The following is a 54,596-nucleotide window of genomic DNA, read 5'->3' on the forward strand; positions in this document are numbered from 1 at the left end:
CAGTTCCATCTGCAGCAAAACGCCGGCCAGTTCGTCACCCGGCAGGAGGCGAAAAAGCACGTCGCCGCGACCCTGCGCGCGATCTTCAATGCTCCGGACAAGGCAGAAGCCGAGCGGCTTTTGAAAGCCGCCCTGGACACCTGGCGCAAGGAGCATCCGAAACTGGCCCAATGGGCCGAAATGGCGGTGCTCGAGAGTCTGACGGTGTCCGACTTCCCCGCTGCGCACCGTATCCGTTTGCGTACCACCAACGGGCTGGAGCGCATCAACCGGGAACTGCGACGACGCACCCGGGTGGCCAGCATCTTCCCCAACCCCGATTCCTGTCTGCGTCTGGTCTCGGCGCTTCTGGCCGAACTCGACGACGAGTGGATGACCGGCAAGGTCTATCTCAACCTCAACCCGTAACCCCAGCGTCATGACCAACACCACGGAAATTTACAGAAAAAAGGTTGCACAACCGTGTCCTCGTCGTTGACCCAGGCGTAGACGATCACCCTGGCCCGGGCGTGGTAGCGGAAGAACAGCCGGTACTGCTGGAAGAACTTGGCGCGGAACCAGTGCTTGTGCTCGGGCCCAAGCGTGTCGCCCTGGCGGTACTCCGGCCGGGCGGGGTCCTGAGGGATGACCTCGAACGCCAGCTTGGCGATGGCCGCCAGGCGCTTGGTGGCGTTCTTCTTGGCGTAGCCGGTCGGGTCCTTGCGCCTGAGCGCCTCGACCTGCGCGGTCAGGGCGTCAAGCTGGTCGAGGAAGATCGGGTGGGCGAAGAGGGCCCAGCCGTTGACGACCAGCGGGGCGCCGCTCATTCATCATCCGCCGACAGCGGAGCCTCGAGATCCACCTCGACACCGCCGACCAGCGCCTGGATGCGTTGCGCGAGGCCGGCATCCACCGCTTGGAGCCGTTCGGGATGCTCGGCCATGTCGCGGGCCAGGAAGCCGAGGAACGGCATCAGCGCCGGGTCGTCGCTGTCGCCGGGGGCCGCGCGCGTGAGCACCACCTCACCGTTCGGGCGGATGGTGTAGTGGATCTTGTCGCGCTTGCCCAGGCGCAGCGCGCGGCGCACGGTTTCCGGCACGGTCGTCTGATAGCGATCGGTCAGCGTCGATTCGGCTTCGAGGGTGGCGGGCATGGCGGTTCTCCGGCTGCTATCAGAATAAGTGTAATGCATCCGCATTGCCATGTCAATGCAAACGCATTGTCGCCCGAAGACCCTCACAGGTTACTCGGCAGGTCGTTGCTGCCACGCGGCACCAGGTGGTCGAGCTCCCATCGAAAGATCTGCTCGATGCAAAAGCGGATGACCTTGCCGCCGAGCACGTAGTGCGGGACGCTGAGCCGGCTGCGCTCGCTCCGCTCGGCGAGCCAGTACGTGGGCAGCCCGGTGATGCTGCTGACCTCATGGCAGTCGAGCAGGATGCGCTCACCTGCGGGCGGCCAGAACGCGGCCGACCATTCGATGGCCTCTTTCAGCGCCGTCGGCGATGATCGGGACAACGCGCTGCCGGCGACCGCTTTGCGCGCCACTTGGGCCTTGCGCTCGAAAGCATCGACCTCCGACTCCAGATAGCGGGGCTGCTTGCCGATCCGCCAAGAGGGCGGTCCGATCCCTTCCGCGCACCAGCGCTGCAGCGTGTTGGGTGTGACGTTCCACCTCGCCGCAAGCTGAAGCTCACTCAGCACCGGGTAGCGAATCTTGGGCAGTTGGGAGCGGGGGCCGCGACGCAGTTCCTGTTCTCGCGCATCGGCCTCCCGGGCTCTGTTGAGGTCAGCGCTGGAGATCATTGCTCACCTCCCGCATGCTGGCCTCCGCCGCCTCCAAACTGCCGTGCCGGCACACGAGATCGAAAGCCTCACGAAGCGTATATCGCTTGGGTTCCACGACGGCCGGCGTGGGTGCAGGTGGCTCGATGGGTGGAGGGCTCGGAGCGACGGGTGGGTCGGCACCGATCGGCATGCCTTGTCGCTGCGCGTCTTCGTAGGCGAGGACGTCTTCGAGCGCGTAGCGAACGGCCTTGGACAGCTTGTAATACCGCGGCCCGCGACTCTCGCTGCGCCAGCGTTGGAGTGTCTTGACGCTGATGTTCCAGCGCTGCGCCAGCTCGGTTTCGGTGAAGGCGTGGTCGTTCGACATGGTCTGTGCTCCATTCGCGCTGCGGCAGACCATTACGGCGCTGTTCGCGCAACCAGCCAAGGCGACATGGCGGGTGCGGCCGTGTGCGGGCAGGTCCAGGGACGCCGATCGGGGAGGTCGAGGGAACCCGGGTGAATCAGCGGGGCGCCTACTCGCCTCGAATTGATTGCAATACCGCCGCGCGTCGTCGAGGGTCCCTCAATACCCGGACATGGTGGGCTTCCTTTTCGTTAGCCTTCCACCACCAAAACCCAAAATCCCAACCCTTATCGGTTGGGATTTTTTTGCCCTGAGCGCCAGTGTTGGCGCGGTTCCGGCCCGTTGCCTCGTGAGCGCTGCACCGCCAAACGACGCCGTTTCGGAGTACTTCTCGCCTCTCTGCTGCCGTTTTTCTCTGCTGGGCTCGTGAGCGTTCACCGAGCCAGAGCCAGCACTGGCGCGGGTTTCCGGCTTCCGGGTTGCGATTGTGAATTGGTCGGCCGTTGGTTACCGAATCTGCACTGCTCACCTCGTCTTGCATCAAGGTACGGCGAGCTCGGCGGCAGATACTGGTTGAGACAGTTCGCACAGGATGCCGCACTGTTCGGCGCTTCTGCCTTCGGAACACATTTCCCTCAAGGATCTGAGCTGCTGCTCAAGTGCGCTCAGTTCCTGGATACGCACCGCGACCTGCTCGATGTGTGCCTCAAGAACACGGTTGACCTCACTGCAATCTTGGGTTGGCACGTTCTTGAGGCGCAACAGCACACGAATCTCGTCGAGCGTCATGTCCAGCGAACGACAGCGGCGAATGAAAAGCAAGCGTTCGACGTGTGCGTCGCCATATAAGCGGAAATTGCCCGCGCTCCGGGACGGGGGCGGCAGGAGTCCTTCCTGCTCATAAAAGCGAATCGTTTGAATCGGACACCCGGTTTGCCGGGCAAGCGCTCCGATCTGCATAGCTGCAACCCCTTTTTATCATCGACTTGACTCTATAGTAGCTATAGAGTGTTAAATCTCAAAATACCCTCCGGATGCTTGCTGGTTTCTGCAAGAGCCTCGCCGGATCAGGAACGAGAAGAATCAAGGACCAATGACTATGACTGATGAATGCCAGAAATCCTGCGGATGTGCGTCCGAGCGGAAGGCGGAGTCCATGACGGGTGCCACGCCGACCGGGACGGGAAGGATGAGTCTGTTCTCGGTGCCGAAGATGGACTGCCCTTCGGAGGAGCGCATGATCCGGCTCGCGCTCGAGAATACGAGCGGGCTGGCCGCACTCGAGTTCGATCTTGGCAAGCGCGAGTTGCGTGTTTTTCACGACGGCCCCGTCGAACCCATTGCAAGCAAGCTTGAAAGTCTCGGCTTGGGCGCCCGTCTCATTGCGTCAACTGAATCGAATGGCCCGCACACTGTCGATGGGCAAAGCGACAGCCAGCCGTCCTCCGAGCAAGAGTCTCGCGCTCTCAAATGGTTGCTTGCCATCAACGCCGCCATGTTTGTCGTCGAAGTGACGACCGGGTGGATTGCGCAGTCCACGGGGCTCATGGCTGACTCACTGGACATGTTCGCGGATGCCGCCGTCTACGGGCTCGCGCTCTACGCCGTCGGCCGTCATACCGGGCACCAGCTGAAGGCGGCGCGGTTGTCAGGCTGGCTGCAACTGTTGCTCGCGCTCGGCGCAATGTCCGAGGTGCTGCGCCGCTTCGTCTTTGGTAGCGAGCCCGAGCCACCGCTCATGATTGGGATCGCGCTCGTTGCGCTCATTGCAAACGTTACCTGCCTTGTCTTGATCTCCAGTCATCGAAAAGGCGGCGCTCACATGAAGGCAAGCTGGATCTTCTCCACGAACGACGTGCTGGCAAACCTGGGGGTGATCGCGGCCGGGGCGTTGGTCGCCTGGACAGGATCGCGTTACCCCGATTTGGTGATTGGCTCGCTCATCGCGCTGCTGGTATTGAACGGTGCGCGGCGCATCCTGCGCCTCGGTGCCTGAAGCAGCGAGCGCGGGACATGCCGCCCCGGCAATATCAACGACTGAATTCCCGCCCTGGAATTTCACGCTGCGCTGCCCAATCCAATGGCAAGGCTCGCCGGATCAGGCGCTCCAGCACAAGCCCGACTGCCTTTTCCACCACGCACGCCTCGACGATGTCAGGTGCAAGCCGGGTCAGTTGCGCGATCCGACTTGCATGCCCCCGGTCAATGCTCTCGGCTGCCGCGATCTCGGTGATGGAGGGTCACGCGCGCCCTGACCTCGGCCGGGTTTGCGCTGTCCATCGATGATTTCGGCACCGGGTATTCCTCACTGGCTTACCTCAAGCGATTTCCCGTTCATAAACTGAAGATCGACATCTCGTTCGTGCGGGACATGCTGACCGATCGCAACGATCTCGCCATTGTGTCCGCCATCGTTGCCATGGCGAAGAGCCTCGGCCTCAAGACCCTGGCCGAAGGTGTGGAAGAGGCAGCGCAGGCGGAACACTTGCTGGCATTGGGTTGCGACGAAGCACAGGGGTATTACTTCGCCCGTCCGGAGCCGGCCGAGGTTTTCGCGCGCAGGTGGTTGCAAAGCGCATGTCCGAGTCATGATCTCGGTCAGGACGTGGATCGCCAAGAGCAAGGCCACCTCGGTACATGACGGCAAAGCCGCTCCATGGCACCGGGCCCCGGCGCATGATCACGCCCTCGAGTTCTCTCAAACTCTTCGTAGCGTTCACGCTGATCCGTGATCGGGAGCCGTCAGCCCGGTCGGTTCAACAGCGATCGGGGCCATTGCCTCTGCGAAAGCGCACAGACCAAAGGCACTTGGGCTGGCTCGCCCCAACTGCTTCACCTCATCAGGTTCCGCCTGGGAACTCCAGGCAGAACCGGGTCCTGCCCTGCGCGGACGTCACGCTGATCGATCCTCCATGGGTTTGCATAATGGCGCGGGTAATCGCCAATCCCAGCCCTGCGCCGTCGGTTTCCGGATGTGACCGCGATGGGTCAGCACGGTAAAACCGATCGAACAGGCGCGGCAGTACCCTCGGGTCGATGTCCTCGCCGGTGTTCTCGACGCTCACCCGGGTGGCTTGGGAAGACTGGCTGATCTCGATCGTGACCTCGCCATGTGGCGGGGTGTGGCGCAGCGCGTTCGAAAGCAGATTGCTCAGGGCACGGCGGAACATCAAGCGATCACCGACGATCTCGCCCTCACCACGCTGAGCCAGTCTGACGCCCTTCTCCTCGGCGACCGCCTCATAGAACTCGATCAGGGCGTGCGTTTCCTCGGCTGCCGAGAAACGTTCCCGGTTCGGCAGCATCATCCCGCGTTCGGCCTTGGCCAGGAACAGCATATCGGACACCATGCGGCCCAGACGCTGCAGTTCCTCGGCATTGGAAGCCAGAATCTCCCGGTAGGTATCGGCATCCCGCCGGGTAGCCAACGCGACCTGGGTCTGGGTCAGCAGGTTGCTCAGGGGGGTGCGCAGCTCATGCGCCAGATTCGACGAGAACTCCGACAGTCGCGTGAACGCGTCTTCCAGCCGGTCCAGCATCTTGTTGAGTTCGTGAGCCAGATCGGCCATTTCGATGGGTACCGCATCGACCGGCATGCGCTGGTGCAGCCGCTGGCTCGTGAGCGTGGTGGCTCTGGATTTCATGGCACGCAATGGCGCCAGCCCCTTGTACGCGGCAAGCCAGCCGAGCACGCCACAGATGACGATCGTCACGACGGCATAGGTCATCAGGGTGCGCCGCAACTCCAGCATGAACCGTGTGTGATGTGCCGTGTCCATGGCAACAAGGATGTCCAGCCGCGTCGTTGCGTCATAGGCTGGAATAACCCGGACAAGCATCCCGCGAAACGCCTGCCCTTCGTCGGCCCAATGGATCAGCGCGTCGTTGCCGTTGCCTTCATCCGCCGGTGACAGTTCGCGCGGGAGGCGAAATCCTTCGGACTGGAAGAGCGTTTCACCTTTCGAATCATGGACGCTGACGTACAGCCCGTGATGGTGGCTCAATGCCTCACGCAGCAGCCACTTGGCGTCCTCGGCCGAATTGGATCGCGCCAAAATATTCTCGATCAGGTGCTGCTTGTCCTGCAGCGCCATGTGATCCAGTTCGATGAAATGCCGCTCGGATGCAGCGATGACCAACAAGGCCAATCCAAACACGACGGCCGACGCCGCCAACGTAAAGAAGAGGGTGAGCCGGGTCGTCAGTGACAGGGAGCGCAACATTCAGCGCTCCTGCGGTGCTTCCAATACGTAACCCATGCCACGTACGGTGTGGATCAGCTTGACCTCATGCCCATCATCGATCTTCGCGCGCAAGCGCCGGATGGCCACCTCGATCACATTGGTGTCGCTGTCGAAATTCATGTCCCAGACCTGCGAGGCGATCAGCGAGCGGGGCAGGACCTCGCCATGACGGCGCATCAGCAGTTCCAGCAAGCCGAACTCTTTGGCCGTCAGACTGATCCGCCGGCCGCCGCGTGACACGCGTCGGCGCAGCAGGTCCAGTTCGAGGTCGGCCACGCGCAGCACGGTGCTCTCGTTGCCACTGCGCCCCCGGCGCAGGATCGTGCGCACGCGGGCCAGCAATTCGGCAAAGGAGAAAGGCTTGACCAGATAGTCGTCCGCTCCGAGCTCAAGGCCTTTGACGCGGTCTTCCACCTGATCGCGTGCAGTCAGGAACAGCACTGGCATCTGCAGGCCGCGACGGCGCAAGGACTGGAGTACCTGCCAGCCGTCGAGGCCGGGCAACATCACATCCAAAATCACCAGGTCGTATTCGCCCTGCAAGGCCAGGTGCAGGCCATCCGTGCCGTCCTGCGCCAGATCGACCACGAAACCCGCTTCGCTCAAGCCTTGACGCAGGTACTCGCCCGTTTTGGGTTCATCTTCGACGATCAGTATTTTCATGAGGGTGCTCCGCCATATCGAATAGCCGCTAGTGTGACGATTTTGGGCGCACCTGACACGATGATAACAAAAATGTAATCTGACAGACAGCTTCCTAACAGGGGTGGCCCTCTAGCATGTCATCCACGAAATCAGCAATTCATTGCGAGGAGCCCATGCCACCCTTGAGACCGTTTCATTCACCGTTGCCGTTGGTGCCCGCTCGGCGGCGTTTCGTGCGCGGCTTGGTCGCTGGCGGCGTCATGATCGGCCTGTCACCCTGGCTGCGTGCTGCGGCGCAGGGGCTGTCCGACACGCGCACGGGTGCAGCGCCCGTGCTCAGCGGCACGAACATCGACCTGGTGGTCGGCGAATCGCCGGTCAATTTCACCGGTAAGCCACGGATGGCGACCACCATCAATGGCTCCATCCCGGCGCCAACGCTCAAACTGCGGGAGGGCGACACGGTCACCATCCGCGTCACCAACCGCCTGCGCGAGGCCACCTCGATCCACTGGCACGGGATCATCCTGCCCTACCAGATGGACGGGGTACCCGGTATCAGTTTTCCGGGCATCCCCCCGGGCGAAACCTTCACTTATCAGTTCCGCCTCGAACAAACCGGCACCTACTGGTATCACTCGCACTCCGGCATGCAGGAGCAGACCGGCATGTACGGGGCCTTGATCGTCGAGCCGCGTGAGGCAGACCCCATCCGCGCCGACCGCGACCATGTCGTGCTGCTGTCCGACTGGACCGACGAAGACCCCATGCGGGTGCTCGCCAAGCTCAAGGCGCAAAGCGACTACTACAACTTCAATCAGCCGACGGCGATCGATTTTTTCCGTGACGTGGCCGACATGGGGCTCTCCCGCGCACTGGACAAACGTGCGATGTGGAACCACATGCGGATGAACCCGACCGACCTGGCCGATCTCTCGGGGGCGACATTGACCTACCTGATGAACGGCGTCACCCCTGCCGGCAATTGGACTGGCCTGTTCCGGCCGGGCGAGCGCGTGCGTCTGCGGTTCATCAACGGCGCGGCCAACACCTTCTATGACGTGCGCATCCCCGGGCTCAAGATGACAGTGGTGCAAAGCGACGGGCAGAACGTCGAGCCCGTCACCGTCGATGAGTTCCGCTTCGGGCCGGGCGAGACCTACGACGTGATCGTCACGCCCCAGGAGGACGCCTACACGATCTTCGCGCAATCGATGGATCGAACGGGCTTTGCCCGCGGCACGCTCGCGGTGCGCGAGGGCTTGAGCGCCGCCGTGCCTGCGCTCGATCCCGTCGAATGGCTCACCATGGCCGACATGATGGGCGCGATGGATCACGGCGCGATGGGGCATGGCGGCTCGGCCATGGGCGCGATGGACCACGCGGCGATGGGCCACGACATGTCTGGCATGAAGCACGACATGTCCGGCATGAACCATGGCGCGATGGCGATGGGCCATGGTCAGCACGCGATGCATGGCATGGCTGGCGGCGCGTTGGCCAAGCCCAGCGCCACGGTCCGTCATGCCCGCACGGAATACGGCCCGAGCACGGATATGCGTGTGGACATGCCGCGGACCAATCTCGACGATCCGGGCATTGGCCTGCGCAACAACGGCCGGCGCGTGCTGACGCTGGCGGATCTCAGGACGATCGGTGGTCCTCTCGACCCACGCGGGGCCGAGCGCGAGATCGAGCTGCACCTCACCGGCAACATGGAGCGCTATACCTGGTCGCTCGACGGCCTCGAGTTCGGCAAGAGCACGCCGGTGCACCTGAAGTACGGCGAGCGGGTGCGCGTCATCCTGCACAACGACACGATGATGACGCACCCGATGCATTTGCACGGGATGTGGAGCGAGGTGGAAACGCCCGACGGGCAGTTCCTGGTGCGTCGCCACACCATCCCGGTTCAACCCGCGCAGCGCGTCAGCTTCCTCGTGACCGCCGACGCCCTGGGTCGCTGGGCCTGGCACTGCCACCTGATGTTGCACATGGACATGGGCATGTTCCGCGAGGTGGTCGTGTCATGAAACTGATCAAAAGAAGATTCGCCATGAAACCCTGTTCTCTCTTCACTGCGGCGCTGGTGTTGCTCGGTGCGGCACCCGTCTGGGCGCAAACAACGATGGAAGGCGGCGGCCATGCCGGGCACCCGGGCACGGCTCCAGCCCCAACGCGAGCCGAATCGCCCGCGAGCGCCACCATGGACTACGGCAGCATGAACATGCAGGGCGGCCCCGCCCCCGCCGATGCCCGTGATCCGCACGCGTATTCCAATGGCTTGACTTTGGAGTCGGGCCCTTACGCACTCCCCGGGCCACGGCAACTTCGGCTGTCCGATGAACATGCGTTCGGCAGCGTGCTCCTCGATCGCCTGGAGCGCGTTTACACGAAGGACGGGAACGCGACCGCCTATGACGCGCAAGCCTGGTTCGGCGGCACCTACGACCGCCTGGTCCTCAAGGCCGAGGGTGACGTCGCCAAAGGCAAACTGGAGGAGGCACGCACGGAGGTCCTGTGGGGCCATGCGATCGCCTCGTACTGGGACACCCAACTCGGGGTGCGGCAGGACAGCGGCACGGGGCCTGACCGGACCTGGCTCGCTTTCGGCATCCGGGGACTCGCGCCGTACTGGTTCCATGTCGATGCCACCGCCTACGTCGGCAGCTCGGGACGCACGGCACTGCGCCTGTCGGGCGAGTACGAACTCCTGCTCACCCAGCGCCTGATTCTGCAGCCCCGCATGGAAGTCAATCTGTATCGCCAGCGCGATGAAGCGCGTGGCCTGGGAAGTGGGCTGGCCGATGCGGCGGCAGGCCTGCGCCTGCGTTACGAATTCTCGCGCCAGTTCGCGCCCTATGTCGGCGTCGAATGGGCGGGCAAGTTTGGACAGACGGCGGATTTTGCGCGCGCCGAAGGGCAGCGCACCCGGCAAACGCGGTATGTGGCGGGCGTGCGCCTGTGGTTCTAGCAGCGCCCACGCACAACCACGATCTCATTCACGAATCCCATCAGGAGCATCCAATGATGAAGAAAACCTTGAGCGTTTTGGCGCTGAGCGCGTTGCCTGTGTTGGCGCTGGCCGCCGGCAATCATCAGGGCGGCCATGGCATGGCCGGGCACGACATGCAAGGCATGCACGGTTCGATGCACGGTGGCGCATCACACTCCAACGTCGGCAAACCAGGCGATCCCGCCAAGGTCGACCGCACCATCGAGGTGGTCATGGACGACTCGATGCGGTTCACGCCCGCCACCATCACGGTCAAAAAGGGCGAGACGATCCGCTTCTTTGTCAAAAACGCGGGCAAGGTGCCGCATGAAATGGTGGTCGGCTCCTTGCAGGAGCTCAAAGAACACGCTGAGATGATGCGCAAGATGCCCCAGATGCAGCATGCCGAGCCGAACATGGTGACGCTCCAGCCTGGCCAGCGCGGCGGGCTGGTTTGGCAGTTCGATCAGCCCGGTACGGTGGACTTCGCCTGCCTCATCCCCGGCCATATGGAAGCGGGCATGGTGGGCAAGATCGTCGTCGAGTAAGCAGCGTCACCGGGGGTCCTTGTCATGCACCAAACCGGTGATCAACCGTTCCCCCGGCGGCGCAGGCTGCTGCTGGCGGTGCTTGCGCTGAGTCTTCCCTCCCTGGCACCAGCCGCCGCACCGCAGACGCTTGCCGTGCAGGTGTGGAAGGACCCGAACTGTGGGTGTTGCAAGGACTGGATTGCCCACCTGGAGAAAAGCGGATTCCGCGTGAGTGCCGTCGACCAGGGCAACAGCGCAGCCCGCACTCGCCTCGGGATGCCGCAGAAATTCGGTTCCTGCCATACGGCCCTGATCCAGGGCTATGTGATCGAAGGCCACGTACCCGCCACGGACATCCAGCGGCTGCTCAAGGAAAAGCCCCAAGCCCTGGGCTTGGCGGTGCCGGGCATGCCCATTGGTTCACCCGGCATGGACGGGCCGGTGTATGGCGGCCGACGTGATGCCTACCAGGTCTTGCTGGTTGGGAAAGACGGGTCGGCACAAGTGTTCAGTTCCCATCCATGAAGAAACCCCTCACCCGGCGATGAGCGCGACGCATCATGATCACCACCCCGACACGCGTGGCTCGTCCGGCCTGAGCCGGCGTGTCAGGATCGCGTTGCTGATGGTGGCCCTCATCGGCGGCTTCTACCTGCTGCGCGAGCACTGGAGCCATGTCGCAGGCAATTGGGTGTACCTGTTGCTGCTAGCGTGCCCGCTGATGCACCTGCTGCATGGCCACGGCAGGCATGGCGCACTGCCCGACAACCGCCCCGACAAAGAGGCCTGAAGCCATGGACCTGCGATCTGCGCACGACCACCGCCGACACACCCACGACCACCCGAGCGCACTGCAGTGGGCCGAAGGTCTGAAGGACCCTGTCTGCGGCATGGACGTGACCGCGCAGTCCGAGCACCACGTCGAGCACGCAGGCCGACTCTTTTACTTCTGCAGCGCCAAGTGCCGGGCGAAGTTCGTCGCCGAGCCGGCGCGCTATGCCTACAGCGGCCATGAGCCTTCGTCTGTCGAAGCGCCGGCGCTGGCCGCAGGCACGATCTACACCTGCCCCATGCACCCCGAGATCCGGCAGGATCACCCCGGCTATTGTCCGAAGTGCGGCATGGCGCTGGAGCCGGTGCTGCCGGATCTCGAAGGAGAAGAGAGTCCCGAGCTGCGCGATTTCCAGCGCCGCTTCTGGTACACCCTGCCGCTGACCGTCATGGTCACTGTGCTTGCCATGTTCGGCCACCAGTTGCATTGGTTCGAGGCGCGCACACAGACCTGGATCGAACTCGTTCTGTCCCTGCCCATCGTCCTGTGGGCGGGTCGGCCGTTCTTCGTGCGCGGCTGGCAGTCCGTGGTCCATCGCAGCCCGAACATGTGGACCCTGATCGCGCTGGGCACCGGGGCGGCGTTCGTCTACAGCGTGGCGGCGACCGTGGCCCCACAACTGTTCCCGGACTCGTTCGTGTCCATGGGACGGGTCGCGGTGTACTTCGAGGCGGCGGCGGTGATCATTTCCCTGACCCTGCTGGGGCAGGTACTGGAACTCAAGGCGCGTTCGCAGACCTCGGCCGCCATCAAGTCCTTGCTCGGACTGGCCCCCAAGACCGCCCGGCGCCTTCGCGACGATGGCACGGAAGAGGACGTGCCCCTGACGCACATCCATGTCGGCGATCGGCTGCGCATTCGACCCGGCGAAAAGGTTCCGGTAGATGGTACGGTAATCGAGGGCAGCAGCGCTGTGGACGAATCGATGCTGACGGGGGAGTCCCTGCCCGTGACCAAGCGGGTGGGCGACAAGGTCATCGGTGCGACGCTCAATACCAGTGGCGCGCTCGTCATGGTCGCCGAACGTGTCGGCTCGGCGACCATGCTGTCCCAGATTGTGCAGATGGTGGCGCAGGCGCAGCGGTCCAAGGCGCCGATGCAGCGCATGGCCGATGTCGTGGCGGGCTATTTCGTGGTCGCGACGGTGTCCATCGCCGTGCTGACCTTTTTTGCCTGGGGCCTGTTCGGGCCGGAACCGCGTTGGGTTTTTGGCCTCATCAACGCCGTGGCTGTGCTGATCATCGCCTGCCCCTGCGCGCTGGGCTTGGCCACGCCCATGTCGATCATGGTGGCGACCGGGCGAGGGGCTACGCAGGGGGTGCTGTTTCGCGATGCCGCCGCGATCGAGAAAATGTGCCAGGTCGATACCCTGATCGTCGACAAGACCGGCACATTGACCGAGGGCCGGCCGCGCTATCAGACGACGATCGCAGCCGAAGGCTTCACCGCCGACGAGGCCTTGCGACTGGCTGCCAGCCTCGACCAGGGCAGCGAGCACCCGCTGGCGGAAGCCATCGTCACGGCCGCGCGCGAGCAGGGCCTGGTGCTCTCACGCGCCGAGGAGTTCGACTCGCACTCAGGCATCGGCGTGCGCGGGCGCGTCGATGGACATGCCGTGGCACTGGGCAACACCGCGCTGATGGAACAGCTCGGTGTGGACGTGCGGCCATTGGCCGAGCGGGCGGAGGCGCTGCGCGGTGAGGGGGCCAGCGTCATGTATCTGGCCGTCGATGGCGTGCTCGCCGCAGTCCTGGCCGTCGCCGACCCGGTGAAGAAGACCACACCGCAAGCGCTGGCGTCGCTGCGCGCGGAGGGCTTGCGCGTCGTCATGGCCACGGGCGACGGTCTGACCACGGCCAAGGCCGTGGCGGCGCGCTTGGGCATCGATGAGGTGTATGGCGAGCTCAAGCCCGCCGACAAACTGCAACTGGTGGAGCGGCTGCAGCGCGAGGGGCGTATCGTTGCGATGGCTGGTGACGGCATCAATGATGCCCCGGCCTTGGCAAAGGCCGACGTCGGTATCGCCATGGGCACCGGCACCGACGTGGCGATGAACAGCGCACAGATCACGCTCGTCAAGGGTGACCTGCGCGGTATTGCGGTGGCGCGCGCCTTGTCAGTGGCCACGGTCCGCAACATGAAGCAGAACCTGATGTTCGCCTTTCTCTACAACGCACTGGGCATTCCCATTGCGGCCGGCGTGCTGTATCCGCTCACCGGTTGGCTGCTTTCACCGTTGATCGCCGCCCTGGCGATGAGTTTCAGCTCCGCATCGGTGATCGGCAATGCGCTGCGTTTGCGCGGCGTCCGTCTTGTCTGAACACGAGGATCGTCGCGCGTGCCGTGGTGGGTGCTGGTTGCACTCCCAGATCGCTGGGTCTGTCGTATCGGTTGCCACCCGACGTTGGACACCTGATCCCTATCGAGGCCTGGAATGCTCTCGACCACGGCACCTGAGCCGCCTCACACCGATACCGCACTTGGCGCCCTGTCGGCATCGCCATAAGCACTTGCACCGATGTGGCGATGAGTCCGCGCCCCGCCTCGGTGAGCAGGAATGCATTGAGATTGGCACACGACAATTAATCCCGATCCCATCCCGAATGGAATCTGACATATACGTAACGGCCGTCTCATCTTCCCGTCAGCGGTGGCTTCGCAGAATACATACTGTGCAGTCGCACAAGGCATTGACAGAAATGCCTTCACGTTTGATTGAAAGGAGTGTAGAGATGAAAGCCAGGATTACCGCTGTTGTCGCCGCCACCGTGCTGAGCGCCATCGTAACCCCATCGTTCGCTGGTGACGCGGCAGCGGCCAGCGCCAAGAAAATGTTCCTCCTCAAGGACGGTGGAACCCTGTATGTATTCGAGGACGGCAAGATGGCGCTGGAAGACAAGTTCGGACGGGCTGTCTACCTGAAAGAGGGGCAATTGCTCGAAACGGCCGATGGCCAGAAGATTACAGCCAACGGCAACGAGGTCGCTCGACTCGATGGTCTTCTCCGTCAGGGTCATTCCGGCGGTTGACTACTCGATTCAATTCGTGAACTGCACGCCAGCGGATGTCGGGCCAACTCGTTGACCAACACGCGCTGGCGGGCCATCGGTCATAGCTGGGGCTAACCACTCGATGGTAGGCTGCGACGCTACCGGTCAATCGGCGCCGCACAAGGTGAGAGTCCGCCCTGCACTGACTGACCGGCGTTCATTGCCGAGGCCATTGCGTCCACAACAACCCGCAGGATTGCCCGGGATTGCTCAATCGTTGAGAGAGTGGGTTGGATTCCGGTCGCGTCTGCACCACCAATCTTCAAACCCCAACTACGCTCGGTTGGGGTTTTTTCTTATCCGCTTCCCCCAGACCCCGCGAACACGCGCGGAACGCTGAGTAGGTGTCGCATACCCGGTCAAAGAGCACGACTGCCATGCGTGCGCAGGCGGCCTTGACGTTCTGCCAGTACGCATCGTTTTCCGGCGCATCGTAGGGTATAGCGTGGGCGAGTTGGACGAGCAATTGCTGGAGTGCGGACTCGCCGTTCTTCAGCGGATAGAGCCGATCGAACGGCTGCAGCGCGCGCACGGCAAGCGTGGCAAAGTCGAAGTAGTCGCGCAGGGCGTTGCGTTCGAGGATACGCACGGCGACGAGACGAAGCGATTCTTCTTCGCTCGGCTCGGGCGTCCCCTGGCGGACGAGACGGTGCACCACGCAGGTCTCGATTCCGTCGGGGCAGCCCTGCTCCCGTTCAGGACGCGCGGTGCGCTCGGACATAGTTCATCCAGAAACGATGGCGCTGCGAGTAGGGATCGGAAATATACGCACGGCAGACGCGATCGACTTTCTCTCCAAGAGCAGGATCGGCGAGCACGGCGCGGCGAAGCTCCGCCCAATCGTCTCTCTGCAAACAGGCTCTCCGCGAGATAGCAGACCATGAGATGTGCGCCACTTGAACGGCTTGCCGGGCTGTTCGGCTTCTTCTTCCTCAGCGATGCGCTGTAGGATTTGCATCTTGGCGAGATTGCGAGCAATGCGGTGTACATCACAGTTTGCCGATCGTGCCATACCAAGCGGAATCGGACTGAACCGAAGGGAGGCACGGTGAAAACGCTTGCCTGGAGCAGATCTGCGCAGATAGAAGGCGCTAGCCAATTGTCTGTCATCCGTCCAGCCGCTTGAGGTCGCGATAGAAGTTTTCGTGCGGCCCCACCATCAGCAGCTTGAGCGTATTTTCGTCGAGGACCCGGTAGGCCAGGAGGCAGAGCAAGCCGCCCATGCGGAACTTGTAGACCCTCACGCCTGCAAGGTCGCCGACTTTGGCTTCACCCGCTTCGGGTTGCCGGGCAATGGTACGTACCGCCTCGTCGAGCGCGGCTTTCTGCTGCTTGTGCAGTCTTTTGACGGTGCGCTCGAAGGTCGGGGTGACAAGGATACGCATCAGCCGAATCGATACTCACCCACCGGCTCTTCCTGGTCCGCGATCAGGATGTCACGGATGACGCTGAAGGGCAGATCGGGGTTTTCAGCGGCGATCTTGCCGATCTGTGACCAGTATTCGATTTGTTTGGGGACCGAGCGGTGCTCGATGGTGCCGTAGCGCTTGGCACTTTCGACCAAGCTTTCGGACAGTTTGACGTTGACGGCCATAGCGAACCTCCGACTAATGCGCTATTCTAGCCCATGATGGACCAAAATGGAACCTGTTTCATGTGATTGATCAGACCGCCAGGGATTCTTCGATGCTCAGTTCCGTGATTTCGCAGGGGATCACGAAAATGGAAATCGAACTGGCGACCTGCCCGATGTGCCTGAATGATGACCTCGACCAGACTCAACGGGTAGGATTGTGGGCAGATAGGACTGGACTCTGACACGTAGGAGTTCGCAGATGTTCTAAGAATTTGAGTTACATAGATTTGTTGCAGGATTCCACCAAACCACCAATGAAATCAAGCAATTACTGCGCAAATCTTTTCCTGCCCGATCCCTTCGTCTTCGGGTACGGTAAGCAATCTCGCTCGCTAGCCATCGAGCCGTCAATCTCTTCCGCGGTCAGGCGAGCCTTTTCGCAAATCGTTAGGACCGAGTCCTGCCGCGATCACCCCACCGCTCCGACCTGGACATGGCTGCCGCTTCTCCCCCGGATCACCTCGATGCCGACGTCGATCTGGCGTTTGAGCTCGTCGACGTGGGAGATGATGCCGATCATTCGTCCCTTCTGCCGCAGCTCGCCCAAGGCTTTCATGGCCATGTCGAGCGACTCGGGGTCGAGACTGCCGAAGCCTTCGTCGATGAAGAGAGTGTCGAGCTGGATGCCGCCCGCGTAGGCTTGCACCACGTCCGACAGCCCCAGCGCGAGCGAGAGGGCGGCCATGAAACTCTCGCCGCCCGAGAGCGTGCTGGCGGGTCGGGTTCGACCGGTGTATTCGTCGAAGACTTCGAGATCGAGGCCGGAAGCCCTGCGCGCATCGGCCACGTCCTCGCGCCGCTGCAGGCTGTAGCGGCCACGGCTCATGGTGCGCAAGCGCAGGGAGGCTTGACGCAGCACGTCGTCGAGCAGTGCCGCAAGCACGAATCGCTGGAAAGTGAGCTTCTTGCCATTGTCGCCGTTGGCGATGCCAGCGAGGTGCCCCATCACTTCATAGCGCGACTCGATCTCGCTCAGCTCCTGTCCGATGGCCGCGAGCACTTCACGCGTCTTGCGATCCTGCCCGATACGTTCTTCGAGTCCCTTCTGCTGGGCGACGAGGTCCTCGACGGCGCGCCGGGCCTCTTCCTGGGCGGCCTTGAGCGCGGCGAGATTCGGTGGCGTCTTGCCGTCGACCTGATGTTCGGCGCGCTGCAGGCGTTCCTTGGCCGCCGCCACGGATTCGTCGTAGGACTGGATCTCGGCGCGCAAAGCGGCAATGTCTTCGGGCGAACGCATGGCCTCGCGGAATGCGGCTTCATCCGCGAATCCTTGTTCCTGCAGGGCGCGCAGGAAGGCTGCGTAAGACTGATCGAAGCGCGACGAGGCGACGGCGAGCGCTTCGGCGAGCGTCTCCCGCTTCGAGCACGCGGCCGCATGCGCGGCGCTTGCCTGCTGGTACGCCTCCTCGGCCGCTTTGAGCCGGTCGGCGAGCGTGTCCACTTGCTTGCGGGCAGCGTCGATCGCCTGCTCGAGCGTGCGGAGGTCGCGCAGAGGTTCCGGGACCCGGTCGGAGCGTTCGCGGACTTGGGCCGCAGCCGTCGCGGCTTGGATCCTGAGGGTCTCGGTGCGGCTGCGCGCCTGTTCCAGCGCGGGACCAAGCGCGGCGAGACGCTCCTCGCAGCTTTGGAACTCGGCCTTGGCTGCATCGAGCCGTTTGGCCGCTTCGAGCGCTTTCACCAGGTCACGTTCGAGGTCAGCCAGGCGTGCATTGACCTGCTCGAGACTGGGGGGATCGGGCGGCAGGCTCGATTCCAGGGTCGAGACGGCGGATTCGGCCCCCACGATCCGATTCAGAACGGCCTGATGCTCGGCACGAGCGGATTCCAAGGCGGCTTCGGCCTGCTGCAGGGCCTTGGCGGCCGCATTCAGTTCTTCCTCGCTCGGCACGGCCTCGCCCGCCATCGCCGGGGCAGGATGCTGCAGGCTGCCGCAGACGGGACACGGGGCACCTTCGCTCAAGTGCCGGGCAAGTACGGCGGCTTGGCCACTGCGCCAGCGCGATTCCAAGTCCTCCTTGCGCGCCAGGACGGCGAGCCGCTCCGTCTGCGCGGCCTCCAAGGCTTGGCGGTACTTGGCTTCTTCGGCACGGTGAGCGGACAGGGCGGCTTTGGCCTGCGCGAGCTTGCGCAGCAACTGGAGCAACTGCTCCTGCTGGGCGAGATCGCGCCGCATCGCTTCGACCCGGTTAGCCAGCGGGGCGTAGTCTTCGATCTCCCGCTGCAGCCGGGCACGTTTTTCGGTGAGGGCGTTGGCTTCTCCTTGCAGGCGTGCGAGTTCGGTCGCAGCCGCTTCGGCCGAACGGGCGTGCTTCTCCGCTTCCCGCCGCGCCTCGTCGAGCGTGCGCACGGCCTCGCGCAAGCCTTCGAGCCGCTCGAGCTCGCGAATGGCCTGTTCCCGGTCGGGCGCTCGAGCGCGCTCTTCCTGCAGCCGAGATTCGGCCGCTGCGAGCTGGCGGACAGCAGCTTCGACCTCGCGCTCGGCCTGCGCCAACTGCTGGGCGAGCCGTTGCCGTTGCGCAGCAGCTTCCTCGAAGTTCGCATGGGCCGCACGGACGAACTGGGCCCGCGAGGCGGCATCCAGCTCACGGCGTCGGGTTGCGATCGCGGCGGCAGCTGCGCTCAGCTTGTCCAGGGCGGCGCGAGCGCCATCTCGTTCCTCGAATTGCCGCGCCAGAGCCTCAGCGGCCGCGAGCGCGGCGGTGGCGTTCGCCTCTTCGGTGCGGCGACGTCGTTCCTCCTCCGCCAGGAGCGAGCGCCGTGCCGTCGCTTCCTCGATCCGGGCACCGAGCGCTTCTTCCGACTCCACCCCGGCCTGTTCGAGCAGCGTCTTCTGCCGGGCCTTGGCTTCTTCGGCCTGCCGCTCCAGGGCGTTCGCCGCCGCTTTGAGCCGTTCCTGCAAACGTTTGCAGGTTTCGGTGGCAAAGAGCGCCTCCAGGATCTGCTCCCGCTCCCGGGAGTCGGCCGTCAGGAGTTTGCGGAACTGCCCTTGCGGCAACAGGATGACCTGGCGAAATTGGTCGGCTTCGAAACCGAGGAGCGCGACGATGCGTTCCGTGACCTCCGTGGTCTTACTGACGACGGGCATCCAGCCCTCGTCGTTCCACACCTGGAGTTCGGCCCGGGCCGGAATCTTCACCCGCTGCTCCTTCTTGCCCCGCAGGGCGGCGCGTTCCTGCTCGGGCGAGCGCCTGACGCGATAGCGCTTGCGCCCCAGGGCGAACTCGAATTCGACTTCGGTGAGCGTGTCGTCCGCCGCATGGTGGCTGCGCATCTCCTTGGCGCTGCGCTCACTGCCAGAGGTTTCGCCATAGAGGGCGTAGCAGATGCCGTCGAGGATCGAGGTCTTGCCTGCCCCCGTGGGGCCGTGGATCAGGAAGAGCGCATCCGGCGGCAGGCACGTGAAGTCGATCTCCTCGCGCCGGGCGAAGGGGCCAAAGGCAGTCAAGACCAGACGTAGCGGTCTCATGGAGCCACCTCGCGTTCCTGTTGGGATAGGGCAGTCATCTCGGCGTGCAGCAGACGCTTGGCTTCCTCATCGAGTGCGCGGCCCGTCATCTCACGGTAGAAAGCCTCGAAGAGTTCGTCCAGCCCGACTTTGCGGTGATCGGTGCCTGCTTCGAGCCCCGCCCCCGTTCCCGCAAATCGCGGACGTTCGATGGCGAGCGCATTGGGATAGGCCGTGCGCAGTTTCCCCATCGCATCGAGGATCGCCCCCGTATCCGTGAGCCGGGCAAGGACGTAATCGTCCCGGCCGGGATCGTCTCCGGCGGCAGCCAGAATCTCGTCCAGGCTGCCGCTGAGGATGCGCAGGTCCCGACGCGGAGTGAGCCGCAGGCGTTCGAGACGCACGCAGCCCTGTCCGTCGAGCTCGACCAGGGAAACGCTCTTGTCGTGGCCGACCTCGGCAAAGGAATATTTCAAGAGCGAACCGGCATAGTCGATGCGACCACCGGCCAGGCTCTGAGGGCGATGCAGGTGGCCGAGCGCCACGAAATGGAATCCCTCGAAGACCTCCGCCCCGACGAGGCCGGTCCCTCCGACCGACAGCGGGCGTTCGGATTCGCTCGCCGTCCCGCCCTGCACGAACGCATGGGCGATGAGCACCGAACGGCGGCTCTGGTCGTGGAGCCGTCGAATGCGCTCGACCTGAACCTGCATCGCCGCGTGGTGGTCCGCGATCGACTCGTCCTCCAGACACTGACGCACCCAAGGGGGCTCGGCGTAGGGCAAGGGATAGAAAGCGACCTCGCCGTAAGGGTCTCGCAGCAGCACGGGGGAGACGTCGGCGGTCGCAAGCCCCCGGACCGTGAGCCCTGCTTCGGCCAGCAGACGCGCGCCAAATCCGAGTCGATCGGGGCTGTCGTGGTTGCCGGCGATGAGCAGGACGGGCGTGCCCTCGCCCACCACGATCCGGGTCAGCGTCTCGTCGAGCAGGCGAATGGCCTCGGCCGGCGGGATCGAGCGGTCGTAGACATCGCCGGCGATCAGCACCACGTCCGGACGCTCCGAACGCACGAGCCCGACCAGCTGATCGAGCACGTGCGCCTGGTCCTCCAGGAGCGAGACGCCGTGATAGACGCGGCCGAGATGCCAGTCGGCAGTGTGCAGGATCCTCATATGCTGTCCCTTTGGATACGTTCGAAGCCATTATATAGAGGGTATTTTCAACCTGAACCGATCCCGACAAGCTTGCCATCGTCACCATCCCCGTGTGTCCGGACCATACTAGTCGCATGAACGGACGGCACCTCTTCCTCATCGGTTACGACATCAGCGACCCGGCGAAGCTGGCCAGAGCGCTCAAACTCGTGCGCTGCCATGCGCTGGGCGGCCAGAAATCCTTCTACGAATGCTGGCTCACCACCCAGGAACTGCAACAGACCCGCGAAGCCCTGCGTCGCCTCATCGACCCCGAAACCGACCGCGTCGTTTTCATCTTGCTTCATGCCGGCACCGAATCCCTGCGCCTGGGCAGCGCCACGCCGATCGACCACGGTGACTACTTCCTCATCGCATGAGCCTAAGTCCATGACCACCCTCTACCTCGACCGCAGCGGCACCATTCTCGAAGCCTTGGGCGAAGTCATCGCCCTGCGCCACGCCACGGGCCGTCTCGAACGGCGCATCCCGATCAAGTTTCTCGAACGGGTCGTCATCCGCGCACGCTGCTACCTCGACAGCAGCACCCTGGCGAACCTCGCCGCGAACGACGTCCCCGTCCTCATCCTCGACGGCCGCGCCGGACGACGTCTTGCCCACTGGGTCGGTGCGCCACACAACGACGCGCGTCGGCGTTGGGGACAGCTCCTCACCCTCGCCGAACCCACCTCCGCTGCCACCCTCGCGCGCGCTTTCGTGCACGCCAAGATTCGTCGTCAGCGCCGCACGCTCGTCGCCATCGGCTCTGCCCGGCCCGACCTGCGCAAACCCCTCTGGGACGCCTGCCAAACGCTGCAATCCCTCGAACGACGCCTGCGCGACGACCCCGCCCTGCCCCTCGACACCCTGCGCGGCTGCGAAGGCGCCGCCGCCGCGGCCTACTTCCCCGCCTTCTTCCACGCTTTCCCTGCGCGCATCCGCCCCAGCGCGCGAAACCGGCGCCCGCCGCGCGATCCCGTGAACGCCGCCCTCTCGCTCGGCTACACCCTGCTCTATGGCCTGGCCGTCAACGCCTGCTGGAGCGCCGGCCTCGATCCCGCCATCGGCGCCCTGCACGCGCCCGCCCACGGCCGTGCAGCGCTTGCCTGCGATCTCGTCGAACCCCTGCGCGGTCAGATCGACGAATGGACCTGGCAACTCTTCCGCCGCGAACTCCTGCGCCCCGAACACTTCGGCGTCGAAGGCAGCGGCGCCTGCCTGCTCGGCAAAGCCGGCCGCGCCGTTTTCTGGCGCGAATGGGAATGGCGTAGCCGACGCTGGCAACGGCTGCTCGAACGCTACGCCCAACACCTCGCCCGCGAGTTCGCCCGACACACCCCCGTTTTCGATCTCCTCGACGACTGGGAGTCCTCATGAACGACACTCCACCCACTGCCCCCGACGCGCTCGACGCCTTCGGCCGTCCGCTCCTCATCCTGCCCAGCGACGAAGTCGTCGTCGAACTCGACGGTACCGAACGCCTCGTCCTGCGCACCCACGACGGGAACGTTCGCCACGCCGTGCCCCTGCGTCACGTGCGCAGCATCACCGCCAACCCGCACGTCACGTTCACCGGCGCCGCCCTCGACGCCTGCGCCCGCCGCGGTATCGCCATCACCTTCGTCGACGGCCGCCAAAAACGCCGCGCTTTCTTCTTCCCGCTTGCCACCAACCCACTTCAAATCGCCACGCTCCTCTCCTTCGCCCTCGACGACCCAGACTGGCCCGAACGCTACGGCGCCTGGTATGAGAACCACCGCCTCGGCGCCCTCTCGCGCGTCGCGCTCGCCTGCGGCCTGCTGCCCGATGCCGCCCTGCGCCGCGCGCCCGACATCGCCCTGGAAGCATCCCATCGCCGCAAACACGGCCAACCCGGGCACGAATGGATCGCCGCCCTGCGCGAAATCGTCCTCACCGAATTCATGGCCGACGGCTCGCGCTGGCTCGGTACCCAAGGCTCCGCCTGGCGGGCCGAAACCTGGATGCACCTGCTCGAAGAACTGGGAGAAATCGTCGCCCTACACGCCCATGCCGTCTTCCATCTCGCCCACAAACCGCTGCAACACCCTCCACAACGCTGGGCACTCGCCGCCTATCACGCCGAACGCACTCGCTGGCAAAACGAAACCGTGCGCCTCCTCTACGCCTTCGAACACTTCATACGGGAGAACTGGACATGAGCCGCAAGCCCAAACGCCACCTGCGTTTCCCCACACGGCCCAAGGATCCTCTGCCAGACAAACCCACGCGCTGGATCCTGTGCTATGACATCCGCGACCCCCGGCGCCTGCAGCGCGTACACCGCTATGTCAGCAAACACGGCCTACCTCTGCAATACAGCGCCTTCCTCCTCAAAGGGACCCGCGAAACGATTGAACGCACTCTCGCCGGACTTCGTCCCTATCTCGACGAACGCGTCGACGACGTACGCTGCTACCCTCTGGGCAAAGACACCCGCATCTGGGGCCTAGGGCGCCAATTCACCGACGGTCCCGCCGTCCTCACCGACGAGATCCTCGACCGGCTGATCGTCGAAGACGAAGTCCATGCACCCTGACCATCATCAACCCTGCTTTCGTACGCCCTGCGCACCTTGACACACCTCACACCCCATGCCCATAATGCGTCTCAGGTTCATATCCAGAGCAAGCACCAGACCCTCAGCATGCGCACACCCGAAAAAATTGCGAACCCTCTCGATAACCCATTGATTTTTAAAAATTAGCTTGAAGCAGCACCCCGAAAGATAGCCCCGAGATATAGGGGATTAAGACCTTCGTCCCATCCGCAAATTTCCCAGACTACCTTATCCCCGAAAGATAGCCCCGAGATATAGGGGATTAAGACGCGGCGGATCAGAAGTAGCCCGAGAGGTCCATCCCCGAAAGATAGCCCCGAGATATAGGGGATTAAGACCGCTTTCCGGGCCTGCTCTTTCAGGTTCTCCAGCCCCCGAAAGATAGCCCCGAGATATAGGGGATTAAGACAACTTTCACCGAGACTTTACCATTATTTTCAGCCCCCCGAAAGATAGCCCCGAGATATAGGGGATTAAGACGGTGTCTGGGTCGCAAGCGGCGATCAGATGGGCGCCCCGAAAGATAGCCCCGAGATATAGGGGATTAAGACGTCGCCTTCTTCTCGGCGTTGAGCACCACCTCGGCCCCCGAAAGATAGCCCCGAGATATAGGGGATTAAGACACTTTCCTCCCTGTATCTTGGCGATGATCGCGCCCCCCGAAAGATAGCCCCGAGATATAGGGGATTAAGACTTCCAGCAGCGCATCGCTTGCTTTGTAGAGCGCAACCCCCGAAAGATAGCCCCGAGATATAGGGGATTAAGACCTCCTTTCGTCAAGTTGCTCTCTTGGGCCACGGACCCCGAAAGATAGCCCCGAGATATAGGTGTCAGGTCCCGGACGATTGCATTGATCCGCGACGTCGTGCATTATTCATAGGTCGCGAGACGATGCGTGAGCTGATCGAGGAACTACGGAGGCAAAAGTCATGATGGTTCGACTGCACAAGAACGCCACCACGACCCCTGCGACCCGGCGCTACATCCAAAGCTCGAACCTGCCGGTGAGGCGTCTTGCCCGGGAACTCGGGGTGTCGGAGGACACCATCCGACGCTGGAAGAAACGCACCGACGTGGAAGATCGTCCGCACACGGCGCACCGTCTGCAGACGAACCTGACCCCGTTTCAGGAGGCGGTCGTGGTGGAGCTGCGCAAGACCTTGATGCTGCCTCTGGACGACCTGCTGGCGGTGGTGCGCGAGTTCATCACACCCAACGTCTCGCGCTCGGGGCTGGACCGTTGTCTGCGCCGCCACGGCGTCGGTTCGCTCAAGGCAATGCAGCCCAAAGCCGAAAAGCCGGGGCACAAGCCCTTCAAGTCCTACGAGCCGGGGTTCGTGCATCTGGACGTGAAGTACCTGCCGCAGATGCCCGACGAGAACAAGCGCCGCTATCTCTTCGTGGCGATCGACCGGGCCACGCGTTGGGTGTTCGTGGCTATCTACCCGGAGAAGACAGCCGCCAACGCCCGGCGCTTTCTGAGCTCGCTCATCGAGGCGGCTCCCTTTCGTCTGCACACGATCCTCACCGACAACGGCAAGGAGTTCACCGACCGCTTCATCACCCGGGGAGAGCGCACCCCCACGGGAGCACATGCCTTCGATGAACTGTGCCAGGCGCTCGACATCGAGCATCGGCTGACCAAACCGCGCCGCCCGCAGACGAACGGCATGGTCGAGCGCTTCAACGGGCGCATCAGCGAGGTACTCGCCACCCATCGCTTCGACAGCCGCGAAGCGCTGGAGGCAACGATTCATCGCTACGTCTGGCTGTACAATCACCACATTCCCCAGAAAGCCCTGGGACATGTCCCGCCCATCGAGGCCATGAAAAGATGGTACGCAGAAAAACCGGAACTTTTCATAAAAATTCCACGCAATCGTCCGGGACCTGACATCCAGCAACATGGCAAAGATTACGTCAACGTCGCCAAGGGTCTGCCCGCCCTCATCATGAATTCCGGGCTGATGCAGACGCTCGCCTTCCTGCACCAGAAAGGAGGCGCGCACGAGCAGCTAGCCATGCATTTGCGCGACTGGCTCCATGACCATCTCCGTACTCCCCGCGATTTCGAAAACTGCATGCAGGCGCTCTTCGAAGCCTCGCCCCGCGACTTCCAACGAATCACCACCGAGTCCTTGGCCTGGCTGAAGTGGCTGCGCCAGATGGCAAGTGCCCAGCAAGGAGACTGACCATGCCTCTTGCCGCCATCCCCCGTTATCTGGGGCAAGATTTCAGTCAAGCTTCTTCCGGCCTGCGCTTCGGCCTCTATCTCCCGATCTGGACCGACCGTTGGAACAAGAACGACGCCGCCGCGCGCGATGCCTGGCGGCAAGTCACGCGGCTGAGCGCCGGCGAGCGCGAGGCGATGCAGGCCATCAACCTGCGATTCGATGCGCTAGCCTCCACCCTGCCCGAATCGTCCCGTCTGCGGCTCGAAGCCGTGTCCACCTCTCCTTTCACCACGGGGCTAGGCAACGAGCATCCGCTGGAGAACGGGTTCGCCTTCCTCTTCCCCTATGGCATTCCCTACCTGGCCGGCAGTGGCGTCAAAGGCGTGTTGCGCCGGGCGGCGCAAGAGCTTGCCCGTGGCGACTGGGGCGAGGACACTCCCTGGTTCGGACTGGATCGGCCTTCCTTCACGCTGAAATCACGGAACCTCTCCCTGTCGGTGATCGACGTGCTCTTCGGCCGCGAACCCGCCGCAGGGGACGGTGAACACGTTCGCGGAGCGCTCGACTTCTGGGACGTGGTTCCGCTCATCGAAGGGAATTCCCTCCTCGTCGAGATCATGACGCCACACCAATCCCATTACTACCAAGACGGCGAACCCCCGCACGAATGCGCCGACCCCGTCCCCATCCCCTTTCTCACGCTCGCTCCGGGCGCTCGCTTCGTCTTTCGCCTACGCTGCCACACCGAACACCTCGCTCGGCTCACCCGCGAGCCCCTTCCTGACGCCCCCTCGCTGCTCGCCGTCGATGGCGAAGGCAAGGCGCGGTGGCAGGAACTCCTGGAAGCCGCCTTCGCGCACGCCTTCGACTGGCTCGGTTTCGGCGCCAAAACCTCCGTGGGCTACGGCGCGATGCAGCGGGACCCTGCCGCCGAAGCCAAACACTACGCCCAAGAGCAAGCCGCCAGAGAAGCGGCGCGCAAGCAAGCCGAAATAGAATCCTTGTCACCCCAGCGCCAACGCATCCAAGCCTTCATCGACTACGCCGAAAAGGAACTGGAACGCCCCCATCGCCCCAAGAGCAAGATCGGGCAGAGAGACTATCAGGAAGCCCAGAAACTGGCCAAGGATGCTCAAGCCGCCGATTGGAGCGCGGAAGATCGCGCCGCTGCCCGGCAAGCAATCGAAACCTACTTGCCCCGCCTTGCGGATATCTCTCTCAAGGACATCCGCAAGAAGCTCGAACTCGACAAACTCTCTCCACAAACCCCATGAGCCCGATGCTCCAGCTGCGCGTGCCCGTGCGGCTCGTCCAGCCCCCCCGCGGCCGATTTCTCGGCAACGAGCTGCGCGGTGCTTTTGGCCAAGCCTTGCGGCGGCTCTCCTGCCTCACGGCAGCGCCTTCCTGTGAAGGTTGCCCGGTGCGCCGGCGCTGTGCTTATGGCGTGGTCTTCGATCCCGAAGCTCCCCCCGCCCCGCTACACCCCTCCCTGCGTGACGGTATTCCGGCCTACGTGGTGGAGCCGCCCCCCTATGCACCCCAATCGGTGCAAGAGCCGATCGTTTTTGCCCTCACCTTGCTGCCACCGGCGATTTCCCACGCCGACATCATCGAGCGGGCGCTGCGCCGGGCCTGGGGTAACCACCCCCGCCTGTGCAGCGGCTGCCAGGCGAACGGGCCGATCGAGCGAACACTCTTGCCACCGGTAAGGGAACTGCCGGAAGAAACGATCGGCGAGCGCCTCGTACTCGAATTCGACACCCCCCTACGTGTCGAGCAGCACGGCTCGGTGGTTGCCGATGCCAAACGGCTACGTCCGGCCGACCTCGCCCGCCTGCTCGTGCGCCGGCTGCAGCAATGGGATCAGCTCAGCGGCGAGCGCCTATCTACCCTCACCGCCGACCCTACCCTCTGGCAGGCGATCACGATCGACGCACGCGGCCTCTTCCCCGTCGACCTGCACCGCTACAGTCGCAGCCAAGGGCGCAGTCATCCGCTCGGCGGACTGCTCGGCCCCCTCGAAGTGCATGGCCCCCGCGAAAGCCTGCGCGCCCTGCTGCCCCTGCTCAGGCACGCCGAACGCCTGCACCTGGGCAAGCGCACTGCGTTTGGGCTGGGGCGGTTCCGCCTGCGCGGCTCTGGCTGAGCGCTTTTTGGTGTGCATGCTCCATTTTTCCGCGTGATGATCGAATGATCTTTCCCGCCTCATCGCGTCGAATCGGGCGAACAACGACGCCAAGGCGCGACACGGACGAGCAAGAGCATCCCCGGCACGGCCAGTGCCACGCAGCAGAAAAAGAAATTCACCCAGCCCAGGTGCTCGGCGAGCACGCCGGCAAAGGCATTGACCACGGTGCGCGGCACGGCGGCAAGGCTCGTGAAGAGCGCGAACTGCGTGGCGGTGTAGGCCGGATGGGTGGTACGCGCGATGAAGGCGGTAAAGGCCGCCGTTCCCAGTCCGACGCCCAGGTATTCGGCGGAGATCACGCCGGCGAGCGCGGCGCGCTCGAAGGTGCCGATGTGCTCAAAAGGGCCGAGCCAGGCGAGCCAGGCAAAACCGAGGATGGTGAGCATCTGCACCAGGCCGAAGAACCACAGGGCGCGATCGATACCGATGCGTGCCATCCACAGGCCGCCGGCCATGCCGCCGAGAATGGCCGGCCACAGACCGGCATGTTTGGCGATCAGGCCGATGTCGGTCTTACCGTAGCCCATGTCCAGGTAAAACGGCGTCGACAAGGCGGTGGCGAGCGAGTCGCCCAGCTTGTAGAGAAACAGGAAAGCCAGAATCCACAAAGCATCGCGCCAGCCACGTCGGCCGATGAATTCCTGCCAGGGTTCGATGCAGGCCGCCCGCAGGGTGCGCGGCCGGTCGACGATGGCCGGCTCGCGGATGAAGAGCGCCATCGCCATGCCCGGCAGCACGAACAGCGCCGTGATCCAGAAGACCACGTTCCACGGCAGGTGATCGGCGAGGATCAGCGACAGCGAACCGGGAACGAGGCCGGCGAGCCGGTAGGCATTGACATGCACGGCATTGCCCAAGCCCAATTCCGCCTCGGCGAGCAGTTCGCGGCGAAAGGCATCGAGCGCCACGTCCTGCGTGGCAGAACAGAGCGCCAGCAGCGTGGCGAGGCAGGAAATGGCGAAAATGTGCGTCCGCGGATCGAACCCGCCCAGGCCGCCGATGCAAAACAACAGGCCGATCTGGGTGATCAGCATCCAGCCGCGCCGCCGGCCGAGCGGCGGCGCAAACCGGTCGAGCAGCGGCGACCAGAGGAATTTCCAGGTGTAGGGAAACTGGATCAGGGCGAAGAAGCCGATGGTCGTGAGATCGACGCCTTCGCTGCGCAGCCAAGCGGGCAGCAGATTGACGAGCAGGTAGAGCGGCAGCCCCGAGGCAAAGCCGGTGAAGACGCAGACCAGCATCTTGCGGGTGAGGAGCGGGGCAAGCCAGGCGGGCGCGGTCATGGGGTAGTCAGCCGAACGGAACACACATTATGCCGCTGCAAAAGCGGTGTTGCGCAAACACGATTCTTGTTCAGCCTCGCCCCCGGCTGGGCATTGGTGCTGGGTGTCGATCCGAGGCTCTCCGGCGACACTGTAGCGGCGCTGTTCGGATTTGGTCGACGCCCTGCGCACCCTCGTGTTGCCTAGCGGATTCCAAGGTTTTCGGACTATGATGGAGCTTGGGCGTGCTCTGTGCTTTGCATTCGTTTTCATCCTTGTCGCAGCCAGGTTTCATCCTCATATGGGCATATCCGGCGCTCAATGAGCTCTCCCTGTCATCCTTTGTCGAACATCAGGAAAGGAAACGATGAGTCAATTTTCTTTCGACGTCGACGAACGTACTTTTCCCGCTCTCGTACTCGAACGCTCACACGAGGTTCCCGTCTTGGTCGACTTCTGGGCGCCATGGTGTGGCCCCTGTCGGGTACTCAAGCCCATCCTGGAAAAGCTGTCCGAGGAATACGGTGGCCGTTTCCTGCTCGCCAAGGTGAATTCAGACGAGAACCCGGCGCTCGCCGCTCGCTACGGCGTGCGCGGCATACCCAACGTCAAGGCGTTTCGCCATGGCGAACTGGTCGACGAATTCACCGGAGCGATGCCGGAGCGGGCGGTACGAGAATTCATCGAGCGACTGCTCCCCTCGCCAGCCGACGATCTACTGCGCGAGGCAGCGCAGCTACGCGGACGCGGCGACTTGGCTGCCGCCCTGCAGCGCCTGGAAGCCGCAGCGGCACTCGCACCAGAGGACGATGAAGTCAAACGCGCGTTGGCAGAGGTGCTGATCGAGCTCGGCCGACTCGAAGAGGCCCAAGCGCAGCTCGATGCCATCTCTACGCCTGGGCGACTCGACGAGGCGACCAAACGGCTCGTTACGCGACTCGAATTCGCCCGCGCGGCGGCGGAAGACGAAATGGCGCTACGCGAGCGCCTCACCCGCAACCCCGACGACATGGAAGCGCGACTGCGGCTTGCCAAACATCTGGTGGCAGCGGGGCACTATGCGCAAGGAATGGATGAATTGCTGGAGATGATTCGTCGCGACCGACGCTGGAACGACGAGGCGGCGCGCAAGACGCTGCTTTCCGTGTTCGAGCTGCTTGGAGATGACCCGCTCGTGGCCGAGTATCGGCGCAAGCTGGCAAGCGTGCTCTATTGATTAAAAAAACCCGAAGCCGCACCGGCGGCTCCGGGTTCCGATTCTTGGCGCGCCCGGCAGGATTCGAACCCACGACCCCCTGGTTCGTAGCCAGGTACTCTATCCAACTGAGCTACGGGCGCGCAACGGAGATTGAAATTATATCCATTCTCCGATGCATGTCAAGCTTCCGGCAACGCTTTGTAGCGAACCGATCGCCCCTCGCTCTACTTGCGCCACCACCAAAAAAAGAGCGAGAGCAGCACCGAGACGAGGATGCTGGTCGTGATGGGAAAGTAGAACGTGAAATTGTCGCGTTCGATGACGATGTCGCCGGGCAGGCGGCCGAAGGGGAAACGCGACAGCCACGGCCAGAGCACGGCCGCGAGCAGAAAGAGGATGCCGAGCAGGAAGAGGAGTTTTTGCATCGTCGGCGCCCGGGGATGCTGGCGGAGAGGGCGGGATTCGAACCCGCGTCAGGGTATTCCCCTGAACACGCTTTCCAGGCGTGCGATTTAAACCGCTCATCCACCTCTCCGGCAAGCCCTGTATTATACCGAGGTTCGGCGAAAAACGCCACGCTCTTCGCACGTGGCTCGCCTTTTCCTCCAAGGAGCACCACATGGGACACCGCCTCTCCAAGATCACCACCCGCACGGGCGACGAAGGCACCACCGGCCTCGGGGACGGCTCGCGCGTGGCCAAGAACAGCCGGCGCATCGAGGCGCTGGGCGAAGTCGATGAGTTGAACGCCGTGGTCGGCGTGCTCGCGAGCGAAACCTCGGACGAAGACCTGCGCGCGGTGCTCGCCGAAATCCAGCACGCCCTCTTCGACCTGGGCGGAGAACTCTGCCTTCCCGGCGCGGCCGTGCTCACCGACGCGCAGGTGGCGCGGCTCGAAGCGCTGATCGAGACCTACAACGCCGATCTGCCCCCGCTCAAGGAATTCATCCTGCCCGGCGGCAGCCGCGCGGCGGCGCTCGCGCATCTTGCCCGCACCGTCTGCCGCCGCGCCGAACGCTCGGTGGTGGCGCTCGCCCAGGAAGAAGCGCTGCACTCCGCCCCGCGCCGCTACCTCAACCGCCTCTCGGACCTCTTCTTCGTGCTCGCCCGCGTCTACAACCGCCGCGCCGGCGTGCCCGACGAACTGTGGCGGCGCGAGCACAAAACGCCCAAGCCCGCGCGCGCCGGCGCCATACTGCCCGGTGAGGAAAATTCCTCAAGTCCGGCCGCATGATGCCGTAAACACTCCTACCAAACCCAGTAAGCCACTCACGCAAGGAGAACCATCATGGCATCCGTCATCAACACCAACATCGCCTCGCTCAACGCGCAGCGGAACCTCCTGAAGAGCCAGAACGACATGCAGACCGCCATGCAGCGGCTCTCGTCGGGCCTGCGCATCAACTCCGCCAAGGACGACGCGGCGGGCTTGGCGATTTCCGACCGCATGACGGCGCAGATCAACGGCCTCAACCAAGCCACGCGCAACGCCAACGACGCCATGTCGGTAGCCCAGATCGCCGAAGGGGCGCTAGGCGAAGTCACCAATGCCCTGCAGCGCATCCGGGTGCTGGCGGTGCAGTCGGCCAACGACACCAACACCGCCACCGACCGCGCCTCGCTGCAGAAGGAGGTCAACCAGCTGCAGCAGGAAATCACGCGACTCGCCACCCAAACTTCGTTCAACGGCAAGAACCTGCTCGATGGCTCTTTCACCGGCCAGCAGTTCCAAGTAGGGGCTTACGCCAACCAAACCATCGGTTTCTCCATCGGAGACTCTCGGGCCGCATCAATCGGCACCTACCAAATTTCGACCACCGGCTCCGCAGGGATCGAAGCCGCGGTTGCGGCCTCAGCCGGATATCCCACAGCGAACAACATGTCCGCTCAGGACATTACCATCCAAGGCCCGCGCGGCGAAGCCACGCTCTCCTCGGCAACCACCATCACCGCTGGCGTAACGGCCAAACAAATCGCTGATGCGGTCAATAGTCAAAGCGAGAAAACGGGCGTAACCGCCACCGCGCGCACGACCGTTACGATGAGCTCCTTGGCTTCCGCAGGAACGGTCAGCTTTACTCTGCATGGAGCTAACGACAAAACCGCGCAGGTCACAGCCGACATCACCGATCCCAATGATTTGTCTGCACTGGCCAATGCGATCAACCAGACGACCGGCACCACCGGCGTATCCGCCTCCTTTGATAAAGAAACGGGCGAATTGACGCTGGTTCAGGCTGAAGGGTACGATATCGGGATCGAAGGGTTCAACAATAGCGCCGGGGGCACGATCTCGGTCGCCGGAAGTGAGGGTAATGCGGTCGCTTTGACGAGCGGAGGAAATAATAGCACCCGCGTCGGTGGCGAAGTCACCTTCAATTCGTCCGGACCTTTCAGTGTCAGCGTCTCCGTGGCAGGAGAGTTGTTCGACGCAGCTAACACAGCCAATTACGGGGAGCTCAAATCGGTTGCGGACATCGACATCGGTACGCAGCAAGGCGCCAACGACGCGCTCAAGATCGTCGATGGGGCGCTGGCCTACGTCGATGACCTGCGCGCCGACCTCGGGGCGATCCAGAACCGCTTCAGCTCGGTGGTGTCGAGCAACTCGGTGACGAGCGAGAACGTGGCGGCCGCCCGCTCGCGGGTGCTGGATGCGGACTTCGCCGCCGAGACGCGAACCTCTCGCGGGCGCAAATCCTGCAGCAGGCCGGCACCGCGATGCTCGCGCAGGCGAACGCCTCCACGCAGAACGTGCTCACGCTCCTGCGCTGATCGGGGCTTGACACGGGCGGCGCAGGGTCTAGCATGATCCCTGGCGCCGCCCGTTCCCCTTGGGGAGATTGACCATGAACGTCCCGATTTCTTCCGTATCCCTGCCGCAGGGCGCCGCGAGCACGGTGGTGACCGAGCCGCCGCGCCCGCCGGCGCCTTCCGCCGCCGTGGCGGACACGATAGCGAGCACGACGACCACCGCGCGCTCGAGCGACACCGCCTCGGCGACGACGGCGCCGGCAGGCAGCACCGCCGCCACTGCCCAATCTTCCGCCATCGACCGCGACACCTTGCAGGGCGCGGTCGAGCGGGTGCAAAAGGCGGTGGAGACGCTCTCCAGCGCCGGCATCCAGTTCACCCTCGACCAGGATTTCAACAAGATGGTCGTGCAGGTGGTGGATACCTCCACCAGGGAAGTGATCCGGCAGATTCCGCCCAAGGAGATGCTGGAGATCGCCCAGGCGCTGGACAAGCTCCAGGGCCTGCTCGTACACCAGAAAGCCTGAGGAGACGGCCATGGCCACGATCACTTCCAGCGGCATCGGTTCGGGGCTGGACATCAACGGCATCGTCGAGCAGCTGATGTCGATCGAGCGCCGGCCGATCGTCGCGCTCGAGCAGCGCAAGAGCACGGTACAGACGCAGATCTCGGCCTTCGGTCAGGTGAAGTCGGCTCTGGCCACGCTGCAAGCGGCGGTGAAACGGCTCGACGATCCCAGCGTGCGTTTCGCCGCCGCGGCTTCGGTGAGCGAGGGGGCCGGCTTCACCGCCACCGCGAGCGCCGGCGCCGCCACGGGTACCCACGAGATCGGCGTGCAACGGCTCGCCCAGGCGCAGCGCGTGGCCACCAACGCCACCGAAGGTTTCAACCCCGGCGCGGGCACCCTCACCATCAGTGCCGGCGGCCAGAGCGTGGAGATCGATTTTACCGGCGGCACGCTCGAGGATCTGCGCACCGCCATCAACGACCAGGCAGGCTCCCTGGTGCGCGCATCCATCGTCGACAACGGCGGGGTGAGGCAGCTCGTGCTCACGGGTGCGCAGACCGGCAAGAGCCAGGCGTTCTCGCTCACGGGCACCGGGGGGCTCGAGGAGCTCACTTTCGACCCGAACCCAGAGGATCCTCCGCCCACCGATCCGAGCAGCAGCCTCTATCTGGTGCAAGCGGCACAGGACGCGCAGATCACTTTCGACGGGCTCACCGTGACCCGTCCCTCGAACACGATCGAGGACCTCATCCCCGGCGTGACGATCGAGCTGCGCTCCGTGACCGCCGAGCAGACGGCCCGGCTCACGGTGAAGCGCGACGATGCGGCGCTGAAGGAGGCGATGCAGTCCTTCGTCGATGCCTACAACGCGGTGAACAACACCCTCCACACCCTTTCCTACTACGATCCGGAAACGAGAACGGCCGGGCCGTTGTCCGGCGACGCTTCGGTGCGCACGATCCAGAGCCAGCTGCGCAATTCCCTCAATTCGCTCACGGGTAGCGGGCCTTTGCGCAATTTCACCGATCTGGGGCTGAGCTTCGACGACAAGGGTGCTTTGAGCCTGGATGAAGCCCGGTTCGCACAGGCACTACAGAACACGCCCGAGGCGGTGAACCAGATGCTGGTGGGCACGGATGCGCAGCCGGGGCTGGCGCGACGGCTGGCTCCGGTGCTGGAGGCCAACCTGCAAACGGGCGGGCTGCTCGATGCGCGCGTGCAGGGGCTGACCGCCCGCGTGACGCTGATCGATCAGCAGAAGGAGCGGCTGGAGTCGCAGCTCGAACGCATCGAGCAGAACTATCGACGGCAGTTCAACGCGATGGACAAGATCGTGGGACAGTACGCGAGCCTGGGCTCCTACCTGCAGCAGCAGTTCGATGCCCTGATGGCGAGCACGAAGAAGTGATGTCGAGGAGAAAAGGCATGTTCAACCGGATGCGAGGCGCCAACGCCTATTCGCAAGTCAGCCTGGAGACCGCCGTGCAAAGCGCCGACCCGCACCAGCTCATCCTGATGCTCTACGACGGCGCGCTGATGGCGCTCGCGCAGGCCGTGGTGGCCATGGAGCAAAAAGACATTCCCAAGCGCGCCCAGTCCATCAGCCGGGCCATCGCCATCATCCACGACGGGCTGCACGCCTCGCTGGACGTGGAGAGCGGCGGCGAGCTGGGCGAGCGCCTCGCCGCCTTGTACGACTACATGGTGGAGCGCCTGACGCAGGCGAATGCCACCAACAACGCCGCGGCGGTGCAGGAGGTGAGCGGGCTGCTGCGCACCCTGCGCGAAGCCTGGGCGGAGATGCCGCGCCAGCAGGCCGCGGCCGCGGCGGGGTGAGTCGATGACGACGCCCATCGAAGAGGCGCCATGGGCGGAGCTCGCGCGCGGCTGCGCGGCGCTCGCCGCCGCCGCCGAGGCGAACGACTGGGATCGCGCGGCGGCGCTGATGAGTGCGCTCGACGCCCTGACGACGGCCGACCGCGCCTGGTGCGCGACGCACGACCCGGCCTTGCCCGAGCGGCGGGCGGCGATCGTGGCGGCGCGCGCGTCGCTGGAGGCGGCCGGCGCACACTTGCTGCCGGCGCATGCGAGCCTGAAGAAACTGCTGCGCGCCTGGGGTGCGCTGCCTCCGACGTGAGCGCGCCGCTCCAGAGAGACGCTGAAGAAATGAGCGAACACCGCGCAACGCAGCGATTCGCCCGCGCAGCCAATCATTCAGCGTTTCCCTAGGCGCCCGGAGGTGATGAGATGATCCCGCCAGACCTCGCTGCGCGGATACGCATGATGGTCGAGGCGGAGCTGCTGCGCCCCGAGACGCAGGTCGGCGGGGTGGAGCGCATCCGCCCCCTTCCGGAGCGCCTGCCGGAGGTGCTCCCGGGGCAGGTGCTGCGCGCCACCATCCAGCGACCGTTGCCCGAGGGCACCTACCAGGCGGTAGTGGCAGGGCGTGAAATGACGCTCGCGCTCGACCAGCCGGTGAAGAGCGGCGATACCCTGGAGCTGGTGGTCGAGCGGCAGGTAGGCGGCACCATTTACGCCCGCCGTCAGGAAGGGCAGGAAGGAGCGGATCGGGGCATGGCGGGTGCCTCGGCGCACACCCGGCTCTCCTCGGCCGGCGAGCTTCTGCGGCAAGTGCTGACGCAGCCCACCCCGCAGCGCCTGCCCCTGCCTGCCGGCACGGAACGAGCCGCGCCGCTGCTGCCCACCCCGCCCCAATCGCCCGCGGAAGTACAGCGCCTGGCCACGGCGCTGCAAGACAGCGTGCAGCGCTCGGGACTCTTCTACGAATCCCATCTGGCACGGTGGGTCCGGGGACAGTATCCGCTCGAATCCCTGCGCGCCGAGCCGCACAACCTCGTGGCGCGGGCAACGCCGGCGGCTCCGAGCGCAGAGGCGCCGCCGTCGGGCGCCGCGCCTGCCGCTGGCACTGCCTCCCTTGCGGCTGCCTCCGCCGCGCTTGGCGCTGCCGGCGAAGAGGTTTCGTCGGCCGAGCGCGCCGCGTTGGTAGCGGCCGCCGCGCCCTCCCCTTTGCTGACCTGGCTCATGCGCAACGCCCCTGGCGCTGCCGGGCCGGGGAACGCCGAGCGGCTGCTCGCGGCCTTTCTCTCCGGGCAGATCCCTGCGTCCGGCGCCGAGGAGGCTGCGGCGCGCCCCGCCGTCGCGCCCGAGCGCGGCGCGCCCCCGGGCGGCGCAACGGCAGCGACCACGGCAAGCGAGGGCGCACAGGGCGCCCCTCCTGCGAGCGCCAGCGCCATTCCCGAACGGCTGGTGCCGATCGTGCAACATCAGCTCGACGCCCTGGCCACCCAGCAGCTGAACGTGCAGTTCGCCCCTTGGCCGGGTTTGCTCGTGCAGTGGCGCATCGAGGCGGAGGGAGAGCAGGACGGAAGGGCCGAAGGGGAGGAAGGCGAGGCGCCGGTGTGGCGCTCCACGCTGCGGCTGACCCTGCCCCGCCTGGGCGAGGTGACGGCGCAGCTGCAGTGGCAGCACGGAACGCTCGAATTGCGTCTCACGGCCAGCCAGGAAGCGGCTTTGACGCGGATGCGCGCCGCGGCGCCCATGCTGGCCTCGGCTTTGGAGGCGGACGGCATTCGCGTCACGAAGATCGAGGTCGCGGCGCAGGAGGGGATGGATGCAGCCGGAGAATGAACGAGCGGAAACCGCGACGGGCGAGCGCCTCGCCGCGGTGGCGTTACGCTACGAGTCGGGCGAGCCTGCACCCCGGGTGGTCGCCAAGGGGCAGGGGCTGATCGCCGAGCAGATCCTCGAGCGCGCGCGCGAGGCGGGCGTGTATGTGCACGAGTCGCCTGAGCTGCTCTCGCTGCTGATGAAGCTCGATCTGGACGAGCGCATCCCGCCCCAGCTCTACGTGGCGGTGGCGGAGCTGCTCGCCTGGGTCTATCGACTGGAGCAAGAGGGCGGTGGCGGCAATCCCCTGCCTCCACGCGCTCCGCCGCCAGAAAGTATGCTATAACATGACCAGCCTGCCAACGATCTTGCTCCCTTCATGTCTTCCGCCCCCTTGCGCATCGAGCTCTACGATCCCGAGCGCCACCCCGATCTCCTCTTGCGCTCTCCTCGCGAGATCGCGTTTTTGCTGCGAAGCCTGGCGGAGCGTCGGGTTCAGCTGGGCATCTTTGCCGAGCGGCGCTATCTCTTCACGTCCGTGCTCCTGAATGTCAGCGAGGAGCATCTCGTCCTCGACCCTTGTGGCGACGAGCAACTCAACCGCCTGGCAACGCAATGGGGCGTGATCTGCCAGGGCAAGCTCGAAGGAGTGACGGTGCAGTTTGCCTGCGCGCGGCTGGTGCGTGTCGAACATCAGGGCGTGATGGGCCTCGGCGCGCCTTTGCCCTCAACGGTGCTGCGCTTGCAGCGCCGGGAGTTCTTCCGCCTGCCGCCGCCCGCGCCCACGTGGTGGTGCGAGCTACCGTGGTCGGATCCGGCTTTTGCGCCCTTGCAGGCGGAGGAGCCCAAGCTGAAGCTGCGCGTCCTGGATTTGAGCGTGGGGGGCGTCGCCCTGCTCTTTCCGCCCGAGGTCCCCGCGCCCGCGCACGGCCACCAATTCGCCGGCGCGCGCCTCATACTGCCGCCCATGGATTGGCTAGAAACGGCCATGGAGGTGCGCAGCATCCTGCCGCTCGATACCCCCGGACCGGCGAGGGCCGTTCCCACACGGGTGGGCTTTCGTTTCATCGGCATGCCCACGGCAGCGGCGAACCGCCTCTACCGCTTCCTCTTCGAATTGCAGCGGGAACAGCTGTCCGCACGCAAGGCGGGATTAGGAGCGGGGTGATTCACACCGGCATGTTCATGATGTCTTGGTAGGCGCTCACCAGACGGTTGCGCACCTGCACCATCTGGTTGAAGGCAAGCGAAGCCTTTTCCAGGTCGATCATGACGTTTTGCAGGTCGACGTTGGGGTCGCCCGCGCTGAAGCGATCGGCTTGCTCGCGCGCCTGGCTCTGCGCCTGGCTCACGTCTTTGAGGGCGGAATCGAGCACGGAGGCGAAATCGACCTGCCCGGCTCCTTGCGGCGCTTCGGCGGCGGCTGGCTTGCCCTGGGCGAGCGCCTGGGCGCGCTGCATTTCGGCGAGCAGCTGGTTGATGCCGTTGGTGTCCATGCCATGCCTCCTGTTCTGCGGCGGCTGCGTTCATTCTAGCACTGTTCGTCGCCCGGGATCGCGTAGCCTTCGGCGCGGTAGCGCTGCAGTTTGTAGCGCAGCGTGCGCTCGGAGATGCCGAGCCGCTCCACCGCGCGCTTGCGCGATCCGCCCACTTCGCGCAGCACGCGCAGGATGTGCTCGCGCTCGCGCTCGCGCACCGTCTGGGCACCGCCCTCCTCTTCGTGCGCCACGGGAGCGGAGTTCGGCGCCGCGACTGCCGCTGCCCTCGGTTCTTGCGCTGCTCTGGCCTGCGAGCCCGCGCGCGCAGGCAAGCAGGCGGTGAGCGCCGCAGCGTCGATCGCGTTGCCGGGAGCGAGGATGAGGGCGCGCTGCAAGGTGTTCTCCAGTTCGCGGACGTTGCCGGGCCAATCGTATTGGAGCAAGATTCGTGCCGCCTCGTCGGTGAGCGTGGCGCCGTTCTTGCCGAAACGCGCGCCGTGCACGGCGAGGAAGCGCTGCGCGAGCGGCAGGATGTCGCCGGGGCGCTCGCGCAGCGGCGGGATGCGTAAGGGGAAGACGGCGAGGCGATAGTAGAGATCCTGGCGGAAGCGCCCGGCGGCGACTTCCGCGGGCAGGTCGCGGTTGGTGGTGGCGACGATGCGCACGTCGAGGGGAATCGGCTTGCGCCCGCCGAGGCGCTCGACTTCCTTTTCCTGGAGCACGCGCAGCAGCTTGGCCTGCAGCGCGAGCGGCATTTCGGAGATCTCGTCGAGCAGCAGCGTGCCGTGCTGCGCCTGCTCGAATTTGCCGGGCTGGGCGGTGCTCGCGCCGGTGAAGGCGCCTTTCTCGTGGCCGAAGAGGGTGGCTTCGAGCAGGTGCTCGGGGATGGCGGCGCAGTTGATGGCCACGAACGGCCCGTCGTGCCGCGGGGAGTGGCGGTGCAGGAAACGGGCATAGACTTCCTTGCCCACGCCCGATTCGCCTTCGAGGAGCACGGTGGCGTCGGTCTGGGCTACGCGTTCGGCCAGTTGCAACAGCTGGCGGCTGGCGGGGTCGGCGGCGACGAGTTCGTCGTCTCCGCCGGGCTGGGCGTACTTGCGCACGAGGGAGAGGAGCGCCGCCGGCTCGAAGGGCTTGAGGAGGAATTCGCAGGCGCCGCCGCGCATGGCGGCCACGGCGCTGGCGACGTCGCCATAGGCGGTCATGATGGCCACCGGCAGCTGCGGCAGCCGCCGGCGCACGGCGTCCAGCACTTCGAGCCCGTTCATGGGGGACATTTTGAGGTCGGTGAGCACCATGGCCAACGCTTCGTGCTCGAGCGCGGCGAGCGCTTCGGGGCCGGAGCCGACGGCGATGGGGCGGTAGCCGCCCACTTCCAGCGTGAGCGCGACGGCGTCGCGCAGGTTCGCGTCGTCCTCGACGATGAGGATCGGCAGCGGTTCGCTCATGCGTCCTCCATTGGCGGTGGGGAAAGCGGCAGCGAGAGCACGAAGCGGCTGCCCTCGCCGGGGCGGGAGAAGGCTTCGATGTCCCCGCCGTGCGCCCGCGCCACGCCGCGGGCGATCGCCAGCCCCAGCCCCGTACCTTCGCTGCGGGTGGTGAAGAACGGTTCGAAAATGCGCTCCAGTGTGTCGGCGGCAATGCCGGGGCCCTCGTCGCTCACGATGAGACGGGCGCGATCCCCTTCGCGTTCCCCTTTGAGGCGCACCGTGCCGCCTTCGGGGATGGCCTGCAGGGCGTTTTCCAGCAGATTGGTGAGGGCGCCGGCGAGCGCCTTGGCATCCCCATGGACCCAGGCACCGGCGAGCGGCTCGAACGCGCCCTCGAGCCGGGCGTGTTTGGCGGCGGCGAGCGGTTCGAGGGCGTGCAGCGTCTCGCGGGCGAGCGGCTCCAGCGCCACCGGCCCGCGCGCGCCGCTTTCGCCGCGTGCGAAGAGCAGCATGTCGCCGATGAGCCGTTCGAGGTGGCGCAGCCGCTCCTGCGCCCGCTCGGCGAGCTGGGCGCGGCGCTCGGGCGGCAGCTCGGCGGCGGCGAGGTTGCCGACGTAGAGCATGGCGGCGGCAAGCGGCGTGCGCAGCTGGTGCGCGAGCGCAGCCACCATCTCGCCCATGGCGGCGAGCCGCAGGTTGCGCTCCATCGCCTGGCGCAGGCGGTGCGCTTCGGTGACGTCGTGCAGCAGCAGCAGCCGCCCGCCGTGCGCGGCGAGATCGGCCCGGGAGAGGTCGAGCCGGCGAACCGACCCGTCGGGCACGGGCAACTCCACTTCCTGCGGCGTGTCGGTCGGCCGGAGCGTGGCGGCAAGTTCCGCCCACGCGCGGCCTTCCGGCTCGAGGCCGGGCCACAGCGCCTTGGCCGCCCGGTTCGCCTGCACGACGCGGTCTTGGGCATCGAGCACCAGCACGCCGGCCGGCAACGCCTGCAGCAGCACTTCCAGCCGCTCGGAGAGCATCCGGGCGCGCGCCTGCAGCGCCTCGTAGGAGCGCGTGAGCGCGTCGGAGGCGCGGGCGAACTGCTCGAAGGCGAGGGCGAGCTGTTCGGGCGTGAGCGAGGCGGCGGAATCGGCGGTCATGGTTTCTTACTATACGCGAAAGCGGCGGCGGCAGGAATTGCCGGCGGTTTTTGCCGCTATTTCCGCGACGGCTTGCCGCTCGACGCGCGATAATGCAGCATGAGACCGTTGCCCCTACGGCAGGAGAAGACATCATGGCCGAGGCCGATACGACGCTGAGCGCACGAGCCCCCACCCCGGCACGCTTGCCGCCGGCGCTGACGAACCTGATCGAGCGCATCGGGGCGCTCAGCCTGCAGCAGAAACTCGCCGCCGGCGCGGCGCTCGCCCTGGCGATCGCCCTCATCGTGGGGCTGCTCTTGTGGTCCAAGCCCGCCGACTATGCCGTGCTCTTCTCCAACCTGGACGAACGCGACGGCGGGGCGATCATCACCTCGCTGCAGCAGATGAACGTGCCGTATCGTTTTTCCGACAACGGCAGCGCCATCCTCGTGCCCTCTTCCCAGGTGCACGACCTGCGCCTACGACTGGCGGCGCAGGGGCTGCCGCGCGGCGGCAACGTCGGTTTCGAGCTGATGGACAATCAAAAGCTGGGCATCACCCAGTTCGCCGAGCAGATCAACTACCAGCGCGCGGTGGAAGGGGAACTCGCGCGCACGATCCAGAACATCGGCGCGGTGTCGGCCGCGCGCGTGCATCTGGCCATTCCCAAGAAAACGGGCTTCCTGCGCGACAAGGAAAAACCCGCGGCCTCCGTGATGGTGACGCTACGCCCCGGCCGGGTGCTGGACGAAGCGCAGATTGCCGGCATCGTCCATCTCGTGAGCTCCAGCGTACCCGAGCTCACGCCCGATCGCGTCACCGTGGTCGACCAGTCCGGCAACCTCCTCACCCGCTCGCCGAATCAGAACAAGGGCGATCTGGATGCCAAGCAGTTGGCTTTCATCCAGGAGATGGAAGCGTCCTACGTTCGACGCGTCGAATCCATCCTCGAACCCATCGTCGGGGCGGGCAACTTCAAGGCGCAGGTGGCCGTCGACGTCGATTTCAACCAGACGGAACTCACGAGCGAATCCTACCGTCCCAATCCGGCGCCGGAACAGGCGATCCGCAGCCAGCGCATCGAAGAGCGCTACGGCGGCGAGCAGGTGCCGCAGGGCGTGCCGGGCGCGCTCACCAACCAGCCGCCGGTGCCTGCCACCGCGCCCATCACCACGCCGGAAGTCGGACAGGGCGCTGCCGCCGCCGCTGCCGGAGGCAAGCGCGAGCGCACCGCCACGATCAACTATGAGCTCGACCGCACGATCCAGCACACGAAAAAAGCGCTCGGCGACGTGCGCCGCCTCACGGTGGCCGTGGTCATCAACCAGAAGACCGAGACCACGCGCGAAGGGGTCAAGACCATCCCTTCGGACGAAGAGCTCGCCCAGCTGGAGAAATTGGTGCAGAATGCAGTCGGGCTCAACCCGACGCGCGGCGACAGCATCACCGTCTCCGGGGCGCTCTTCGCCGGCAAGCTGGAAGAAATTCCTCCGCCCTGGTGGAAACGCCTGTGGAGCGATCCGGTCATGGTCGAACTGGTCCGCGAAGCTCTGCGCTACCTGCTGCTGGCCGTGGCTCTGGCGATCGTCTATTTCGGCGTGATCCGGCCGCTCGTGCGCACCGCAACCACCAAGGCGGAGAGGGAAGAAGTGCAAAGCGCCCCTCGAGCCGCGGCCGCGGAGACCGAAGAGGAAGGGGCGATCGTGCAGCTGGGCGGCGTTTCACCCGCCGCGCCTTTCGAGCGCAAGCTCGCCGAACTGCGCCGCATCGCCCAGAACGATCCGAAGCTGCTCGCCAACCTGATCAGAGAGTGGCTCGGAGCCACGGAGAAACGTTGAGATGAGCGAGGACCCCGTCGAACGCGCCGCTTTATTGCTGCTCTCGCTCGGCCCGGCCGAAGCGGCCGAGGTCTTGAAGAACCTCGGCCCCAAGGAAGTGCAGAAACTGGGCACCGTCATGGCCTCACTGCCGCCCAAACCACGCGAGGAAGTGGAAGAGGTGCTCGACGAGGCCATCCAATACGTACAACGCGGGGCCCCGATCGAACCCGATCCGGACAAGATCCGCGAGATGCTCACCCAGGCGCTGGGCGACGACAAGGCGAGCCACATCATCGCCCGCATCATGCAGGGCTCGGACACCGCCGCGATCGAGAGCCTGAAATGGCTCGACCCGGCCACCGCGGCCGATCTCATCAAGAACGAGCATCCGCAGATCATCGCCACCATCCTCGTTCATCTCGAATTCGATCAGGCAGCGGAGATCCTCAAGCACTTCCCCGAGCGCCTGCGCAACGAGGTGATTCTGCGCATCGCCACCCTCGAAGGCGTCCAACCCCTGGCGCTCAGGGAACTCAACGAGGCGCTCGGGAATCTCCTCGCCAACGCCGCTTCCAGCACCAAGAGCAAGGCGATGGGCGGCGTGCGGCACGTGGCCGAGATCCTCAACTTCGCCGGAACCCAGCTCGAGAACGAAGTCATCGAGGCGGTGCGCGAATACGATCCGGATCTGGCACAGAAAATCCTCGACGAGATGTTCGTCTTCGAGAACCTCATCGACATGGACGATCGCAGCCTGCAGACGGTGTTGCGCGAGGTGCAGAACGACCAGCTCGTCATCGCCCTCAAGGGCGCTTCCCAGCAGCTGCGCGAGAAAGTCTTCAGGAACATGTCCCAACGCGCCGCCGAGATGCTGCGCGAGGATCTCGAAGCCAAAGGGCCGGTGCGCGTGTCCGAGGTCGAGGCGGCGCAGAAGGAGATCCTCAAGATCGTGCGGCGTCTGGCCGACGAAGGAACGATCATGATGCCCGGCAAGGGCGGCGAAGAAGGGTTCATATGACCCTGGGAGCAGTGTGAGTGGCGATCGACCGTCATCAGGCCACCGGCCTCTACCGTCCCTGGCAACCGCCTTCCTTCGACGAGGCGGAAAACCGGCGAGATCGACCATCGGTCGGCGCAGAAGCGGCGCGCCAAGGGGTGCAGCTGCCCACGGTCGAGGAACTCGAATCGCTCTATGAGCAGAGCCGCCGCGAAGGATTCGCCGCCGGCCACGAGGAAGGGTACGCTGCCGGGCGCGCCGAAGGTCTCGCCCAAGGGCAAGAAGAAGGCCGGCGCCAGGGCCATCAGGAAGGCTACGCCAAAGGCGAGGCCGAAGGGCGGGCCCGAGGGGAAGCCCAGGCCCGGGCGCAGTACGAGGCGCAATGGCAGCAGCGCCTGGCGCTGGCCGACTCCCTGATCGAAGGACTGGAGCACCTGGCGGAGCGCACGCGCGAGGCTTTGGCCGAAGAGATCGCCGCCCTCGCCGTCGAAATCGCCCGCCACGTGCTGCAGGACGAGCTGCGCACTTCGCCCGAACGCATCGTCTCCCTCGTGCGCCGCCTGCTCGAAGAAGAGGGCGCGCCGCATCTCACGATTCGTCTTCACCCCGAGGATCTCTCTCTGGTGCGAGAGGGGCTCGACGCCGAACTCGCCAAGGGGGGCCACCGGCTCATCGCCGATGCCTCGATCGCGCGCGGAGGCTGTCTCGTCGAATCCGATTCCCACGTGACCGATGCCACCCTGCCCAACCGCTGGCGCCGACTCGTCGCCCGTCTCTGGCCGGAGAGCGCCAGCTGGGGAGAAGAAACCCACGTGCCGGACGATGCGCGGGAAGGTGCCCCATGAGCGAGACCGAAGCACTCATCCTCGATCCCTTGCAGCAGCGCCTGCGCACCTGGCGCGAAGCTTTGCGCCACACGCCGGTTTTCACCAAGGCCGGGCGGCTCGTGCGCATCAATGGCCTGGTGATGGAAGCCATGGGTCTCAAGCTGCCTCTGGGGGCGAGCTGCCGCATCGAAACCCCCACGGGCGGCAGCGTGGAAGCGGAAGTGGTGGGTTTTCAGGGGGACAAGCTCTTTCTCATGCCCACGGAGGAAGTCTATGGCCTCGCGCCTGGGGCGCGGGTCCTGCCGCCCGAACCGCCGCCCATTCCGTTGCATGCCGACGAGATCCCCGAGGCGCCTTCACCCGATCGCGCCAAGCACCTGCCGGCCGGAGAAGCCCTGCTGGGGCGCGTGGTCGATGCGGCGGGACGTCCGCTCGACGGCAAGGGACCGCTTGCCGGCGCCACGCTGCGTCCGCTCTTCGCCCCGCCGATCAATCCGCTCGCCCGCACGCCCATCGACACGCCGCTCGACGTGGGCATCCGCGCGATCAATGCGTTGCTCACCGTCGGAAGGGGTCAGCGGTTGGGGCTCTTCGCCGGCTCGGGGGTGGGGAAATCGGTGCTCATCGGCATGATGGCCCGATTCACCGTGGCCGAGGTGATCGTCGTGGGGCTGATCGGCGAGCGCGGCCGGGAAGTGAAGGAATTCATCGAACAAAACCTCGGCCCAGAGGGGCTCGCGCGGGCCGTGGTGGTGGCCGCCCCCGCCGACGTGAGCCCCCTGCTGCGGCTACAAGGCGCGGCCTATGCCACGGCGATCGCCGAGCAGTTCCGCGACGAAGGGCGCCACGTACTCCTCATCATGGATTCACTCACCCGCTACGCCATGGCGCAGCGCGAGATCGCGCTCGCCGTGGGCGAGCCGCCGGTGACGAAGGGTTATCCCCCCTCGGTATTCGCCCGTTTGCCCGCAATCGTGGAACGGACCGGCAACGGCACCGACGATCAGGGATCGATCACCGCCTTCTACACCGTGCTCACGGAGGGCGACGACCAACAGGATCCCATTGCCGACGCCGCCCGCGCCATTCTCGACGGTCACTTCGTGCTCTCGCGTGCGCTCGCCGACAGCGGTCACTACCCGGCCATCGACATCGAACAGTCGATCTCGCGCGTGATGCCCCAGGTGGTGAGCGAAGAACACCTCACGCTCGCCCGCCGCTTCAAGAAACTCTGGTCGCGCTACCAGCGCGCACGGGATCTCATCGCCGTGGGGGCCTACCAGCCCGGCGCCGACGTCGAGCTCGACGAAGCGGTACGACGCCAGCCGGCGATGGCCGCTTTCCTGCAACAGGGCATGAACGAATGCGTGTCCTTTACCGAGGCCTGCGAAGGCTTGCGCCGCGTGCTCGCCTGAAAGGGAAGCTTCCATGAGCAAGAACCGGTTCCGCATGTTGCGTGAGCTGATGCAGCGGCAGGAGGACGAAGCGGCCGAAGCGATGGGCGCCTGTATCCGCCGCCATCGCGACGCGGAGGAAAAGCGTGATCTGCTCGAACGTTTTCGTAGCGAATACGAAGAAAAACTGCGCCAGGCGCTGCGCGACGCGGCCCCGCCCGAGCTCATCGTCAACCACCGCGGTTTTCTGGCGCGGCTCGACGAAGCGCTCATGCTACAGCACACAGAGCTCGAGCGCCTGAGGCATCTGCTCGAAGAATCGCGCCGCGCGTGGCTGGCGGCGCGCACCCGTCGCCGCGCTTTCGAAGTGCTGGAAACGCGCGCCGATGCCGAAGCGATGGCCCAGGCAGAACGGCTGGCACAGAAAGCACTCGATGAACATGCGACACAGAATCATCTGCGCCGTGAACGAGAATTCTGAACTCTGGCACCCTTTTTGCTCATGTTCAGTCGTCATCGCCCTCTCGGGAGTGTTTCATGAACCTGCAAACCGTCGCCCCCCAGGGTATCGATGTCCTCCGTGGCTCTAATTTCACCGAGGCTGCCAAGGCCGCACCAACGGGCGATACTTTCGCCCAGCTTCTCGAGCGCCGGAACGCCGAGACCCGAAACGCATCACGCGAGAATTCCTCTGCCCCGAGGCCGGCGAACGAGCAACCGCCCTCGACGACGAACGCCACCCCGGAAAAACGCACCGACACGCCCGAGCCCCCTGCACCGGCACAACCTGCGCCCGACCCGGTCGCGCCGCCAGCACCCACCGCCAACGGGGACGCGACGGCAACCGCACCCGCGGTAGTGTCAGAAACGGCGCAGTCTCAGGCGGTGTCCTCAAACCACGACACGAACGAGGAAAAGACTACCCCGCTCGAGGACACGCTCTCACCCTCCGATCCCGGCCTTCTTCCCGGGGCGGTGATACTCCTTTCCGCACCGGCAGCAAGCGGTGGCCCCAGCGCCTCCGAGCCGAAAACCGACGTCCTCGTGCCCTCGGCCGCATCGGCAGAAATTGCCGTCTCCCCTGCAGTTTCCGCCGCCACGAGCAAATCGGCCGAATCAACCGCCTCTGCATCGCTCGAGGCCGCAGCCAAGCATTTTCGCTCCATCGTCCTAGAGGATCCCTCCCGCTCGCCCGCTTCCCCGACCGAGAATCCCGAACGACCCCTCGCCCCAGCCGCCCCCCAACCGCTGCAAACCGCGATCGAACGCCTCTTGCGCGACGCGAACGAATCCTCGGTCTCGGTCACCCCCCTGCCCGAGCACGCCCAACGCAGCCCTCGAGCCAGCCGGCAGGGGCTGCCCTTGCCTGAAGGGGTTGTGCCGCCATTCGATCGCGGCCCCAAATCGGACACGACTCAGGCGACGCCGATCACGCTGCAGCCAGACCCTCTGAACACGTCCGAAGGCGTAGAAAAAGGCACGATACCCTCTGGGCATCCTTCCGAAGGAAGCGCTGCCTCGCGTCACCCTGCGCTTTCCTCTTTCTCCCCCGCCCCGTCTTCCTCACCGGCCGCGGAAACGCGCACGCTCTCCGTGCATACGCCACCCACCGAAGTGGAGCGCTGGGCGAGCGAAACCACGCAGCGCCTGGTCTGGCTGGCTGGGCGCGGCGAGACCAAAGCCGAGCTCCAGCTCACCCCGCCTTCGCTCGGCAAGCTGGAAATCAGCCTCATCGTCAACAACGATCAGCTCACGGCGCATTTCGTCGCGGCCAGCCAGGCCACCCGTGACGCCCTCGAGCATGCCCTGCCCCACTTGCGCGAGCAGCTCGCCCAGGCCGGTATGTCGCTGGGGCAGACGAGCGTGAGCACGGGGGATTCTTCCGACCAGCAAAACCAGAACGGCTCCGCTTCCACCTCCGCTACAAACGAGGGCCGCTCCCAAGCATCCCCTGCCAGAGAAGAGGATGTAGGGCGCCTACTGCAGCGCGGCCTAATCGATCACTACGCCTGAAAGTCGAATTGAGCCGGGTCGATGGCGCTTTTCGGCGCTCGGCGGAGGATAATGTCGCGCTATCCTGACTCAAGAACGATCGAGAGCGAGAAGACCCATGGCCAAGCCCGAGGAAAAACCGGAGAGCGAAAGCGCCCCCCCCGAAGCTGCTACCGGCATCAGCAAGAAGACCAAGCTACTCGTCCTGCTGCTGGTCGGGCTTCTGCTGCTGGCGCTTCTCGCGCTCGGCGCCCTGACGCTGCTGCTCATCAAACAGCGCAGCGCCCAATCAGGGGAGGGAGCCGATCCCACCTCGATTACCCGACCCACCACCCCCCCACCGATCACCGTCAACCCGAGTTCGCCGCCCGTGTTCGTGGCGCTCGACCCCTTCGTCGTCAACCTCGCGCCGGGTGAAGGCGAGCGCTATCTTCAGACCATCATCGTCCTGCGCCTGGCCGATTCGAAATTCGATGCCACCCTCAAACAGTATCTCCCGGAGGTACAGCACCGGATCAATCTGCTGCTCTCGAGCAAGCTTCCCTCGGAGCTCGTCACCCCCCAAGGGCGAGAACAACTCGCACGTGAGCTCACCGACGAGATCAACCGTGTGCTCGGCTATCCTCCCCCTCCTGCCGGTCAGCAACCGCAGGGGCCGACCGGCCCGGTCCAAGCGGTACTCTTCCGCTCCTTCATCATCCAATAGCGAAACACACTCGGACGACGACCATGGTGGGCGGCGGCGAATTCCTGACGCAAAAAGAAGTCGACGAGCTCTTGCGGGACGTAACCGGCGAGACCGAAGAGCCCGAGACGTCCGACGGCGAGGAAGAAGGCGGCATCCGCCCCTACAATCTCGCCACGCAAGAGCGCATCGTGCGCGGGCGCATGCCCACGCTCGAGCTCATCAACGAGCGCTTCGCCCGCAACCTGCGCATCGGCCTGTTCAACTATATCCGACGCAACGTCGAAGTCGCCGTGGGCGCCCTACACGTACAGAAATACGCCGAATTCCTGCGCAACCTCGTCATCCCTTCCAACCTCAACCTCGTGCAGATGAAACCCTTTCGCGGCACGGGGCTGATCGTGATGGAGCCCAACCTCATCTTTCTCGTGGTCGACATCCTTTTCGGTGGCGACGGGCGCTTTCGTACCCGCATCGAAGGGCGCGACTTCAGCCCCACGGAGCAGCGCATCATCCTGGGCATGCTCAACGTGATCTTCGAGGAATATCAGAAGTCCTGGGCGCCGGTCTACAAGATCGAGCTCAACTACGTGCGCTCGGAGATGAACCCGCAATTCGCCAACATCGCCACGCCCTCCGAGATCGTCGTCACCTCCCAGTTCTCGCTCGACTTCGGCATCGGCCAAGCCAACCTGATGCTGTGCTGGCCCTACTCCATGCTCGAGCCCGTGCGCGACATTCTCTACTCGACGATGCAGAGCGACCAGATGACGCAAGACACGCGCTGGACCCGCAATCTCGGTCGCCGCCTCATGGAAGCGGAAGTGGAACTGCGCGCCGAACTGGGCCATGCCGACATGGTCCTGGCCGACATCGTGGAAATGCGCGTGGGCGACGTCATACCGCTCGAAGTCCCCGAATTGGTGACGATGTTTTGTGAGAACATCCCGGTGCTGCGCGGCCAGTACGGCACGCGCGAAGGCCACTATGCGATCAAGGTCGACCATTTCGTCGCCGAAGAAGAACCGGACGAAGAGGATTCCAAATTCTCCCCCCCGACATGATCGACGGGAAAGACCTCCTCTCCCCTTTCCTGAGTCCTGCGTAAGGATTTTCCCATGGCCGAAAACGAAACCCCCAAGGAAGAAGACCAGGTCAGCGCCGACGACTGGGCCGCAGCGATGCAGGAACAGCAAAGCCAGGCCGGCGAAGGCGATGCAGCGCGCCACGAAGACGAATGGGCGGCGGCGCTCGCCGAGCAGGCGCAGCACGACGCCGAGATGGCCCGCGTCGCCCAAGAGCTCAAACAGGCGAGCGACCCCTACCAGGCCAAACCCGCCAAGGATCTCTTTCCCGAATTCGGCGCCGGCGGCAGCGAGAGCGACAAGCTCAACGACTTCAAGCTGATCCTCGACATCCCGGTGCGCGTCACCGTGGAGCTGGGACGCACGAAACTCGCGATCCGCGACGTGTTGCAACTGGCGCACGGCTCGGTGATCGAGCTCGAGGGGCTCGCCGGCGAACCGATGGACGTGCTCGTCAATGGCACGCTCATCGCCCAGGGCGAAGTGGTCGTGGTGAATGAGAAATTCGGCATCCGCCTCACCGACATCATCACGCCGGCCGAGCGGATGCGCAAGTTGCGGCAGGAAGGCTGAACGAGGGGCAGGCCAGGACGTCCCGCCCCTCGAGGTGTCACGCGGTCGGCGTGAGCAGCAGGCGGTTCATGCGCTGCACGAAAGCCGCCGGATCCTCCAGTTTTCCCCCTTCGGCCAGCAAAGCCTCCTCATAGAGGAGCAACGCCCAATCGGCAAACGCTTCGTCGGAGGCCGCCTGCAGCCTGGCGATCACCGGGTGCGTCGGGTTGAGCTCGAGGATGGGCTTGTGCGCCGGCACCTCCTGCCCGAGTTCGCGCAGCAGCCGTGCGAGCTGCATCCCCGGCTCGTGTTCTTCGACCACCAGGCAGGCGGGCGCCTCCGTGAGCCGCGAGGAGACCCGCACCGCCTTGACGCGCTCACCCAAAGCCGTTTGCAACCGTTCGAGGAGCGGCTTGAGCCGCTCATCGGCCTCCTCACGCGCCTTTTTCTCCTCTTCCGACAGCAGCGCCGACTCCATCTCGCCCTTGGCGACAGAGGCGAGCGGCTTGCCCCGATACTCGGGCAGATAAGCCACCCACCATTCGTCGATGCGATCGGCAAGGAGCAGCACCTCGATCCCTTTCTGGCGGAAAGCCTCTAGATGCGGGCTGTGGCGCGCCGCGGAGAAAGACTCGGCCGTGAGGTAGTAGATACGCTCCTGCCTCGGTTTCATGTGAGAAATATAATCATCGAACGAGACCGTCTCTTCGGGCGAGTCGTTGTACGTGGACGCGAAGCGCAAGAGACCGGCGATGCGCTCGCGATTGGTCGGGTCCTCGATGATCCCCTCTTTGAGCACGCGGCCGAACTCGCGCCAGAACCGGGCGTATTTCTCCGGCTCGTTCTTGGCGAGCTGCTCGAGCAGCCCCAGCACGCGTTTGGTGACGCCGGCGCGGATCGCCTCGATCTCGCGCGAATCCTGCAGCATCTCGCGCGAAACGTTGAGCGGCAGATCGGCCGCGTCGACCACGCCGCGCACGAAGCGCAGGTAGCGCGGCAGCAACCGCTCGGCATCCTCCAGCACGAAGACGCGCCGCACGTAGAGCTTGAGCCCGTGACGCGGCGTGCGCTCGAAGAGGTCGAACGGCGCACGCTGCGGCAGGTAGAGGAGCATCGTGTATTCGTGCCGGCCCTCCACCTTGGCGTGCGTCCAGGCCAGCGGCGCCTCGAAGTCGTGCGCCACGTGTTTGTAGAATTCGATGTATTCCTCTTCGGAGATCTCCTGCTTGGCGCGGGCCCAGAGAGCGGAGGCGCGATTGACCTGCTCCCATGCTTCTTCCTTGACGAGCTCGCCGCGGCTCTCGTCCCAGCGTTCCTTGCGCATCAGGATGGGCCAGAGGATGTGATCGGAATACTTGCGGATGAGCTCGCGCAGCCGCACCCCGGAGAGGAATTCGTCTTCGCCCTCGCGCAGATGCAGCACCACCTCGGTGCCGCGCTCGGGGCGCTCGATCTCGGCCACCTCGAAAGTCCCCGCCGACTCGCCCGTCATGGCGCATTCCCACAGCACGCCGGCGCTCGGCGGTGAACCGGCGCGGCGCGAGCGCACGGTGACACGGTCGGCCACGATGAAAGCGGAGTAGAAACCGACGCCGAACTGGCCGATGAGCCGCGCGTCGGCCTGCCCCCCGGCACTGAGCTTTTGCAGGAACTCGCGCGTGCCCGACTTGGCGATGGTGCCCAGATGGGCTACCGCCTCCTCACGGCTCATGCCGATGCCGTTGTCGCGGATCGTCACGGTGCGCGCGGTGCGGTCGTAATCGACCCAGATTTTGAGCTCGCCGTCGCCCTCGAAGAGCTCCGGCTGCTGCGCCGCCTCGAAACGCAGTTTGTCGCAGGCATCCGACGCGTTCGAGACGAGCTCACGCAGAAAGATTTCTTTGTTCGAATAGAGCGAATGCACCACCAGGTGCAGCAGCTGCTGCACCTCGGCCTGGAATTCCATCTTCCGGCGAGTTGCGTCGTTCGTTTCAGCCATCGTCTCACCCCTGTCGATCGTCGTTCGGAATCCCTTCGTTTCTGGGCATGGAAGGGGAAATTTTCAAGAGGAGGTTTCGTAGCGGATATCGACGATCTCCACCTCGCGCACGCCGCCCGGCGTCGGGATACGCACCACGTCGCCCAATTCGGCCTTGAGCAAGCCGCGCGCGAGCGGCGCGATCCAGCTCACCTTGCCCTCCCCCGCATCGGCCTCATCGACCCCGACGATCCGCCAGGTCTCCTCGGTCTCGGTATTCAGATCGCGGATCGTCACCGTCGCCCCGAAGAAGACGCGGTCGGTCTGCGTCTGTTCGCGCGGATCGACCACCACGGCCGATTCCAGCCGTTTGGTGAGATAGCGCAGGCGCCGGTCGATCTCACGCAGGCGACGCTTGCCATAGATGTAGTCGCCGTTCTCGGAACGGTCACCGTTGCTCGCCGCCCAAGCCACCGTCTCGACGAGTTGCGGGCGCTCGACCTTGACGAGCCGCTCGAACTCCTCGCGCAAGGCGCGATACCCCGCTGGCGTCATGTAGTTCTTGAACCCGGGAAAGCTCTGGACCTCGACGAGCTCTTCGTCCTCGTCGACCTCGCTCTCGCGCACGAATGCCTTGCTCATGCGAGCTCCTCCTGAAGTGCCAAGAAAAACGGTAAAGTATAGTCTTCGATTCTGCCGGAGGGTTCCACCATGACGTTCGCCACCGATCCGCTCGTCGTCCTCATCCACGGCGCTGGACACGACCGGCGCATCTGGTGGGCCGTCACCCTGGGGCTGAGCCGGCTGGGCTGGCAGGTGAGCGCCCCCGACCTTCCGGGACACGGTGCCGACGAACGTGCGCCGTGTCCCACCATCGAGGAATACGCGGCGGCGCTCGCCGTCGGTCTCGATCCCGAGCGCCCGATCGTCGCCGTCGGCCACAGCATGGGCTCGCTCGTGGCGCTCGAACTCGCCGCGCGGCTGGGTGAGCGCTGCCGCGGACTCGCGCTCATCGGCACGGCGCTGCCGATGGCGGTGAGTGCGGAATTGCTCGAGCGTGCCGCCGAGCCACGCGCCGCCTGCCAGCTGATGGAACCCTGGGCGTTCGGGGCGCGCGCCCGGAACACGGGGCTGCCGCGCGCCGTGCAGGAACTCGTGCTGGAACAACGCCCCGGCGTGCTCGCCAACGACCTGCGCGCCTGCGCCGCCTACGCCGCCGAACCGGCGCTGGAGCGCGCCAAGGCAATGAGCGCGCCGGCGCTCTTCCTCACCGGCGCCCAAGACCGCATGACGCCCGTCAAAGCCGCGACCCGTCTTTGGGAAACGCTGGCGCGACGCGAAGCTGCCTGCACCTGGCAGACGCTCCCCGGCGTGGGGCACACCCCGATGCTGGAAGCGCCGCTCACCTTGCGCTGGCTGTTGCATCGTTTCCTGCGCAACTGCCGCTGAGGAAACGCTGAATTCTTCAGCATCTCCCTGAGCCGATCGCTCCGTTTCAGAGTTCGAGCTCGAGCACGATCGGTTGATGGTCGGAAGCGGCCGTCTCCTGCTCCACGAAGAAATCCCGCACGGCCGGCCGTAGCGCCTCGCTCACCCAGGCGTAGTCGCAGCAGTAAGGATGATCGGGCCACTCCGCCCCGTGCAATCCCACCGTGTGCACGTGCGGCGCCGCCCCATGCACCAGGCGCCAGGCGTCGAACCACAGATCGCTGTCCTCGAGCAGGCGGTACTCCTCGTCTTCGGGGGCGAAGTTCCCGTCCCCCAGCCACACCGCCTCCGCCGGCCGCGGCCAGGCACGGAAAGTCGCCTCTTCTTCGTCGCCGCCGGTCGCCGGCCAGGCGAGGATTTCCCTCTGATGTTCGACGAGGGCTTGCACCTGTGCCAGGCGCTGGCACCGCGAGTAGTATTCCAGATGCGTCGTCGCCACGCGCAGCCGCTGCTCGCCCACCCGCAACGTCGCCTCGAGCAGCACCCGCGGCATGCACTTGTCGGTCTCCGGCGGCGGGTAGGGCAGGCTCAGGCGCAGCACCTGTTCCACCGGCAGGCGGCTGCCCAGCCAGTTGCCGAAGAGCGCCCGGCCGCCGTGCGCGCGCGGCACATCGAGCGCCGGGGCGTAGAATCCTCGATACTCCGGCAAGGCGCCGCGCAGGATGGCCGGTCCGTCCTCGCCGCGCGAACCGGGCAGTTCGTCGAAACGGCTCGCCACTTCCTGCAGGCAGAGCACGTCGGCGTCGAACGCGCGCAGCACCTTCAGGATCCGCGCCCAATCGACGCGTCCATCCGCC

Annotated in this window: 56 protein-coding genes, 2 tRNA genes, 2 pseudogenes and 1 CRISPR repeat array (1 of these 61 running past the window's edge); of the genes and pseudogenes, 38 read left to right on the forward strand and 22 right to left on the reverse strand. The window is 65.1% G+C overall.

Annotated elements, in window-relative coordinates; translation table 11 throughout:
* On the forward strand, window positions 1-408 hold a 408-nt coding region (locus GV368_RS05950), incomplete at its 5' end, for a transposase (RefSeq protein WP_178086746.1).
* 53 nt (window positions 409-461) lie between these two features.
* On the opposite strand, the pseudogene GV368_RS05955 reads toward GV368_RS05950, so the two are convergent.
* The 5 genes and pseudogenes from GV368_RS05955 to cadR form a co-directional block, all read right to left on the reverse strand.
* A pseudogene (locus tag GV368_RS05955) lies at window positions 462-806 on the reverse strand (type II toxin-antitoxin system YhaV family toxin); the annotation flags it as partial.
* Window positions 803-1,132 carry a type II toxin-antitoxin system PrlF family antitoxin gene (locus GV368_RS05960; protein ID WP_055424395.1) on the reverse strand — a complete coding sequence of 110 codons (330 nt, stop codon included), beginning with the start codon at window positions 1,130-1,132 and terminating at the stop codon, window positions 803-805. The pseudogene GV368_RS05955 and the gene GV368_RS05960, both read right to left, overlap by 4 nt.
* 83 nt (window positions 1,133-1,215) lie before the next feature.
* Window positions 1,216-1,785: a helix-turn-helix domain-containing protein gene (locus GV368_RS05965; RefSeq protein ID WP_142810708.1), complete on the reverse strand. Its 570-nt coding sequence runs from the start codon at window positions 1,783-1,785 to the stop codon at window positions 1,216-1,218.
* Window positions 1,769-2,134 carry a helix-turn-helix transcriptional regulator gene (locus tag GV368_RS11115; RefSeq protein ID WP_206673309.1) on the reverse strand — a complete coding sequence of 122 codons (366 nt, stop codon included), beginning with the start codon at window positions 2,132-2,134 and terminating at the stop codon, window positions 1,769-1,771. The genes GV368_RS05965 and GV368_RS11115 overlap by 17 nt, the downstream gene beginning before the upstream one ends.
* A gap of 519 nt (window positions 2,135-2,653) precedes the next feature.
* Entirely contained in the window at window positions 2,654-3,073 is a 420-nt protein-coding gene (gene cadR / locus GV368_RS05975) for a Cd(II)/Pb(II)-responsive transcriptional regulator (RefSeq protein WP_037989410.1), read from the reverse strand.
* Between the two features lie 139 nt (window positions 3,074-3,212).
* Here cadR and GV368_RS05980 point away from each other — a divergent pair, with 139 nt between their 5' ends.
* Entirely contained in the window at window positions 3,213-4,109 is an 897-nt protein-coding gene (locus GV368_RS05980; RefSeq protein WP_206673310.1) for a cation transporter, read from the forward strand.
* A 255-nt stretch (window positions 4,110-4,364) separates the two neighbouring features.
* Window positions 4,365-4,754, forward strand: coding sequence for an EAL domain-containing protein (locus GV368_RS05985; RefSeq protein WP_082438493.1), 390 nt, complete (start codon window positions 4,365-4,367; stop codon window positions 4,752-4,754).
* Window positions 4,755-4,953: 199 nt separating this feature from the next.
* Here the strand turns inward: GV368_RS05985 and GV368_RS05990 are convergent, their stop codons facing one another.
* Together GV368_RS05990 and GV368_RS05995 are read right to left on the reverse strand one after the other, a co-directional pair.
* The gene (locus GV368_RS05990) at window positions 4,954-6,336 is read right to left on the reverse strand and encodes a heavy metal sensor histidine kinase (protein ID WP_169115871.1); all 1,383 of its coding nucleotides are present in this window, start codon (window positions 6,334-6,336) and stop codon (window positions 4,954-4,956) included.
* Window positions 6,337-7,020, reverse strand: coding sequence for a heavy metal response regulator transcription factor (locus GV368_RS05995; RefSeq protein ID WP_169115872.1), 684 nt, complete (start codon window positions 7,018-7,020; stop codon window positions 6,337-6,339). It abuts the gene before it with no gap.
* Between the two features lie 155 nt (window positions 7,021-7,175).
* Here GV368_RS05995 and GV368_RS06000 point away from each other — a divergent pair, with 155 nt between their 5' ends.
* From GV368_RS06000 to GV368_RS06030, 7 genes are all read left to right on the forward strand, one after another.
* Window positions 7,176-9,035 (forward strand): copper resistance system multicopper oxidase, encoded by a 1,860-nt coding sequence (locus GV368_RS06000; protein WP_169115873.1) that lies wholly within the window; start codon window positions 7,176-7,178, stop codon window positions 9,033-9,035.
* A 23-nt stretch (window positions 9,036-9,058) separates the two neighbouring features.
* Window positions 9,059-9,976, forward strand: a complete 918-nt coding sequence (locus GV368_RS06005) for a copper resistance protein B (protein ID WP_169115942.1) — start codon at window positions 9,059-9,061, stop codon at window positions 9,974-9,976.
* A gap of 53 nt (window positions 9,977-10,029) precedes the next feature.
* On the forward strand, window positions 10,030-10,545 hold the full coding sequence (locus tag GV368_RS06010) for a cupredoxin domain-containing protein (protein WP_019562348.1): 516 nt from the start codon (window positions 10,030-10,032) through the stop codon (window positions 10,543-10,545).
* Window positions 10,546-10,569: 24 nt separating this feature from the next.
* On the forward strand, window positions 10,570-11,052 hold the full coding sequence (locus GV368_RS06015; protein WP_062196590.1) for a DUF411 domain-containing protein: 483 nt from the start codon (window positions 10,570-10,572) through the stop codon (window positions 11,050-11,052).
* A 100-nt stretch (window positions 11,053-11,152) separates the two neighbouring features.
* Entirely contained in the window at window positions 11,153-11,317 is a 165-nt protein-coding gene (locus GV368_RS06020) for a DUF2933 domain-containing protein (protein WP_305781985.1), read from the forward strand.
* A 4-nt stretch (window positions 11,318-11,321) separates the two neighbouring features.
* Window positions 11,322-13,679 carry a heavy metal translocating P-type ATPase gene (locus tag GV368_RS06025; RefSeq protein WP_169115874.1) on the forward strand — a complete coding sequence of 786 codons (2,358 nt, stop codon included), beginning with the start codon at window positions 11,322-11,324 and terminating at the stop codon, window positions 13,677-13,679.
* 412 nt (window positions 13,680-14,091) lie between these two features.
* Window positions 14,092-14,388 (forward strand): CopK family periplasmic copper-binding protein, encoded by a 297-nt coding sequence (locus tag GV368_RS06030; protein WP_169115875.1) that lies wholly within the window; start codon window positions 14,092-14,094, stop codon window positions 14,386-14,388.
* Window positions 14,389-14,671: 283 nt separating this feature from the next.
* On the opposite strand, the gene GV368_RS06035 is transcribed toward GV368_RS06030, so the two are convergent.
* The 5 genes from GV368_RS06035 to GV368_RS06055 all read right to left on the reverse strand — a co-directional run bounded on the left by GV368_RS06035 (window position 14,672) and on the right by GV368_RS06055 (window position 20,662).
* Window positions 14,672-15,130 (reverse strand): hypothetical protein, encoded by a 459-nt coding sequence (locus GV368_RS06035; protein WP_142810691.1) that lies wholly within the window; start codon window positions 15,128-15,130, stop codon window positions 14,672-14,674.
* Between the two features lie 385 nt (window positions 15,131-15,515).
* Entirely contained in the window at window positions 15,516-15,794 is a 279-nt protein-coding gene (locus GV368_RS06040) for a type II toxin-antitoxin system RelE/ParE family toxin (RefSeq protein ID WP_142804688.1), read from the reverse strand.
* Entirely contained in the window at window positions 15,794-16,003 is a 210-nt protein-coding gene (locus tag GV368_RS06045) for a TA system antitoxin ParD family protein (protein ID WP_142804689.1), read from the reverse strand. Before GV368_RS06045 ends, GV368_RS06040 begins: the two co-directional genes overlap by 1 nt.
* A 451-nt stretch (window positions 16,004-16,454) precedes the next feature.
* Complete coding sequence (locus GV368_RS06050) at window positions 16,455-19,511, reverse strand: AAA family ATPase (protein ID WP_169115876.1); 3,057 nt, start codon at window positions 19,509-19,511, stop codon at window positions 16,455-16,457.
* Window positions 19,508-20,662 (reverse strand): exonuclease SbcCD subunit D, encoded by a 1,155-nt coding sequence (locus tag GV368_RS06055; RefSeq protein WP_169115877.1) that lies wholly within the window; start codon window positions 20,660-20,662, stop codon window positions 19,508-19,510. Before GV368_RS06055 ends, GV368_RS06050 begins: the two co-directional genes overlap by 4 nt.
* Window positions 20,663-20,778: 116 nt before the next feature.
* Between GV368_RS06055 and GV368_RS06060 the strand changes: the two genes are divergently transcribed.
* The 8 genes and pseudogenes from GV368_RS06060 to cas6 all read left to right on the forward strand — a co-directional run bounded on the left by GV368_RS06060 (window position 20,779) and on the right by cas6 (window position 27,581).
* A complete protein-coding gene (locus GV368_RS06060) occupies window positions 20,779-21,063 on the forward strand; it encodes a CRISPR-associated endonuclease Cas2 (RefSeq protein WP_169115878.1) in 285 nt (94 codons plus the stop codon).
* Window positions 21,064-21,073: 10 nt separating this feature from the next.
* A complete protein-coding gene (cas1, locus tag GV368_RS06065) occupies window positions 21,074-22,060 on the forward strand; it encodes a CRISPR-associated endonuclease Cas1 (RefSeq protein WP_169115879.1) in 987 nt (328 codons plus the stop codon).
* A complete protein-coding gene (locus GV368_RS06070) occupies window positions 22,057-22,863 on the forward strand; it encodes a CRISPR-associated endonuclease Cas1 (RefSeq protein ID WP_169115880.1) in 807 nt (268 codons plus the stop codon). Before cas1 ends, GV368_RS06070 begins: the two co-directional genes overlap by 4 nt.
* Entirely contained in the window at window positions 22,860-23,240 is a 381-nt protein-coding gene (gene cas2, locus GV368_RS06075; protein WP_169115881.1) for a CRISPR-associated endonuclease Cas2, read from the forward strand. Before GV368_RS06070 ends, cas2 begins: the two co-directional genes overlap by 4 nt.
* Before the next feature lie 180 nt (window positions 23,241-23,420).
* Window positions 23,421-24,028: direct repeats of the CRISPR family, unit length 37 nt; unit sequence CCCCGAAAGATAGCCCCGAGATATAGGGGATTAAGAC.
* Window positions 24,029-24,190: 162 nt separating this feature from the next.
* Window positions 24,191-25,156 (forward strand): annotated as a pseudogene (locus GV368_RS06080) (IS481 family transposase); the annotation flags it as partial.
* On the forward strand, window positions 25,157-25,453 hold the full coding sequence (gene cmr5, locus GV368_RS11315; protein WP_328514238.1) for a type III-B CRISPR module-associated protein Cmr5: 297 nt from the start codon (window positions 25,157-25,159) through the stop codon (window positions 25,451-25,453).
* 2 nt (window positions 25,454-25,455) lie between these two features.
* A complete protein-coding gene (cmr6, locus tag GV368_RS06085) occupies window positions 25,456-26,709 on the forward strand; it encodes a type III-B CRISPR module RAMP protein Cmr6 (protein WP_169115883.1) in 1,254 nt (417 codons plus the stop codon).
* Window positions 26,706-27,581 (forward strand): CRISPR system precrRNA processing endoribonuclease RAMP protein Cas6, encoded by an 876-nt coding sequence (cas6, locus tag GV368_RS06090; protein WP_169115884.1) that lies wholly within the window; start codon window positions 26,706-26,708, stop codon window positions 27,579-27,581. The genes cmr6 and cas6 overlap by 4 nt, the downstream gene beginning before the upstream one ends.
* Before the next feature lie 59 nt (window positions 27,582-27,640).
* On the opposite strand, the gene GV368_RS06095 is transcribed toward cas6, so the two are convergent.
* The gene (locus GV368_RS06095; RefSeq protein ID WP_169115885.1) at window positions 27,641-28,906 is read right to left on the reverse strand and encodes an AmpG family muropeptide MFS transporter; all 1,266 of its coding nucleotides are present in this window, start codon (window positions 28,904-28,906) and stop codon (window positions 27,641-27,643) included.
* Between the two features lie 346 nt (window positions 28,907-29,252).
* On the opposite strand from GV368_RS06095, the gene GV368_RS06100 reads away from it, so the two are divergent.
* Entirely contained in the window at window positions 29,253-30,101 is an 849-nt protein-coding gene (locus GV368_RS06100) for a thioredoxin family protein (protein WP_169115886.1), read from the forward strand.
* 45 nt (window positions 30,102-30,146) lie between these two features.
* On the opposite strand, the gene GV368_RS06105 is transcribed toward GV368_RS06100, so the two are convergent.
* The 3 genes from GV368_RS06105 to GV368_RS06115 all read right to left on the reverse strand — a co-directional run bounded on the left by GV368_RS06105 (window position 30,147) and on the right by GV368_RS06115 (window position 30,618).
* Window positions 30,147-30,223: transfer RNA gene (locus tag GV368_RS06105), tRNA-Arg, on the reverse strand.
* 84 nt (window positions 30,224-30,307) lie between these two features.
* Complete coding sequence (locus GV368_RS06110) at window positions 30,308-30,508, reverse strand: DUF2905 domain-containing protein (protein WP_169115887.1); 201 nt, start codon at window positions 30,506-30,508, stop codon at window positions 30,308-30,310.
* A gap of 19 nt (window positions 30,509-30,527) precedes the next feature.
* Window positions 30,528-30,618 (reverse strand) — tRNA-Ser (locus tag GV368_RS06115).
* Between the two features lie 84 nt (window positions 30,619-30,702).
* Between GV368_RS06115 and GV368_RS06120 the strand changes: the two genes are divergently transcribed.
* The 9 genes from GV368_RS06120 (at window position 30,703) to GV368_RS06160 (ending at window position 38,141) form a co-directional block, all read left to right on the forward strand.
* On the forward strand, window positions 30,703-31,317 hold the full coding sequence (locus GV368_RS06120; RefSeq protein ID WP_169115888.1) for a cob(I)yrinic acid a,c-diamide adenosyltransferase: 615 nt from the start codon (window positions 30,703-30,705) through the stop codon (window positions 31,315-31,317).
* Window positions 31,318-31,371: 54 nt separating this feature from the next.
* Window positions 31,372-32,895 (forward strand): flagellin N-terminal helical domain-containing protein, encoded by a 1,524-nt coding sequence (locus GV368_RS11640; protein WP_194240911.1) that lies wholly within the window; start codon window positions 31,372-31,374, stop codon window positions 32,893-32,895.
* 37 nt (window positions 32,896-32,932) lie between these two features.
* Window positions 32,933-33,364 carry a flagellar protein FlaG gene (locus tag GV368_RS06130; protein WP_169115889.1) on the forward strand — a complete coding sequence of 144 codons (432 nt, stop codon included), beginning with the start codon at window positions 32,933-32,935 and terminating at the stop codon, window positions 33,362-33,364.
* 10 nt (window positions 33,365-33,374) lie between these two features.
* A complete protein-coding gene (fliD, locus tag GV368_RS06135; RefSeq protein ID WP_169115890.1) occupies window positions 33,375-34,754 on the forward strand; it encodes a flagellar filament capping protein FliD in 1,380 nt (459 codons plus the stop codon).
* Between the two features lie 17 nt (window positions 34,755-34,771).
* Window positions 34,772-35,182, forward strand: coding sequence for a flagellar export chaperone FliS (gene fliS / locus GV368_RS06140; protein WP_142810925.1), 411 nt, complete (start codon window positions 34,772-34,774; stop codon window positions 35,180-35,182).
* A 4-nt stretch (window positions 35,183-35,186) separates the two neighbouring features.
* Window positions 35,187-35,483 (forward strand): hypothetical protein, encoded by a 297-nt coding sequence (locus GV368_RS06145; protein ID WP_169115891.1) that lies wholly within the window; start codon window positions 35,187-35,189, stop codon window positions 35,481-35,483.
* Window positions 35,484-35,593: 110 nt separating this feature from the next.
* Window positions 35,594-36,994, forward strand: coding sequence for a flagellar hook-length control protein FliK (fliK, locus tag GV368_RS06150; RefSeq protein WP_169115892.1), 1,401 nt, complete (start codon window positions 35,594-35,596; stop codon window positions 36,992-36,994).
* Window positions 36,978-37,319, forward strand: coding sequence for an EscU/YscU/HrcU family type III secretion system export apparatus switch protein (locus GV368_RS06155; RefSeq protein ID WP_169115893.1), 342 nt, complete (start codon window positions 36,978-36,980; stop codon window positions 37,317-37,319). Before fliK ends, GV368_RS06155 begins: the two co-directional genes overlap by 17 nt.
* Before the next feature lie 33 nt (window positions 37,320-37,352).
* Window positions 37,353-38,141, forward strand: coding sequence for a flagellar brake protein (locus GV368_RS06160; RefSeq protein WP_169115894.1), 789 nt, complete (start codon window positions 37,353-37,355; stop codon window positions 38,139-38,141).
* A gap of 1 nt (window position 38,142) precedes the next feature.
* On the opposite strand, the gene fliE is transcribed toward GV368_RS06160, so the two are convergent.
* The 3 genes from fliE to GV368_RS06175 are packed head-to-tail and all read right to left on the reverse strand — an operon-like array spanning window position 38,143 to window position 41,020.
* On the reverse strand, window positions 38,143-38,469 hold the full coding sequence (gene fliE, locus GV368_RS06165; protein WP_142804326.1) for a flagellar hook-basal body complex protein FliE: 327 nt from the start codon (window positions 38,467-38,469) through the stop codon (window positions 38,143-38,145).
* A 35-nt stretch (window positions 38,470-38,504) separates the two neighbouring features.
* Window positions 38,505-39,899, reverse strand: a complete 1,395-nt coding sequence (locus GV368_RS06170) for a sigma-54-dependent transcriptional regulator (RefSeq protein ID WP_169115895.1) — start codon at window positions 39,897-39,899, stop codon at window positions 38,505-38,507.
* A complete protein-coding gene (locus GV368_RS06175; protein WP_169115896.1) occupies window positions 39,896-41,020 on the reverse strand; it encodes a sensor histidine kinase in 1,125 nt (374 codons plus the stop codon). The genes GV368_RS06170 and GV368_RS06175 overlap by 4 nt, the downstream gene beginning before the upstream one ends.
* A 134-nt stretch (window positions 41,021-41,154) precedes the next feature.
* On the opposite strand from GV368_RS06175, the gene fliF reads away from it, so the two are divergent.
* The 9 genes from fliF (at window position 41,155) to fliN (ending at window position 50,375) form a co-directional block, all read left to right on the forward strand.
* Entirely contained in the window at window positions 41,155-42,840 is a 1,686-nt protein-coding gene (gene fliF / locus GV368_RS06180) for a flagellar basal-body MS-ring/collar protein FliF (protein ID WP_169115897.1), read from the forward strand.
* Window position 42,841: 1 nt separating this feature from the next.
* The gene (fliG, locus tag GV368_RS06185) at window positions 42,842-43,840 is read left to right on the forward strand and encodes a flagellar motor switch protein FliG (RefSeq protein ID WP_169115898.1); all 999 of its coding nucleotides are present in this window, start codon (window positions 42,842-42,844) and stop codon (window positions 43,838-43,840) included.
* Between the two features lie 17 nt (window positions 43,841-43,857).
* A complete protein-coding gene (locus GV368_RS11645; protein ID WP_169115899.1) occupies window positions 43,858-44,664 on the forward strand; it encodes a flagellar assembly protein FliH in 807 nt (268 codons plus the stop codon).
* Window positions 44,661-46,061, forward strand: a complete 1,401-nt coding sequence (fliI, locus tag GV368_RS06195; RefSeq protein WP_142804320.1) for a flagellar protein export ATPase FliI — start codon at window positions 44,661-44,663, stop codon at window positions 46,059-46,061. Before GV368_RS11645 ends, fliI begins: the two co-directional genes overlap by 4 nt.
* A 13-nt stretch (window positions 46,062-46,074) precedes the next feature.
* Window positions 46,075-46,521, forward strand: coding sequence for a flagellar export protein FliJ (gene fliJ / locus GV368_RS06200; protein ID WP_169115900.1), 447 nt, complete (start codon window positions 46,075-46,077; stop codon window positions 46,519-46,521).
* Between the two features lie 56 nt (window positions 46,522-46,577).
* Window positions 46,578-48,053, forward strand: a complete 1,476-nt coding sequence (locus tag GV368_RS06205) for a flagellar hook-length control protein FliK (RefSeq protein WP_169115901.1) — start codon at window positions 46,578-46,580, stop codon at window positions 48,051-48,053.
* Window positions 48,054-48,150: 97 nt separating this feature from the next.
* Complete coding sequence (locus GV368_RS06210) at window positions 48,151-48,738, forward strand: flagellar basal body-associated FliL family protein (RefSeq protein ID WP_169115902.1); 588 nt, start codon at window positions 48,151-48,153, stop codon at window positions 48,736-48,738.
* Between the two features lie 23 nt (window positions 48,739-48,761).
* Window positions 48,762-49,781 (forward strand): flagellar motor switch protein FliM, encoded by a 1,020-nt coding sequence (fliM, locus tag GV368_RS06215; protein WP_169115903.1) that lies wholly within the window; start codon window positions 48,762-48,764, stop codon window positions 49,779-49,781.
* A gap of 54 nt (window positions 49,782-49,835) precedes the next feature.
* Window positions 49,836-50,375, forward strand: a complete 540-nt coding sequence (gene fliN / locus GV368_RS11770) for a flagellar motor switch protein FliN (protein ID WP_169115904.1) — start codon at window positions 49,836-49,838, stop codon at window positions 50,373-50,375.
* A gap of 37 nt (window positions 50,376-50,412) precedes the next feature.
* Here fliN and htpG read toward each other — a convergent pair whose 3' ends face one another.
* Window positions 50,413-52,332, reverse strand: a complete 1,920-nt coding sequence (gene htpG, locus GV368_RS06225; RefSeq protein WP_169115905.1) for a molecular chaperone HtpG — start codon at window positions 52,330-52,332, stop codon at window positions 50,413-50,415.
* Between the two features lie 63 nt (window positions 52,333-52,395).
* Window positions 52,396-52,953 (reverse strand): transcription elongation factor GreB, encoded by a 558-nt coding sequence (greB, locus tag GV368_RS06230; RefSeq protein ID WP_169115906.1) that lies wholly within the window; start codon window positions 52,951-52,953, stop codon window positions 52,396-52,398.
* A gap of 69 nt (window positions 52,954-53,022) precedes the next feature.
* Between greB and GV368_RS06235 the strand changes: the two genes are divergently transcribed.
* Entirely contained in the window at window positions 53,023-53,760 is a 738-nt protein-coding gene (locus GV368_RS06235; protein ID WP_169115907.1) for an alpha/beta fold hydrolase, read from the forward strand.
* A 46-nt stretch (window positions 53,761-53,806) separates the two neighbouring features.
* Here the strand turns inward: GV368_RS06235 and GV368_RS06240 are convergent, their stop codons facing one another.
* Window positions 53,807-54,596 carry the 3' portion of an endonuclease/exonuclease/phosphatase family protein gene (locus GV368_RS06240; protein WP_169115908.1) on the reverse strand. The gene runs 38 nt beyond the window's last position, so 790 of the gene's 828 nt are visible here — the last part of the coding sequence; its start codon lies beyond the right edge, outside the window — the gene reads right to left on this strand; it ends in the stop codon at window positions 53,807-53,809.

The organism is Tepidiphilus baoligensis (assembly GCF_012911495.1).
GTDB lineage: Bacteria > Pseudomonadota > Gammaproteobacteria > Burkholderiales > Rhodocyclaceae > Tepidiphilus > Tepidiphilus olei.

Excerpts from the sequence above, each read along its gene's own strand:
- GV368_RS05960 (WP_055424395.1), bottom strand. The coding sequence starts at position 1,132 with ATGCCCGCCACCCTCGAAGCCGAATCGACGCTGACCGATCGCTATCAG.
- GV368_RS05965 (WP_142810708.1), bottom strand. The coding sequence starts at position 1,785 with ATGATCTCCAGCGCTGACCTCAACAGAGCCCGGGAGGCCGATGCGCGA.
- GV368_RS11115 (WP_206673309.1), bottom strand. The coding sequence starts at position 2,134 with ATGTCGAACGACCACGCCTTCACCGAAACCGAGCTGGCGCAGCGCTGG.
- cadR (WP_037989410.1), bottom strand. The coding sequence starts at position 3,073 with ATGCAGATCGGAGCGCTTGCCCGGCAAACCGGGTGTCCGATTCAAACG.
- GV368_RS05980 (WP_206673310.1), top strand. The coding sequence starts at position 3,213 with ATGACTGATGAATGCCAGAAATCCTGCGGATGTGCGTCCGAGCGGAAG.
- GV368_RS05990 (WP_169115871.1), bottom strand. The coding sequence starts at position 6,336 with ATGTTGCGCTCCCTGTCACTGACGACCCGGCTCACCCTCTTCTTTACG.
- GV368_RS05995 (WP_169115872.1), bottom strand. The coding sequence starts at position 7,020 with ATGAAAATACTGATCGTCGAAGATGAACCCAAAACGGGCGAGTACCTG.
- GV368_RS06000 (WP_169115873.1), top strand. The coding sequence starts at position 7,176 with ATGCCACCCTTGAGACCGTTTCATTCACCGTTGCCGTTGGTGCCCGCT.
- GV368_RS06005 (WP_169115942.1), top strand. The coding sequence starts at position 9,059 with ATGAAACCCTGTTCTCTCTTCACTGCGGCGCTGGTGTTGCTCGGTGCG.
- GV368_RS06010 (WP_019562348.1), top strand. The coding sequence starts at position 10,030 with ATGATGAAGAAAACCTTGAGCGTTTTGGCGCTGAGCGCGTTGCCTGTG.
- GV368_RS06015 (WP_062196590.1), top strand. The coding sequence starts at position 10,570 with ATGCACCAAACCGGTGATCAACCGTTCCCCCGGCGGCGCAGGCTGCTG.
- GV368_RS06020 (WP_305781985.1), top strand. The coding sequence starts at position 11,153 with ATGGTGGCCCTCATCGGCGGCTTCTACCTGCTGCGCGAGCACTGGAGC.
- GV368_RS06025 (WP_169115874.1), top strand. The coding sequence starts at position 11,322 with ATGGACCTGCGATCTGCGCACGACCACCGCCGACACACCCACGACCAC.
- GV368_RS06030 (WP_169115875.1), top strand. The coding sequence starts at position 14,092 with ATGAAAGCCAGGATTACCGCTGTTGTCGCCGCCACCGTGCTGAGCGCC.
- GV368_RS06035 (WP_142810691.1), bottom strand. The coding sequence starts at position 15,130 with ATGTCCGAGCGCACCGCGCGTCCTGAACGGGAGCAGGGCTGCCCCGAC.
- GV368_RS06040 (WP_142804688.1), bottom strand. The coding sequence starts at position 15,794 with ATGCGTATCCTTGTCACCCCGACCTTCGAGCGCACCGTCAAAAGACTG.
- GV368_RS06045 (WP_142804689.1), bottom strand. The coding sequence starts at position 16,003 with ATGGCCGTCAACGTCAAACTGTCCGAAAGCTTGGTCGAAAGTGCCAAG.
- GV368_RS06050 (WP_169115876.1), bottom strand. The coding sequence starts at position 19,511 with ATGAGACCGCTACGTCTGGTCTTGACTGCCTTTGGCCCCTTCGCCCGG.
- GV368_RS06055 (WP_169115877.1), bottom strand. The coding sequence starts at position 20,662 with ATGAGGATCCTGCACACTGCCGACTGGCATCTCGGCCGCGTCTATCAC.
- GV368_RS06060 (WP_169115878.1), top strand. The coding sequence starts at position 20,779 with ATGAACGGACGGCACCTCTTCCTCATCGGTTACGACATCAGCGACCCG.
- cas1 (WP_169115879.1), top strand. The coding sequence starts at position 21,074 with ATGACCACCCTCTACCTCGACCGCAGCGGCACCATTCTCGAAGCCTTG.
- GV368_RS06070 (WP_169115880.1), top strand. The coding sequence starts at position 22,057 with ATGAACGACACTCCACCCACTGCCCCCGACGCGCTCGACGCCTTCGGC.
- cas2 (WP_169115881.1), top strand. The coding sequence starts at position 22,860 with ATGAGCCGCAAGCCCAAACGCCACCTGCGTTTCCCCACACGGCCCAAG.
- cmr6 (WP_169115883.1), top strand. The coding sequence starts at position 25,456 with ATGCCTCTTGCCGCCATCCCCCGTTATCTGGGGCAAGATTTCAGTCAA.
- cas6 (WP_169115884.1), top strand. The coding sequence starts at position 26,706 with ATGAGCCCGATGCTCCAGCTGCGCGTGCCCGTGCGGCTCGTCCAGCCC.
- GV368_RS06095 (WP_169115885.1), bottom strand. The coding sequence starts at position 28,906 with ATGACCGCGCCCGCCTGGCTTGCCCCGCTCCTCACCCGCAAGATGCTG.
- GV368_RS06100 (WP_169115886.1), top strand. The coding sequence starts at position 29,253 with ATGAGTCAATTTTCTTTCGACGTCGACGAACGTACTTTTCCCGCTCTC.
- GV368_RS06110 (WP_169115887.1), bottom strand. The coding sequence starts at position 30,508 with ATGCAAAAACTCCTCTTCCTGCTCGGCATCCTCTTTCTGCTCGCGGCC.
- GV368_RS06120 (WP_169115888.1), top strand. The coding sequence starts at position 30,703 with ATGGGACACCGCCTCTCCAAGATCACCACCCGCACGGGCGACGAAGGC.
- GV368_RS11640 (WP_194240911.1), top strand. The coding sequence starts at position 31,372 with ATGGCATCCGTCATCAACACCAACATCGCCTCGCTCAACGCGCAGCGG.
- GV368_RS06130 (WP_169115889.1), top strand. The coding sequence starts at position 32,933 with ATGAACGTCCCGATTTCTTCCGTATCCCTGCCGCAGGGCGCCGCGAGC.
- fliD (WP_169115890.1), top strand. The coding sequence starts at position 33,375 with ATGGCCACGATCACTTCCAGCGGCATCGGTTCGGGGCTGGACATCAAC.
- fliS (WP_142810925.1), top strand. The coding sequence starts at position 34,772 with ATGTTCAACCGGATGCGAGGCGCCAACGCCTATTCGCAAGTCAGCCTG.
- GV368_RS06145 (WP_169115891.1), top strand. The coding sequence starts at position 35,187 with ATGACGACGCCCATCGAAGAGGCGCCATGGGCGGAGCTCGCGCGCGGC.
- fliK (WP_169115892.1), top strand. The coding sequence starts at position 35,594 with ATGATCCCGCCAGACCTCGCTGCGCGGATACGCATGATGGTCGAGGCG.
- GV368_RS06155 (WP_169115893.1), top strand. The coding sequence starts at position 36,978 with ATGCAGCCGGAGAATGAACGAGCGGAAACCGCGACGGGCGAGCGCCTC.
- GV368_RS06160 (WP_169115894.1), top strand. The coding sequence starts at position 37,353 with ATGTCTTCCGCCCCCTTGCGCATCGAGCTCTACGATCCCGAGCGCCAC.
- fliE (WP_142804326.1), bottom strand. The coding sequence starts at position 38,469 with ATGGACACCAACGGCATCAACCAGCTGCTCGCCGAAATGCAGCGCGCC.
- GV368_RS06170 (WP_169115895.1), bottom strand. The coding sequence starts at position 39,899 with ATGAGCGAACCGCTGCCGATCCTCATCGTCGAGGACGACGCGAACCTG.
- GV368_RS06175 (WP_169115896.1), bottom strand. The coding sequence starts at position 41,020 with ATGACCGCCGATTCCGCCGCCTCGCTCACGCCCGAACAGCTCGCCCTC.
- fliF (WP_169115897.1), top strand. The coding sequence starts at position 41,155 with ATGGCCGAGGCCGATACGACGCTGAGCGCACGAGCCCCCACCCCGGCA.
- fliG (WP_169115898.1), top strand. The coding sequence starts at position 42,842 with ATGAGCGAGGACCCCGTCGAACGCGCCGCTTTATTGCTGCTCTCGCTC.
- fliI (WP_142804320.1), top strand. The coding sequence starts at position 44,661 with ATGAGCGAGACCGAAGCACTCATCCTCGATCCCTTGCAGCAGCGCCTG.
- fliJ (WP_169115900.1), top strand. The coding sequence starts at position 46,075 with ATGAGCAAGAACCGGTTCCGCATGTTGCGTGAGCTGATGCAGCGGCAG.
- GV368_RS06205 (WP_169115901.1), top strand. The coding sequence starts at position 46,578 with ATGAACCTGCAAACCGTCGCCCCCCAGGGTATCGATGTCCTCCGTGGC.
- GV368_RS06210 (WP_169115902.1), top strand. The coding sequence starts at position 48,151 with ATGGCCAAGCCCGAGGAAAAACCGGAGAGCGAAAGCGCCCCCCCCGAA.
- fliM (WP_169115903.1), top strand. The coding sequence starts at position 48,762 with ATGGTGGGCGGCGGCGAATTCCTGACGCAAAAAGAAGTCGACGAGCTC.
- fliN (WP_169115904.1), top strand. The coding sequence starts at position 49,836 with ATGGCCGAAAACGAAACCCCCAAGGAAGAAGACCAGGTCAGCGCCGAC.
- htpG (WP_169115905.1), bottom strand. The coding sequence starts at position 52,332 with ATGGCTGAAACGAACGACGCAACTCGCCGGAAGATGGAATTCCAGGCC.
- greB (WP_169115906.1), bottom strand. The coding sequence starts at position 52,953 with ATGAGCAAGGCATTCGTGCGCGAGAGCGAGGTCGACGAGGACGAAGAG.
- GV368_RS06235 (WP_169115907.1), top strand. The coding sequence starts at position 53,023 with ATGACGTTCGCCACCGATCCGCTCGTCGTCCTCATCCACGGCGCTGGA.